The 57,155-nt window shown below is 58.7% G+C and carries 53 protein-coding genes, 2 tRNA genes and 1 pseudogene (1 of these 56 running past the window's edge); 26 read left to right on the top strand and 30 right to left on the bottom strand.

Going from position 1 to position 57,155, the window contains the following annotated elements:
- Positions 1–563 precede the first annotated feature (563 nt).
- A complete protein-coding gene (locus tag HEP89_RS00775; RefSeq protein WP_168691094.1) occupies positions 564–1,556 on the bottom strand; it encodes a hypothetical protein in 993 nt (330 codons plus the stop codon).
- A 323-nt stretch (positions 1,557–1,879) separates the two neighbouring features.
- On the opposite strand from HEP89_RS00775, the gene HEP89_RS00770 reads away from it, so the two are divergent.
- Positions 1,880–2,062 carry a hypothetical protein gene (locus tag HEP89_RS00770; RefSeq protein WP_168691093.1) on the top strand — a complete coding sequence of 61 codons (183 nt, stop codon included), beginning with the start codon at positions 1,880–1,882 and terminating at the stop codon, positions 2,060–2,062.
- Positions 2,063–2,209: 147 nt separating this feature from the next.
- Here HEP89_RS00770 and HEP89_RS00765 read toward each other — a convergent pair whose 3' ends face one another.
- From HEP89_RS00765 to urtA, 7 genes are all read right to left on the bottom strand, one after another.
- Positions 2,210–2,584, bottom strand: coding sequence for an FmdB family zinc ribbon protein (locus HEP89_RS00765; RefSeq protein ID WP_055658420.1), 375 nt, complete (start codon positions 2,582–2,584; stop codon positions 2,210–2,212).
- 83 nt (positions 2,585–2,667) lie between these two features.
- Positions 2,668–3,897 (bottom strand): formamidase, encoded by a 1,230-nt coding sequence (fmdA, locus tag HEP89_RS00760; RefSeq protein WP_168691092.1) that lies wholly within the window; start codon positions 3,895–3,897, stop codon positions 2,668–2,670.
- A 58-nt stretch (positions 3,898–3,955) separates the two neighbouring features.
- Positions 3,956–4,645 (bottom strand): urea ABC transporter ATP-binding subunit UrtE, encoded by a 690-nt coding sequence (gene urtE, locus HEP89_RS00755; RefSeq protein WP_055658424.1) that lies wholly within the window; start codon positions 4,643–4,645, stop codon positions 3,956–3,958.
- A gap of 9 nt (positions 4,646–4,654) precedes the next feature.
- Positions 4,655–5,410, bottom strand: a complete 756-nt coding sequence (gene urtD / locus HEP89_RS00750; protein WP_022999885.1) for an urea ABC transporter ATP-binding protein UrtD — start codon at positions 5,408–5,410, stop codon at positions 4,655–4,657.
- A 9-nt stretch (positions 5,411–5,419) separates the two neighbouring features.
- On the bottom strand, positions 5,420–6,583 hold the full coding sequence (gene urtC, locus HEP89_RS00745) for an urea ABC transporter permease subunit UrtC (RefSeq protein WP_168691091.1): 1,164 nt from the start codon (positions 6,581–6,583) through the stop codon (positions 5,420–5,422).
- A gap of 10 nt (positions 6,584–6,593) precedes the next feature.
- Complete coding sequence (gene urtB / locus HEP89_RS00740) at positions 6,594–7,520, bottom strand: urea ABC transporter permease subunit UrtB (protein WP_031268940.1); 927 nt, start codon at positions 7,518–7,520, stop codon at positions 6,594–6,596.
- 168 nt (positions 7,521–7,688) lie between these two features.
- Positions 7,689–8,867: an urea ABC transporter substrate-binding protein gene (gene urtA / locus HEP89_RS00735; RefSeq protein WP_209014363.1), complete on the bottom strand. Its 1,179-nt coding sequence runs from the start codon at positions 8,865–8,867 to the stop codon at positions 7,689–7,691.
- A gap of 516 nt (positions 8,868–9,383) precedes the next feature.
- On the opposite strand from urtA, the gene HEP89_RS00730 reads away from it, so the two are divergent.
- Positions 9,384–12,797 carry an ATP-binding protein gene (locus HEP89_RS00730; RefSeq protein ID WP_168691089.1) on the top strand — a complete coding sequence of 1,138 codons (3,414 nt, stop codon included), beginning with the start codon at positions 9,384–9,386 and terminating at the stop codon, positions 12,795–12,797.
- Entirely contained in the window at positions 12,784–13,713 is a 930-nt protein-coding gene (locus HEP89_RS00725; RefSeq protein WP_035908266.1) for a DNA-binding response regulator, read from the top strand. The genes HEP89_RS00730 and HEP89_RS00725 overlap by 14 nt, the downstream gene beginning before the upstream one ends.
- Before the next feature lie 308 nt (positions 13,714–14,021).
- Here HEP89_RS00725 and HEP89_RS00720 read toward each other — a convergent pair whose 3' ends face one another.
- Entirely contained in the window at positions 14,022–14,372 is a 351-nt protein-coding gene (locus tag HEP89_RS00720) for a hypothetical protein (RefSeq protein WP_168691088.1), read from the bottom strand.
- Between the two features lie 147 nt (positions 14,373–14,519).
- On the opposite strand from HEP89_RS00720, the gene HEP89_RS00715 reads away from it, so the two are divergent.
- Positions 14,520–14,873, top strand: coding sequence for a LysR substrate-binding domain-containing protein (locus HEP89_RS00715; RefSeq protein WP_168691087.1), 354 nt, complete (start codon positions 14,520–14,522; stop codon positions 14,871–14,873).
- 268 nt (positions 14,874–15,141) lie between these two features.
- Here HEP89_RS00715 and HEP89_RS00710 read toward each other — a convergent pair whose 3' ends face one another.
- Together HEP89_RS00710 and HEP89_RS29965 are read right to left on the bottom strand one after the other, a co-directional pair.
- Positions 15,142–15,822, bottom strand: coding sequence for a LysR substrate-binding domain-containing protein (locus tag HEP89_RS00710; RefSeq protein WP_228148056.1), 681 nt, complete (start codon positions 15,820–15,822; stop codon positions 15,142–15,144).
- A gap of 18 nt (positions 15,823–15,840) precedes the next feature.
- A pseudogene (locus tag HEP89_RS29965) lies at positions 15,841–16,023 on the bottom strand (LysR family transcriptional regulator); the annotation flags it as partial.
- A 95-nt stretch (positions 16,024–16,118) separates the two neighbouring features.
- Between HEP89_RS29965 and HEP89_RS00705 the strand changes: the two are divergent.
- A complete protein-coding gene (locus HEP89_RS00705; RefSeq protein WP_077290509.1) occupies positions 16,119–17,009 on the top strand; it encodes a PhzF family phenazine biosynthesis protein in 891 nt (296 codons plus the stop codon).
- A 41-nt stretch (positions 17,010–17,050) separates the two neighbouring features.
- Here HEP89_RS00705 and HEP89_RS00700 read toward each other — a convergent pair whose 3' ends face one another.
- From HEP89_RS00700 to HEP89_RS00690, 3 genes are all read right to left on the bottom strand, one after another.
- A complete protein-coding gene (locus HEP89_RS00700) occupies positions 17,051–17,842 on the bottom strand; it encodes a hypothetical protein (RefSeq protein ID WP_077290508.1) in 792 nt (263 codons plus the stop codon).
- 6 nt (positions 17,843–17,848) lie between these two features.
- Complete coding sequence (locus HEP89_RS00695) at positions 17,849–19,153, bottom strand: hypothetical protein (RefSeq protein WP_055658446.1); 1,305 nt, start codon at positions 19,151–19,153, stop codon at positions 17,849–17,851.
- A gap of 251 nt (positions 19,154–19,404) precedes the next feature.
- Positions 19,405–19,479, bottom strand: a tRNA-Thr gene (locus HEP89_RS00690).
- A gap of 605 nt (positions 19,480–20,084) precedes the next feature.
- Here HEP89_RS00690 and HEP89_RS00685 point away from each other — a divergent pair.
- Together HEP89_RS00685 and murA are read left to right on the top strand one after the other, a co-directional pair.
- Positions 20,085–20,267 (top strand): hypothetical protein, encoded by a 183-nt coding sequence (locus tag HEP89_RS00685; RefSeq protein ID WP_168691042.1) that lies wholly within the window; start codon positions 20,085–20,087, stop codon positions 20,265–20,267.
- A gap of 175 nt (positions 20,268–20,442) precedes the next feature.
- Positions 20,443–21,732 carry a UDP-N-acetylglucosamine 1-carboxyvinyltransferase gene (gene murA / locus HEP89_RS00680; RefSeq protein ID WP_168691086.1) on the top strand — a complete coding sequence of 430 codons (1,290 nt, stop codon included), beginning with the start codon at positions 20,443–20,445 and terminating at the stop codon, positions 21,730–21,732.
- 79 nt (positions 21,733–21,811) lie between these two features.
- On the opposite strand, the gene HEP89_RS00675 is transcribed toward murA, so the two are convergent.
- Positions 21,812–22,300, bottom strand: coding sequence for a DUF3124 domain-containing protein (locus HEP89_RS00675; RefSeq protein ID WP_168691085.1), 489 nt, complete (start codon positions 22,298–22,300; stop codon positions 21,812–21,814).
- A 155-nt stretch (positions 22,301–22,455) separates the two neighbouring features.
- Here HEP89_RS00675 and HEP89_RS00670 point away from each other — a divergent pair, with 155 nt between their 5' ends.
- The 11 genes from HEP89_RS00670 to HEP89_RS00620 all read left to right on the top strand — a co-directional run bounded on the left by HEP89_RS00670 (position 22,456) and on the right by HEP89_RS00620 (position 30,061).
- Entirely contained in the window at positions 22,456–22,668 is a 213-nt protein-coding gene (locus HEP89_RS00670) for a hypothetical protein (protein ID WP_022999898.1), read from the top strand.
- Between the two features lie 148 nt (positions 22,669–22,816).
- Complete coding sequence (locus HEP89_RS00665) at positions 22,817–23,254, top strand: DUF2948 family protein (protein WP_168691084.1); 438 nt, start codon at positions 22,817–22,819, stop codon at positions 23,252–23,254.
- Positions 23,255–23,296: 42 nt separating this feature from the next.
- Positions 23,297–24,604 carry a histidinol dehydrogenase gene (gene hisD, locus HEP89_RS00660; protein WP_168691105.1) on the top strand — a complete coding sequence of 436 codons (1,308 nt, stop codon included), beginning with the start codon at positions 23,297–23,299 and terminating at the stop codon, positions 24,602–24,604.
- Positions 24,605–24,634: 30 nt separating this feature from the next.
- On the top strand, positions 24,635–25,138 hold the full coding sequence (locus tag HEP89_RS00655) for a UPF0262 family protein (protein WP_168691083.1): 504 nt from the start codon (positions 24,635–24,637) through the stop codon (positions 25,136–25,138).
- Between the two features lie 5 nt (positions 25,139–25,143).
- Positions 25,144–25,596, top strand: a complete 453-nt coding sequence (locus tag HEP89_RS00650; protein ID WP_022999902.1) for an arsenate reductase ArsC — start codon at positions 25,144–25,146, stop codon at positions 25,594–25,596.
- Positions 25,597–25,611: 15 nt separating this feature from the next.
- Complete coding sequence (locus HEP89_RS00645; protein WP_168691082.1) at positions 25,612–26,226, top strand: GNAT family protein; 615 nt, start codon at positions 25,612–25,614, stop codon at positions 26,224–26,226.
- Positions 26,227–26,343: 117 nt separating this feature from the next.
- The gene (infA, locus tag HEP89_RS00640; RefSeq protein WP_006939340.1) at positions 26,344–26,562 is read left to right on the top strand and encodes a translation initiation factor IF-1; all 219 of its coding nucleotides are present in this window, start codon (positions 26,344–26,346) and stop codon (positions 26,560–26,562) included.
- A 43-nt stretch (positions 26,563–26,605) separates the two neighbouring features.
- Complete coding sequence (locus HEP89_RS00635; protein ID WP_006939342.1) at positions 26,606–27,232, top strand: Maf-like protein; 627 nt, start codon at positions 26,606–26,608, stop codon at positions 27,230–27,232.
- Between the two features lie 88 nt (positions 27,233–27,320).
- Positions 27,321–27,524, top strand: a complete 204-nt coding sequence (yacG, locus tag HEP89_RS00630) for a DNA gyrase inhibitor YacG (RefSeq protein WP_031268946.1) — start codon at positions 27,321–27,323, stop codon at positions 27,522–27,524.
- A gap of 487 nt (positions 27,525–28,011) precedes the next feature.
- The gene (locus tag HEP89_RS00625) at positions 28,012–29,607 is read left to right on the top strand and encodes a bifunctional metallophosphatase/5'-nucleotidase (protein WP_022999905.1); all 1,596 of its coding nucleotides are present in this window, start codon (positions 28,012–28,014) and stop codon (positions 29,605–29,607) included.
- Positions 29,608–29,985: 378 nt separating this feature from the next.
- Positions 29,986–30,061: transfer RNA gene (locus tag HEP89_RS00620), tRNA-Phe, on the top strand.
- Between the two features lie 63 nt (positions 30,062–30,124).
- On the opposite strand, the gene HEP89_RS00615 is transcribed toward HEP89_RS00620, so the two are convergent.
- Complete coding sequence (locus HEP89_RS00615) at positions 30,125–31,081, bottom strand: LysR substrate-binding domain-containing protein (RefSeq protein ID WP_035908189.1); 957 nt, start codon at positions 31,079–31,081, stop codon at positions 30,125–30,127.
- A 156-nt stretch (positions 31,082–31,237) separates the two neighbouring features.
- Between HEP89_RS00615 and chvE the strand changes: the two genes are divergently transcribed.
- From chvE to HEP89_RS00580, 7 genes are all read left to right on the top strand, one after another.
- Complete coding sequence (gene chvE, locus HEP89_RS00610) at positions 31,238–32,317, top strand: multiple monosaccharide ABC transporter substrate-binding protein (RefSeq protein ID WP_022999981.1); 1,080 nt, start codon at positions 31,238–31,240, stop codon at positions 32,315–32,317.
- Positions 32,318–32,566: 249 nt separating this feature from the next.
- Positions 32,567–34,081: a multiple monosaccharide ABC transporter ATP-binding protein gene (gene mmsA, locus HEP89_RS00605; protein WP_168691081.1), complete on the top strand. Its 1,515-nt coding sequence runs from the start codon at positions 32,567–32,569 to the stop codon at positions 34,079–34,081.
- Positions 34,082–34,092: 11 nt separating this feature from the next.
- Positions 34,093–35,337 carry a multiple monosaccharide ABC transporter permease gene (gene mmsB / locus HEP89_RS00600; protein ID WP_152511535.1) on the top strand — a complete coding sequence of 415 codons (1,245 nt, stop codon included), beginning with the start codon at positions 34,093–34,095 and terminating at the stop codon, positions 35,335–35,337.
- A 4-nt stretch (positions 35,338–35,341) separates the two neighbouring features.
- Complete coding sequence (gene araD1 / locus HEP89_RS00595; protein ID WP_022999984.1) at positions 35,342–36,337, top strand: AraD1 family protein; 996 nt, start codon at positions 35,342–35,344, stop codon at positions 36,335–36,337.
- Between the two features lie 3 nt (positions 36,338–36,340).
- A complete protein-coding gene (araD, locus tag HEP89_RS00590; protein WP_168691080.1) occupies positions 36,341–38,083 on the top strand; it encodes an L-arabinonate dehydratase in 1,743 nt (580 codons plus the stop codon).
- The gene (locus HEP89_RS00585) at positions 38,083–39,006 is read left to right on the top strand and encodes a Gfo/Idh/MocA family oxidoreductase (protein ID WP_055658462.1); all 924 of its coding nucleotides are present in this window, start codon (positions 38,083–38,085) and stop codon (positions 39,004–39,006) included. Before araD ends, HEP89_RS00585 begins: the two co-directional genes overlap by 1 nt.
- Positions 39,007–39,033: 27 nt before the next feature.
- Positions 39,034–40,542 (top strand): aldehyde dehydrogenase (NADP(+)), encoded by a 1,509-nt coding sequence (locus HEP89_RS00580; protein ID WP_168691079.1) that lies wholly within the window; start codon positions 39,034–39,036, stop codon positions 40,540–40,542.
- Between the two features lie 152 nt (positions 40,543–40,694).
- Here the strand turns inward: HEP89_RS00580 and HEP89_RS00575 are convergent, their stop codons facing one another.
- The 10 genes from HEP89_RS00575 to HEP89_RS00530 all read right to left on the bottom strand — a co-directional run bounded on the left by HEP89_RS00575 (position 40,695) and on the right by HEP89_RS00530 (position 52,607).
- Complete coding sequence (locus HEP89_RS00575; protein WP_055658466.1) at positions 40,695–41,414, bottom strand: FadR/GntR family transcriptional regulator; 720 nt, start codon at positions 41,412–41,414, stop codon at positions 40,695–40,697.
- On the bottom strand, positions 41,411–42,400 hold the full coding sequence (gene yjfF / locus HEP89_RS00570) for a galactofuranose ABC transporter, permease protein YjfF (protein ID WP_077293137.1): 990 nt from the start codon (positions 42,398–42,400) through the stop codon (positions 41,411–41,413). The genes HEP89_RS00575 and yjfF overlap by 4 nt, the downstream gene beginning before the upstream one ends.
- Positions 42,400–43,440 (bottom strand): ABC transporter permease, encoded by a 1,041-nt coding sequence (locus HEP89_RS00565; RefSeq protein WP_168691078.1) that lies wholly within the window; start codon positions 43,438–43,440, stop codon positions 42,400–42,402. The genes yjfF and HEP89_RS00565 overlap by 1 nt, the downstream gene beginning before the upstream one ends.
- Complete coding sequence (locus tag HEP89_RS00560; RefSeq protein ID WP_168691077.1) at positions 43,440–44,954, bottom strand: sugar ABC transporter ATP-binding protein; 1,515 nt, start codon at positions 44,952–44,954, stop codon at positions 43,440–43,442. The genes HEP89_RS00565 and HEP89_RS00560 overlap by 1 nt, the downstream gene beginning before the upstream one ends.
- A 77-nt stretch (positions 44,955–45,031) precedes the next feature.
- Entirely contained in the window at positions 45,032–45,985 is a 954-nt protein-coding gene (gene ytfQ, locus HEP89_RS00555) for a galactofuranose ABC transporter, galactofuranose-binding protein YtfQ (RefSeq protein WP_022999992.1), read from the bottom strand.
- A 460-nt stretch (positions 45,986–46,445) separates the two neighbouring features.
- Positions 46,446–47,606, bottom strand: a complete 1,161-nt coding sequence (locus HEP89_RS00550; protein WP_022999993.1) for a Gfo/Idh/MocA family oxidoreductase — start codon at positions 47,604–47,606, stop codon at positions 46,446–46,448.
- 249 nt (positions 47,607–47,855) lie between these two features.
- Positions 47,856–48,911 carry a sugar phosphate isomerase/epimerase gene (locus tag HEP89_RS00545; RefSeq protein WP_022999994.1) on the bottom strand — a complete coding sequence of 352 codons (1,056 nt, stop codon included), beginning with the start codon at positions 48,909–48,911 and terminating at the stop codon, positions 47,856–47,858.
- Between the two features lie 90 nt (positions 48,912–49,001).
- The gene (locus HEP89_RS00540) at positions 49,002–49,958 is read right to left on the bottom strand and encodes a substrate-binding domain-containing protein (protein ID WP_031268970.1); all 957 of its coding nucleotides are present in this window, start codon (positions 49,956–49,958) and stop codon (positions 49,002–49,004) included.
- 106 nt (positions 49,959–50,064) lie between these two features.
- Positions 50,065–51,081 (bottom strand): ABC transporter permease, encoded by a 1,017-nt coding sequence (locus tag HEP89_RS00535; protein ID WP_022999996.1) that lies wholly within the window; start codon positions 51,079–51,081, stop codon positions 50,065–50,067.
- Between the two features lie 2 nt (positions 51,082–51,083).
- A complete protein-coding gene (locus HEP89_RS00530; protein ID WP_168691076.1) occupies positions 51,084–52,607 on the bottom strand; it encodes a sugar ABC transporter ATP-binding protein in 1,524 nt (507 codons plus the stop codon).
- Between the two features lie 202 nt (positions 52,608–52,809).
- On the opposite strand from HEP89_RS00530, the gene HEP89_RS00525 reads away from it, so the two are divergent.
- The gene (locus tag HEP89_RS00525) at positions 52,810–53,844 is read left to right on the top strand and encodes a LacI family DNA-binding transcriptional regulator (RefSeq protein ID WP_062489638.1); all 1,035 of its coding nucleotides are present in this window, start codon (positions 52,810–52,812) and stop codon (positions 53,842–53,844) included.
- A gap of 28 nt (positions 53,845–53,872) precedes the next feature.
- Here the strand turns inward: HEP89_RS00525 and HEP89_RS00520 are convergent, their stop codons facing one another.
- The 4 genes in view from HEP89_RS00520 to HEP89_RS00505 are tightly spaced (at most 11 nt apart) and all read right to left on the bottom strand, a layout consistent with a single transcriptional unit that may run on beyond the window.
- Positions 53,873–54,988 carry an isocitrate/isopropylmalate family dehydrogenase gene (locus tag HEP89_RS00520; protein ID WP_022999999.1) on the bottom strand — a complete coding sequence of 372 codons (1,116 nt, stop codon included), beginning with the start codon at positions 54,986–54,988 and terminating at the stop codon, positions 53,873–53,875.
- A gap of 11 nt (positions 54,989–54,999) precedes the next feature.
- Complete coding sequence (otnC, locus tag HEP89_RS00515) at positions 55,000–55,647, bottom strand: 3-oxo-tetronate 4-phosphate decarboxylase (RefSeq protein ID WP_168691075.1); 648 nt, start codon at positions 55,645–55,647, stop codon at positions 55,000–55,002.
- Positions 55,644–56,876 carry a 3-oxo-tetronate kinase gene (otnK, locus tag HEP89_RS00510; RefSeq protein WP_168691074.1) on the bottom strand — a complete coding sequence of 411 codons (1,233 nt, stop codon included), beginning with the start codon at positions 56,874–56,876 and terminating at the stop codon, positions 55,644–55,646. Before otnK ends, otnC begins: the two co-directional genes overlap by 4 nt.
- Positions 56,873–57,155 carry the 3' portion of an N-acyl homoserine lactonase family protein gene (locus HEP89_RS00505; protein ID WP_062489630.1) on the bottom strand. 515 nt of this gene lie beyond the right edge of the window, so 283 of the gene's 798 nt are visible here — the last part of the coding sequence; its start codon lies off the right edge, out of view; it ends in the stop codon at positions 56,873–56,875. The genes otnK and HEP89_RS00505 overlap by 4 nt, the downstream gene beginning before the upstream one ends.

Below are 57,155 nucleotides of genomic sequence, written 5' to 3'. Positions count from 1 at the left end.
CTACATTGACGTATTGGAGGAAGCTCCAATTATTACTGCCGTGTTTTGGAACCTGAGTGTTCCTTTTCCGATCTCAATTGCTTTTTCAGCTTGGCATCTTCATCTGCCAGACACCTCAACTTGCGGGTGTCGGAAAAGTTTATCTCGCCAAACATGGCCTTGTATTTTATCAAGGCTCGTTTCCAACATGTAGTATTTAGCGCAAACATTCGTCGACTACAACCGAGCTTCCTATTCCTGCAAGAAGCTGAAGATCTGTTCTTCCGTAAGCCGTGAACTCTTTATCCCATTTGTCTCCTAGTTTAGAGGGACTTTACATAATATGCAGGAGACTTAGGAGTTCGGTTCACTTCTTAAGATTAATCAGGGAATTAGCGCTTCTTGCATGCCATTCTAACCTGCAATTTTAGCCAACCCACACGATGAAAACAAGCAACGAAAGTTCCTGTGTTTCGGAACTTAGTTACCCAGGATTGACCACCTGTCAGTGTCGATTGTGTTTCCCGCAGACACAAACAAGTTTAGCATGTCCAGTTTCTTAGAGAAGATCTTGGATGATAAGATCAAGTATCTTTATACCTAAAGTACTTTTTTCCACGAGACAATGCAGCCATTTGAGCAAATCCACCTTGACCACAAACCACCATGTCCGCTTCGCCAAGCAACTGAAATTCAAAAAAAGTCCGATGATGATTGCTATCGTTGATCCCGGCGCTTCTGTCCAAGTGAGAGGTGCCTTCTTGTTCTACAAAAATCGGAAACTCCCACTTTTTAGCTGCTACTGCGTTTCGCGCCTCTAAAGAATCTGAAACGAAATAAAATACAGGTTTAGTCGCATCATGTGCTCTAGCTAACGAAAACGCCCTTTCTAAAATTAATTCATAGTTTTCCCATTCGTCCAGTATTGGATCCTTCCAGCCGTTTCCTGCTCCTGTACGAAGATGTACTGCAACAACCAAATCAGCTCCAACCTTAAAATCATCGAACTTCAGGCGACTACTCGAAAATTGATCAAGAGTAGCAAATTTAAACAGAAATTCAAACGCTTCATTAAAATATTGTCCGTACCAGCACATCCCCCCAAATTCTTTTTTAATATACGCCGACATAGCGTCAACACAAAAGCTATTAGCATTCATTATTACAACATCTTCACCCTTGAAAAGATCCTTCTCTATCTTTCTGTAGTTAAGATCATTAAGTGCATCTCCTCGTCCAATGTAGTCTAAATGAAGAAATCTGCTTTTATTTTTAATGAATTTTTCTGCGTTTGAAAACTTCCAATCATATTTATTTGGTTGAAATCCTTCTAAAATATCCAATGGGTTATCCCAATGTATTGTAAAGCGCCTACCTGTAAGTATTGAAATATAAAAAACTGATATCAATCCTTTAATTCGATCGGCTAAACCTCCCACGTAATGAGAGCCTTTAATCATTTTGCTTCGTTCGATAGAATATACTAAAAATTTCTGATTTGAATTTGTGTTGTTATTGACAATAGATTTGTTGTATTTTGTAAAAATAGAATTCAAATTACTAAATACCTTCGACATATTTTTCGTTGCCTTCGTTTATCATCGCTTATGTGACGAGGTCTCATGATGATGTATATTATTGTTCTCATGGTAGACAAAGCATTTTTATTCATGATTCGTTGTGAATTAGAAAACATTTAATGAGACTGTGTGTTTTCGAATTTAATTGTTCCTCAGGCGTAACGAAAAAGGTGGAACAGATGATTGTTCGTATTCACTCCAGTTGGTTTCCATAGTTGAAACGACGAATTCTTTCCTTTTACATCATATGTTGAATTTGAGTGCGCGACCATCGCTGATACCACACACCGGAACAACCCGACGGTAAATGGGATGCTGTCGTGACGGTGAACGGGACCGATATCAGGGCTATGACGGCCTATAGCTACTTCGGTAAAACACAACCGCCGCGCGGCTTTGTGGTTGCCCTTTTGGGGGAAGACCACTCCGAATACCTGGTGTTCGAAGACGACGGTCAGCGTTGGCTGGAATTCGGCGACAGCCGCTACGACGAGTGCGACTGACCAAAACAGCCACGTTGAAGGCGTTTCGGCCAACGTGAGCGAGGCCGCGCAAACGGTCTCGCTGCCCGAGTGGCCGCCTCCTCCTCACGCAGCTTTTTACAAAGTGGAAAAAGGCGACCTGCCACGTATCCCTGAATACGCGACCTGTCAGTGACTGATCATCCAGGGGCGTTTTGAGGGGAACGTCTTGCTGCCGTCGGCCTTGTAGACCGCACTTGAGCGAAAATTGCCTTTCGCGCCGGAACAGCACGAGCAGCCTGACGGGTGACGTTTTCGGTTTTCCCTCGCACTGTCGTCACGATCCGACTTGGTCGAGAATTTCGGGTTGTGCCGGGAAGTTTCATTACGTTGATGGGCTGCCCGGTCGCTGGGAGACAGGCCCGACATATGCGGTGCCTGAAGGATGGCGCGGGGGGCTTCCGCCTTGCAGATCGGACATTCGATCGGATCCGCATGGGCGGACATCGGCCGGTTGGCCGAGATGGGACCGCAGGAAGCGCACAGATAATCGTAGGTCGGCATGATTGATCCTGAAAGACGGAAAGCCGGCTCGCCGGCGGAAGGGGTTTGAGACGGGCAGGGCCCGTCTCGTCGTCGCGTGCGGATCAGAGATCCGGGGCAAGCGGAACGTCGACCGATCCGTCAAAGAAGGTTTTCGGTCCGTCCGCGCCCGGCATCATGTCGAAGTCGAAGATGTCGGTCGGCAACCACAAGGTGGCACAGGCATTTGGAATATCGACCACGCCCGAAATGTGTCCCTGCACAGGCGCCGTTCCCAGGATGGCGTAGGCCTGCGCACCGGAATAGCCGAACTTCTTCATGTACTCGATGGCGTTGAGGCAGGCCATGCGATAGGCGATGTGCACGTCAAGGTAATGCTGTGTGCCGGCCTCATCGACCGAGATGCCTTCAAAGATCAGGTAGTCGTCATATTTCGGCGTGATTGGTGAGGGTTTGAAGATCGGGTTCTTGATCCCGTATTTCGCGACCCCGCCCTTGATCAGGTTGACCCGAATGTGCAGCCAGCCGGCCATTTCGATCGCGCCGCAGAAGGTGATTTCACCGTCGCCCTGGCTGAAATGCAGGTCACCCATGGAGAGACCGGCACCGTCCACATAGACCGGGAAATAGATCTTCGAACCGCGCGACAGATCCTTGATATCGCAGTTGCCGCCATGTTCGCGCGGGGGAACCGTCCGTGCGCCTTCGGCAGCTGCCTTTTCGCGCGCTTCACCCTTGAGCTGTCCCATATGCGCAGACTGGGTGTTCGGCAGGGCGGCAAGTGCCGGAACGCGGTCGGGATCCGTATCGAACAATGATTTTTCGCGAGTGTTCCACATGTCCAGCATCTTGCGGTCCGGCAGGCAGCCGATCAGACCCGGGTGGATCAGGCCGGCATAGCTGACGCCCGGCACATGGCGCGAACGCGTGAACATGCCTTCGAAATCCCAGATGGATTTCTGGGCTTCCGGGAAGTGCTCTGTCAGGAACCCGCCGCCATTCTGCTTGGAGAAAAAGCCGTTGAAGCCCCAGAGCATTTCTTCTTTAGCGCCGATGTCGAGGATATCGACGACCAGTAGGTCGCCCGGCTCGGCTCCTTTGACGCCGATCGGACCGGAGAGGTAGTGCACCTGTTCCAGTTCGACATCGCGCACATCCGCCGCGTCGTCGTTGTTCTTGATCTGCCCGCCGGTCCAGTCATAGGTCTCGATCTTGAAGTCGTCGCCCGGCTCCACCCAGACCGCCATCGGAATATCCGGATGCCAGCGGTTATGGACCTTTTCATTGGTATGCGGCGACTCGCTCAAATTAACCGAAATCAGTGTATCTGCCATGGGGTTCTCCTCTGGGTTTGCGCCTGAAAAGCGTGCGCTGTTGAACTGGATGAGCTGGTTAGACGGACAGGAACGCGGAGACTTTTTCCTCGTCGACGCTTGCCCGCGGTTCGTCGTGGACAAGGCGGCCGTTCTCCAGGACGAGCACCCGGTCGGCGACGTCGAGGGCGAAGGACAGAACCTGTTCCGACACAACGATGGAAAGTCCGCGCTCGTCGCGGATACGTTTCAGGACGCGGCCCATCTCGCGGATGATCGACGGCTGGATGCCTTCGGTCGGTTCGTCCAGCAGCAGGACCTTCGGGTTGGTCGCCAGCGCGCGGGCAATCGCCAGCTGCTGTTGCTGGCCGCCCGAGAGATTGCCGCCGCGACGGCCCTTCATGTCGAGCAGCACCGGAAACAGCTCGTAGATGTCGCCGGGAACCTTGCTCTGGCCGCTGATGGTCAGGCCGGTTTCGATGTTTTCCTGGACCGTCATGGTCGGAAAGATCATCCGCCCCTGAGGCACATAGGCGATGCCCCTGGCGACGCGCTCGTAGCTCTTCATGGTGGTGATGTCGACGCCGTCGACCGCGGCAGCGCCGTTGCTGGTGGGCACGATCCCCATCAGGGATTTCATCAGCGTGGTCTTGCCCATGCCGTTGCGGCCCATGATGGCGATGATTTCTCCCGGCGCGACCGTGAAGTCGAGGCCGTGCAGGACTTCGCTCTGGCCGTAGGCAACGTGATACTGTGCAACATTGAGCATGGTCGCCTCCTAGTGGCCGAGATAAACGTCAATGACCTTGGGGTCTGCCTGCACCTTTGCCATGGAGCCCTCGGAGAGGATCTTGCCCTGGTGCAGGACGGTGACGCGGTGGGCGATGTCCTCGACAAATTTCATGTCGTGTTCGACGACCATCACCGAACGTCCCTTGGTGATTTCGTTGAGAAGCTTCGCGGTCTGCTTGCGCTCCGAGACGCTCATGCCGGCAACAGGTTCGTCGAGCATCAGGAGTTCCGGGTCCTGGATCAGCAACATGCCGATCTCCAGCCATTGTTTCTGGCCGTGGCTGAGCAGGGCTGCCTGCATGTCCAGGAGCGTGTCGAGGAACACCATTTCGGCAATCTCGCGCACGCGGGTCGTCACTTCCGCATCGCGCTTGAAGGTGAGGGCACCGAAGACACTTCGGCCACGGGGAAAGGAAAGCTCCAGGTTCTCGAAAACCGTCAGGTCCTCATAGATGGACGGGTTCTGGAACTTGCGTCCGACCCCCTCAAGCACGATCTCGTGTTCGCGCAGCTGGGTCAGTTCTTTTTGGCGGAATTTGATCGAGCCGGCAGTGGCCTTGGTGCGGCCGCAGATCAAATCGAGAACCGTTGTCTTACCCGCGCCGTTCGGTCCGATGATGACGTGGATCTCATTTTCGTCGACATAAAGGTTCAGGTCGTTCACCGCCTTGAAGCCATCAAAGGAAACAGACAGGTTTTCGATGGACAGCAGGAAGTCGGTGTTGTTGCTGATGGTGTTCATGTGTCTCTCCTACTCGGCTGGCTTTGCGGTTGCGTCGCCGTCAAGGTCAGGGGGAGGGCTGACTGGTTCTAACCTGTCGCCGCTATTGCCCCGTGAAATCAGCCGGTCGACATGTGGCGCCAGGTAGGTGCGATAGAGGCCGGACAGCCCGTTCGGGAACACCAGGACAACGGCGATGAAGAGCCCGCCCAGGCCAAAGAGCCACAATTCGGGGAAGGTTTCGGAAAAGGTGGTCTTGGCCCAGTTCACCAGCAGCGTTCCGTAGACCGCGCCGAAGATGGAAAGCCTGCCGCCGACCGCACAGAAGATGACCATCTCGATGGAAGGAACGATGCCCACGAACGAGGGCGACATGAAGCCGACCTGCAAGGTGAACATGGCGCCGCCGATGGCTGACAGGACCGCGGCAAAACAGAAGACGAAGATCTTGATGTTGGAGACGTCGTAACCGGAAAACCGGACCCGGTCCTCCTTGTCCCTGACGGCGACCAAGAGACGGCCGAGCTTGCTTTTGAGAACGAACTGGCTCAGCAGCAGGACGGCGATCAGAAGACCTCCGTTGACGTAGTAGAGAACGTATTTGGCCTCGTCGGTACGGATGTCCCATCCCTTCAGGGTCCTGAGGTCCGTGATGCCGTTGACGCCGCCGGTATAGCCCTGCTGCCCGATGATCAGGATCGTCAGGATGGCTGCAATTGCCTGGGTAATGATGGCGAAATAGACACCGCCAACCCTTCGCTTGAACATCGCCGCACCGATAACAAAGGCGAACAGCGCGGGAAGGACGATGATGGCCAGCAGCGTGAAGGTCAGGCTGTTGAAGGGTTCCCAGAACCAGGGCAGGGACGTGATCTGGTTCCAGTCCATGAAGTCGGGAATGCCCGGGGTGGACTGGATTGCCGTCGCTTCCGGTGTGGAGGCCTCCAGCTTCAGGTACATGGCCATGCAATAGCCGCCCAGGCCGAAGAAGACGCCTTGCCCAAGGCTCAGGATACCGCCCTTGCCCCAGCACAGCACCAGCCCGATAGCGACGAAGGCATAGGTCAGGTATTTGCCGAACAGGTTGAGACGGAAGATGTTCATCGACAGGGGCATCAAGACGAAGATCAGCGCGGCCACGACCAGCAGTCCGATCAGTTCCTGTCGAGACAGCAGGGATTTCACATGTGTCATCGGAACCTCCTCAGCGACGGATTTTCAGGGAGAAGAGACCTTCGGGGCGCAGCATCAGGATCCCGACGACGGTCAGCAGGGTGAGGACCTTCGCCATGGAGCCGGACAGGAAGAACTCCATGGTGGACTGGGCCTGACTGATGGCGAAGGAAGACGCGATCGTTCCGAGCAGGCTTGCTGCGCCGCCGAAAACGACGATCAGGAAGGTATCGACGATATAAAGCTGTCCGGCGGTCGGCCCGGTCGAGCCGATCATGGTGAAGGCGCTGCCGGCGATGCCTGCAATGCCGCAACCAAGAGCAAAGGTGTGCCGGTCGACCTTTTCGGTGTTGATGCCGACGGCCCCGGCCATGACGCGGTTCTGGACCACAGCGCGGGTCTGCATGCCCATGCGGGAGCGGAACAGGATGAAATAGACGCCGATGGCGATGACCAGGGTCAGTACCATGACGAAGATGCCGTTGATCGGGATTTCGATGATGTCCGTCAGCGGCACGGACCCGAGCAGCCAGTTCGGCAGGCTGACGCCGACTTCACGCGCGCCGAAGATCGACCGGTAGGCCTGCTGCAAAATGAGGCTGAGGCCCCAGGTAGCCAGCAGGGTATCCAGCGGACGCTTGTAGAGATGCCTTATGAGCGACCATTCGACGAGTGCCCCGAGTGCACCCGCAGCGACGAAGGCCAATGCCATGGCGAAGAAGAAGTAGATGCCGAACAGGGACGGGACATAGGTCTCGACGAAATTGGAGCAAAGATAGGTGACATAGGCGCCCAGGATCATGAACTCGCCATGAGCCATGTTGATGACGCCCATCTGGCCGAAAATGATTGCAAGACCCAGGGCCATGAGGACGAAAACGGAAAACAGGATCAGTCCGGCAAAACCCTGCATGGCGAATATGGACCCGAGTTCCGTCCATGAATAATCGGCGAACATTGCGCGCGTCTCCATGCTGCGGGGTCAAGGCGGAACGCCTGTTCCCCTGCTGCGAATAAGGGTTTGAAACGAAGAGGACGGGCGCTGCGCAGGCTGCCTCCACGCAGCGCCCCGGTTATGCCCGCTTTCTGGAAGGGCGTTTCCATCCCTGGGGGAACTAACGGAGGCTTATTGGTAGCCTTCCGGGAACGGATCCGGCTCCATCAGGTCGGCCGTCTCGTAAACCAGCTCGTACTGGCCGTCCGGCTTGGCAAGGCCGATGCGGGTCTTGGACCACAGGTGGTGGTTTTCATGGACGCGGACATAGCCTTCCGGCGCGGTGGTGAGTTCGATGCCCGGGGAGGCAAGGCGCACCTTGTCGATGTCGAAGCTGCCGGCCTTTTCAACCGCGGCCTTCCAGAGCCAGGGGCCGAGGTAGGCGGCCTGGGTTACGTCGCCGATAACGATGTCGTCGCCCCACATTTCCTTGAAGGACTTGACGAATTCGGCGTTGTTCTCATTGTCGAGAGACTGGAAGTACTTCATCGCGGCATATGCGCCTTCGATGTTTTCGCCACCGATGCCGCGGATTTCATCCTCGGTCACCGAGATGGTCAGAAGAACCGGCTTCTCCTTGGTCATGTCGATGCCGGCAGCCTTCAGCTGCTTGTAGAAGGCAACGTTGGAACCACCCACGACGATGGCGTAGATCACGTCCGGCTTCTTCAGCTTGACCTTGTTGATCACCGAGTTGAACTGGGTGTGGCCGAGCGGATAGTACTCTTCGCCAACGACCTCCAGGCCAAGCTTCTCGATGTGCTTGCGGGCGATCTTGTTGGACGTCCGCGGCCAGATATAGTCTGAACCAAGCAGGTAGAAGCTCTTAGCGCCTTTTTCCTTGGCGACCCAGTCGATGCCGGCGATGATCTGCTGGGTGGCTTCCTGGCCGGTGTAGATCACGTTGGGGGACTGCTCCAGGCCTTCATAGAAGGTCGGATAGTAGAGCATGCCGTTATACTGCTCGAAGACGGGCAGAACGGCCTTGCGCGACGCGGATGTCCAGCATCCGAAAACAGCCGCGACCTTGTCGTTCACCAGCAACTTTTTCGCCTTTTCGGCAAATGTCGGCCAGTCGGATGCACCATCTTCCTGGATGTATTCGATCTTGCGTCCAAGCACGCCGCCCATGGCGTTGATCTGGTCGATGGCGAGCTTTTCCGCCTGCACCGACCCGGTCTCGGAAATCGCCATGGTTCCGGTGACGGAGTGCAGGATGCCGACCTTCACGGTGTCTTCGGTGACCGCAAGGCCAGTCGTGTTGGCGTCGTCGGCGATGGCAGGTGCAAATGTGCTGGCGGTGGCCAGCATTGCCGCGGCTGCCGTGCCTGACAGCACGGACCGGCGAGACAGCCGGTGGTCAATCAAGTCTTTCAGACGTTTCATTCTCTGGACCCCTCTGAGGTTGAGGTTGAAGCAGAGCGCCGTGAAGCTCCTCCGCATGCATCCAAGGCTCGTCTGGAATTGTGCACTGCCGCAATGCGTCAGTTGCTGTGGGTTATTTGACTTATTTCTCCGCACTGCCGCATGTGAAAGAATTCCACGTTTGGAATAAATTCATAGTCCAAAAATCTGAAATTCGATCGTAGTGTAAGTTGTCATTCGTATTTTTTGAATTCGAATGACTTGTATTGATGGGAATATTGAAATTTTTTAATATTTTTTGAATGAGGCATAGAAATTGCTAGGAAGTTTGTCGATCGGCGGTTGTTGATCAATTCGAGGGGGAGGTCGCAAATCTTGAACAAAAATGTGCATGAAAAATAGATGCGATGCACAATGAGTGGGCTGGCGCGCCGGTTCCGGCGGGCGGGATGGTGATGGGCAATGGGTAGTCATCAGCGGGTTGTACGCCTGCGGAGAACATACAATCAGTGGGTCGCAAACCAGACCCTGGAGGACTTTGCGCTCCGTTTCACCGCCAAAAGCGCTCGCCGCTGGTCTCCGGTCTGGGTTGCCAACACCGCGCTGGGCGCAATTTCCTTCCTGGCCCTTGAGGCGATCGGGGCTGCCGTCACCTACAACTACGGTTTCACGAATGCCGTCTCGTCGATTGCCGTCGTCTGCCTGCTCATCTTCATTACCGGCCTTCCGATTGCCTATCATGCCGTGAAATACGGCGTGGATATCGACCTGCTCACCCGCGGAGCCGGGTTCGGTTATATCGGCTCGACAGTGACCTCGCTGATCTACGCAAGTTTCACTTTCATCTTCTTCGCCCTCGAGGCGGCCATCATGGCAACGGCGCTGGAGCTGTTCCTCGGTGTGCCGCTCAACATCGGCTACCTTCTGTGTACACTTGTGGTCATTCCGCTGGTGATCTACGGCATCACCCTGATCAGCCGGCTACAGATCTACACCCAGCCGCTCTGGATCGTGTTGCAGATCCTGCCGTTTGCTTTTCTGGCCTGGCAGGGCGTTGCCCCACTGGACGACTGGCAGAACTTCTCCGGCCGGCTAGGCGACGAGGGCGGCCAGTTCAGCCTCCTGCTATTCGGTGCTTCAAGCGCCGTTCTGTTCTCGCTGATCGCACAGATCGGCGAACAGGTTGATTTCCTGCGCTTTTTGCCGCGTCAACGGCGCGGGCACAGGCTGAAATGGTGGTTCGCACTTCTGGCCGCAGGTCCTGGCTGGATCCTTATCGGCGCGGTGAAACTGCTGCTGGGGTCGTTCCTGGTGGTTCTGGCCCTGCAGAGCGGCCTCAGTCCGGACAAGGCGATCGAACCGACGCACATGTATCTGGTCGCCTTCACCAAGGCCACGACGCCGGAGGTGGCAGTCGCCCTGACAGGGCTCTTCGTGATTGTCTGCCAGGTCAAGATCAACGTGACCAACTCCTACGCCGGCTCCATTGCCTGGTCGAACTTCTTCTCCCGTCTCACCCACAGCCACCCGGGCCGGGTGGTGTGGCTGGTCTTCAATGTGTCAATTGCACTCGCGCTCATGGAGCTTGGTGTCTACAAGGCGCTGGAACGAACGCTCGGTCTTTATTCCGTAGTAGCCGTTGCCTGGATCGGCGCGATCTTTGCCGATCTAGTCATCAACAAACCGCTTGGGCTCAGCCCGAAACATATCGAGTTCAAGCGTGCCCATCTGTACGACATCAATCCGGTCGGCCTTGGCTCTATGGGCGCGGCAAGCCTGATCGCCCTCATTGCCTATTCCGGGGTGTTCGGCCAGACCGCTCATGCGCTGGCAAGCTACATTGCTCTGTTTACCGCCATTCTCCTTGCCCCGTTGATCGCCTATGCGACCGGCGGCAAATATTATATCGCCCGTGAACCGGTACGGGCTGTAACCCCCGACGGCGAACGTCCCCCCGACATTCAATGCTGTATTTGCGAGCATACGTTCGAGCATGAGGACATGGCGCATTGCCCGGTCTATTCGGGGCCGATCTGCTCGCTGTGCTGCTCACTCGATGCGCGCTGCGAGGATGACTGCAAACAGGAAGCACGCATCGGCGACCAGGTCACTGTTCTGCTTCATTCGATCCTTCCGGACCGGATCGCCGGCTGGATGAGCTCCCGGATCGGGCTTTATTTCAGTGTCATGATCCTGATCACCGCTTCGCTCGGAGCGATCCTGTCGCTTGTCTATGTCGAAGCGGAAACCATTTCGCCGGGGGCGGGCAGCGAAGGGGTCGGCAGGGCGCTGACCCAGGTTTTCTTCATTCTGCTGGTCACCTCGGGTGTCATGGCCTGGCTGTTCGTTCTTGTTCACGAAAGCAGGAAGTTCGCCAATGAGGAAACAAGGCGCCAGACCAGCCTTCTGATGAAGGAAATCCGCGCACACAAACGCACCGACGCCAAGCTGCAGAAAGCCAAGGAAGCCGCGGAGGCCGCCAACGAAGCCAAGAGCCGGTACGTGGTCGGCATCAGCCACGAACTGCGTTCGCCGCTAAATGCGATCTCCGGCTACGCCCAGTTGATGCGCAAGGACCCGGCAATCCCCGCCCACAGACGAGACGCCGTGAAGGTGATCCAGCATTCGGCCGATCACCTGGCCGGGCTGATCGAGGGCCTGCTGGACATCTCCAAGATCGAGGCCGGGCATCTCACCATCTACCGGGAAAGGTTCAACCTGCATGAATTCCTGGCGCAGACCGTCGACATGTTCCGCCTTCAGACCGACGCCAAGGAATTGCGCTTTCTGTTCGAGCCTGCGGAAAACCTTCCGGTGTTCGTGTTCGGTGACGAGAAGCGCTTGCGGCAGGTGCTGATCAACCTGTTGTCGAACGCCATCAAATGGACAGACACAGGAAGCGTCAAACTGAAGGTGTCCTATCACAGTCAGGTTGCCGAATTTGGGGTGGTCGATACCGGCATCGGCATTGCTCCGGAAAATCTCGAGCGGATCTTCAATCCGTTCGAACGCATAGAGGAAGACGGCAAGGAGGCCGTTCCCGGGACGGGGCTCGGTCTGACGATCACCAAACTCCTGAGCGAAGTGATGGGCGGTGACATCCAGGTTTCAAGCACGGTTGGTGCCGGCAGCACGTTCAAGGTCCGCATGCTTTTGAGCGCCGCGGAAGCGCCAATCCAGGCGGGGCGGGCGGAAAAACGCATTCGCGGGTATCACGGTCCGATCCAGACGATCATGGTGGTGGATGATGATCCCGCCCAAAGGGCACTAGTCAGGGATTTCCTGTCGCCGCTCGGTTTCAAGGTTCTTGCCGCGGCAAGCGGCCGGTCCTGTCTCGCGATGGTGCAGGACGAACGTCCGGACGCCTTCCTGCTCGACATCAGCATGCCGGGCATGGGCGGGTGGAGCCTTGCCCGGAAACTGCGGGAAGGCGGATTTGGCGACGCGGTCATCATCATGATTTCGGCCAATGCGGATGACAGCGGCCGGGACCCGGTGCACCGGATCTATCATGACGATTACCTGGTGAAGCCCGTCAGGCTGCAGGAACTGCAGGACAAGCTTCAGCTGGCGCTGAAACTCGTCTGGCGCACGGACGACCCCGCGGCGGCTGCGCCGGTGGAGGTTATGCAATCGTCGGGGAGGACGATATTCGAAAAGGCCAGCCTGCCGTCGGAGGAGAGCCTCGGCATTCTGAAACAGCTGAGCGACATTGGCTATGTTCGCGGGATCAAGGCCAAGCTCGACGACATCGAGGCGCATGAGCCGCATGCGGCGGACTTCGTCCATCACATGCGGCGTCTCATCAAGGAATTCGATCTCACCCAATACGACAAGCTTCTGGAAAGGCTCGGACATGATCATGAGTGCTCCTAGTCAGGCCGAGACGGTGCTGTTGGTCGATGACACACCTTCTTCCCTAGGCATGCTTTCGGACGCCCTGGAGGAAGCCGGTTTCACAGTTTTGGTGGCCCAAAGCGGTCGAAAGGCGATAGAAATCGCAGCCCGCGTGATCCCCAATGCGATCCTCATGGATGCGATCATGCCGGAGCTCGACGGTTTCGAAACCAGCAAGCGCCTGAAGGCGCTGGAAGACCTTCGGGATGTGCCGGTTCTCTTCATGACCGGACTGAGCGAGACGGAACATATTGTCAGGGGCCTGGAATCAGGTGGCGTCGACTATGTCACCAAGCCGGTCAACCCGGACGAACTGATCGCCCGTCTGCGCGTGCATATTTCCAACGCCCGAAATTCGCGCAGCGCCCATGTCGCACTTGATGCATCCGGTCGTTACTTGATGTCGGTCGACCTGTCGGGCGCCGTATGCTGGGCAACGCCGCAGGCCTCCGCGCTGCTTGGTACGGGCACGGCCGAGGACGCAGCTGCTGCCGGGCAGTTGCCGGAAGCTGCCGTCGACTGGCTGCGCCATTACCTGCTGCCACAGGGAAAGGCTGCCCAAAAGGAAGAGGACATTGTTGCCCGCATCAAGGGACGGGAGTTGCGGTTCACTTATGCCGGCAACATCAGTGCGGGTGAGCATCTGCTGCGCGTGTCGGATGTCTCGGACAGCGTCCCTTCCGAAATCCTGAAGGATGCCTTCGACCTGACGGAACGCGAAGCCGAAGTCCTGATCTGGATTGCCAACGGAAAGTCCAACAAGGAAATCGCCTCCATTCTGGACATGAGCCCACGCACGGTGAACAAGCATCTGGACCGGATCTTCGGCAAGCTGGGCGTTGAAAACCGGACCTCGGCCGCGGTTGTTTCACTGAGACGCATCCTGGAAGGCTGAACTCGGCTCGCAAGAAAGTGTTGCTGGAGGAGTGCGCCGCGTCGCTTGTCACCTGGTGTCTCGCGGTGGAACTCACTTGCGTTTCACAACGGATCGAAATTCAAGACCCTCATCCGGCCAAAGGGCTGGATTACGTTCAATAGGGACAGTGGCGCGATCCTCGGTATCGTCGCTCCAGCTCGTTCTGAAATACCAGCGGCATGAGAAATCGACTTACATAATCCAGAAGCTTTTTCTCTGTTCTCCGGGGCTCGTTTCCTTAAAGGGATGGGCTCAAACTCAAAGCGGAAACATGCACAGGAAACGGTTCAGCTCAATCGCGCTCTCGCGGCATCCTGACCGACCTGGGCGATGGTATGAGCCTGGCCATAGCCGATAAGGGGGAAGCGCCCCACCGGAGGTTCAATCAAGAGGTCCGCCATCGCCTTGGTTTGGTCCCGGTGGGCGATGCCGCCGACAATGCCGGCACGCACTAGGATTTCAGGCAGGGTTGGCAGCTTCTCCGTCCGGCGCGAAAACAGGCGGGTCAACACATCAAGCGGGCCGAACCGTTCCAGGGAGGCATCGACGACCAGATCTTCGCGGGGATTGACGTCGACCGCGATCACCTGGCCCGACCCGACGCGGTCCCGCATCGCGTCGACCGGTACGTTGTTCAAAATCGCTCCATCTACCAGCAAATGCCCCTGTTTCAAGGTTGGTGGAAAAATGCCGGCCGGAGAGTTGCTCGCGCGCACTGCGAAATGGAGAGGGCCACTGTCCAGCACCTCGGTGGTTGCCTGGGTAAGGTCGCAGGCGACGGCGATTTGGCAAAGGCGACTTTATTGCATGTCGAGGCTGAGGATGAATGCTGGCCGAGGTGGGATCAATATTTCGAAGCTATGGGCCTTTCCGGAAGCGGGCAGGGCAACCGGACGTTCAGCAACTACGTTCAGGCCACCCAGGCTGCGATTGCCGGGATGGGAGTGATGCTGGGATGGGTTTCAAATTCAAGCGACCTGCTGCGGCAGGGGCAGCTCGCGGTGTTCCGGAACCAACCGCTGTTTCCAGATGGCGCATTCCATCTGGTTCGACCGAAACACAAGGATGAGAAAGCAGCAGCAACGACGCTGGCGCGACATCTCCACCGCTGCGTCGCCGACGTCTCTTCCGGCAAATAACGCTTGTTGCTCTGACCAAGCCAGCTTCAGGGTGGCCATCGGAAAGCTGACGACAGTCCCTGGACAGTCTCTGTCAGCCGACGCGTTTTTTGCCAATGCAAGTGCCAGTCAGCAAAGTGGACATTCTTGTCGTTGCCTCTCCGAACAGTGGTCTTGAGACATGAGGCGCGCCATGACCGCATCCGGAATGGTGTCCTGCGCGTTTTTGCTGATCGGCACTGCACATTGAGATCAGTGACATTTTCAGTTTGTCGAAATGCCTGCTGCCTCAGGCAGCCGCTGCGCAGGTTTGGTGCAGCCAGGCACGAAATTTCCTGACTTGAGGCCGGCGCCATCTCGACGCTGTCGATACAGCCCAGTATCCGAGATTTGCATCCCATCTCGGAATGTCTGGTCTCACCAGAATGCCGGAGGCAACGGCGTCACGCGTCAGAACGGGCCAAGCCAGCCACAGGCCCTGACCGGAAACAGCAGCCTCGTACGATAGTGACGCGTCAGGCACGCGGACCACCGGGTGTCGCGAAGGATCGAGATGCTTGCGGCCTACACTGGAAGACCACTGGGTCCAGGAAACAAGGCTTTGCTCATCAACTATGAGCGGAACCTTGGAGGCTGTTGCCTGGGTCAGGAGTGCTTTGCTGAGGCCAAGAGTGCAGACGAGTTCGATCGACTGGTCGACGATCTTTTCGGTTTTCACATCCGGCCACTCGCCTTTGCCAAATCTGATGGCTATGTCGATGCCTTCCCGATCGAAATCGACCAGTCGGCTGGTGGTGACGAGCCTAATCTCTGTATCCGGATGTTCCGCGTTCCAGTTCACCAGGCGCGGCACCAGAAAACGCGCGGCAAAAGCGAGACCGCACGAAACGGTAAGCAAGGGTCGAGGCTTGGCGCTTATCTCGGCCAACCCGTCCGAAATCACCTGAAACCCTTCCGTGAGTTTTGGCAAAAGCAACCTGCCTTTAGCGGTGGGGACCAAGCCCGTATCCGTCCTGTCGAACAGCGTTACCTCGAGTTGCGCCTCAAGCAGACGTAGTTGGTGGCTCACCGCACTTGGCGTCACGTTGAGGCTGGATGCCGCCCGCGACAAACTGCCTAAACGGCCTACAGCTTCCGCTGCTTGCAGTGATTTTAGAGACGGTTGTGGCATCTGATGTACAATTTTTCTCAATACTGTTGAAATAGATTAGATTGCTAAATCCTGCGTGTTCAAGTGAATTCTTCGCGAAACAGCGAGGAACTCAAATGAATATAACGAATAAAATTCAACAGTATGCGATCGTTGATGTGTTTGCCGAGAGGCCGCTGCGCGGCAATCCTCTTGCTGTGGTTCCAGACGCGGATGACCTGGACGAGCACACGATGCGCGCGATCGCCGTCGAATTCAATTTATCGGAGACATCATTTGTCTTGACGCCTACAGAGGCTTCTGCGGACTTTCGAATTAGATCGTTCACGCCGACCGGAGACGAAGTGTTTGGTGTCGGCCATAACGCGCTAGGTGTCTGGTGGTGGTTGGCAGAAACGGGCCAACTAGGTGAACGCACCTCGTTTGTTCAGCAACTGGGGGACGAGCTTCTTCCAGTTTCGATCGGACGGGAAAATGGACGGGCAACTGTCTCCCTGGCTCAGGCCATGCCGCGCCATATTGGCGATGTCGGGGACTTGCAGGCGCTTGCCGAAGCACTGGGGCTCGACAAGAGCGAACCGGCCCTCGGGCCGCAGGAAGCGGTTGTGGTCTCCACGGGTGCGGCGCATATGCTCGTCAGGCTCGTTTCCCGCGACGAAGTTGACCGCGCGGAGCCTGACGCCTCCATGCTTCTTCCGTTGTTGGAGCGTGCCGGTGCGCAAGGATGTTATGTTTTCACGACATCTGGTGAACAGAGAGGGGAAGCCTATGCTCGCTTCTTCAATCCAACGGTAGGCATTCGGGAAGACCCGGCAACAGGAAGCGCCGCAGGCCCACTGGGGTGGCTATTGGCCAACCGCAGCGGTGCTGGAGGACAAGAAACGTTCACGGTCGTACAGGGAGTTTCCATGGGTAGGGAAAGCCATATTCGGCTTCTCGTGCGCCCCGACGCTGTTGAGCTGACCGGTTCCGCTGTGCTCACTGCAACGGGCCAATTGCATCTGTAGCTTTTGGAGCGGGCTCAGACCCGACCTCTGCTGAACGGCGCTCAGTCCAGGATTTCCGTCGCGAGCCGGGTGCCGAGAAGCTCATCTTCAACCAGGATGTAGATTTCCTTGGGGGGTGTATTGAGAGAATGGACCATCAGGCCTGGATCGATACCCATCTCGATCAGGTATTCCATCGTTTCCCCCTGGCCGTACTGAATCTCTTCCACCGCCAGGAAAACAGGCATGTAGCCGGGGGTGTCATAGTAGTGCTGATGCATGCCTACGGCAGCATCCTTGGAGGCTGAACGATTGACACCGGCTGCAAAAATGTAAGGACACGACGAAAGGCACACCAGACCAGGCAGCATGGTGGTATCCAGCTCAGCTGCGCGCAGGCTACGACCAATTTCAAATGCCTCACTCACATTGCCTCCGGGGCTATGGAGTGAAACCACTTTGGGGGCTTCTTCCAGGCTGGCCAGGAAGCTCGTAAAGCGTTCGGCGTCTCCAGATGAGATCCGGCCCTTCAGGAAAATCGCTTCTCCCAATTCGCCCCTGTCGATCACTTCAAACTGAAGCCTGGGAGGCATGTCACCCGGAATTTTGAAAGTCGACGGGGCAGGTGTCCGCATGAAGTCGGGAAAGCTACGAGATGGATCGTAGTGTCTCACCTGATCGCCGGGTGTCGTGGGTCCGGACGGCAGTGCATCGTTGCCGCCACCCCCCGGGGTCCATTGAGCCTGCAGATGCGAGAGCACCAACAAGGCTGCCAGGATCGCCTGGGCGACCAAAACCCACTTCAGGCTGCGCTGGATGGTTATCCGCGACGTATCAAGGCGCTCGGAAAACACGTCGTGCTACTCCGCGGCATTCAGGTTTGCGGGCTCGGAAGTTTCCGCATTTGCGACACGGCGCAAGACTTCCTTGTCTGCCGCCCCCATCGAAGCCTCAACATCCTTCATCGCATTGATTGCTGCCTTGAGGTCTGCGAGCGTCAGGGTTTCCTCGATGCTTAGCCCATCCCGGCCGCTACGGATCGATGCCTGGGTGATTGCGACCACAAAGACCAGAACGGCGGGCAGGAGGTCGATCGCGATAGCACCAGCCCATGAGGGGACAAAGTTGCCTGCGTACCTGATCACAGCGTCGGCGCTTGAGATCGGATTATAGGCCGTCTCTTGTGGTGGCTCCAACGCCAGCACTTCATCGGCTGCGCGCCGCAGGGTCTGGCTGCGTTGGTCGAGGGCGTTCAACACGGATGCGATGGTGCTTGATTGAGCGTCTCGAACGCTGCTGTTTCGGCCGTCAAGTTCGGGAAGAACAACAGATGCAGGCAGGTCCTCGGCTGCTCGAGCGACGAGCGGTGCAACGGAGTACTGGTTCAGGTTTGCAATAACGCCGGCAAGACGCACGCTTTCCTCCGAAAACGCGACCGACCTTTGTTCAACCGGGCCGGGGGCAACCGTCAGGGCTCGCATGCGCCCAAGGATTTCGTTGCCCCGGGCAAAGGCAGAGTCGATCAGTGGCTTTTGTTCTGAAATCTGCTCCTCAAGGTTCTGGAGCTCTTCTGTTTTTTGCGTCAGAACTCGAAAGACTGCGCCTTCACCCGCTGTGCCTGAGAGCTCGCCGGAGCGTTCCTGTTGGGCGAGTGCTTCGAATGCTTCCTTGGCGCGTTGAACCTCGCGCCCGAGAGCCTGGCCCGAAAGGGCGATCTCATGTGCCTGCTCCAAAGCCGCCTGGTAGTCACGGACTGTCGTATCCAGGTGTTGTTCGACAGCCGCCGATCCCGCAAGCGCAGCCGCGTTGAGCCAGCTCGACATGGCAATGATTGCAGCCGACCCCACAAGCATTGAAACCGAAAGTCCGATGAAACCCGCCGCACTGCGCATCGCAGGCATGAGCCGAAGCATGTAGCTCCAGAATACGAAAATCCCGACTGACACGGCGACGGAATAGGCCACCGCCGCGAAGAAACTCATCGCACCCGTATCCTCCAGCAGAGAGGACACACCCAGGTAGGTGTAGATACCGGAAGCGATTGCCAGAACGCCGAGCGCCGCAGGTGTGAAGGTTTCAAGCCAAGCAAGATGAGCTTCAAGCTCCTTGGCAGTGCGAAGGCCTTTTGCTTCCGCAGCAGTCAATTTGGTCTGGCTTTCATTCATGGCATTTCCTCACAAGCTCGCAAGCAGCTTAGCTAGGGCTTTACCCCATAAAACCAAGCATTGCGGCGTTATTCCGGCAATGGAACGTAAGGAAGAACCTTGAAGGCCCATGCGCCGTCGAGTTACTGAAAACAGTCTTCAGATTGGTTTTTGATGAGCGCTTGGAATACACCCGAAACGAGGACTGTAGAACGCCAGAAATTGCCTTACCATTCAGGGTGTTAGCGTCTTTTGCGGGAAGAAATGTGAAATGGTGCTGCCGGAGAGATTTGAACTCTCGACCTCTCCCTTACCAAGGGAGTGCTCTACCCCTGAGCTACGGCAGCATCTGGCTTGTCTTTGGGACAGGCGTGGCGTCGAACTTTTTTGCTTGATAAGCTTGAGTTGCAAGACGCAAGTGCTGGTGCCGATCAGCGGTGCCGACCGGAATGAGGGGGCTTTTGCCATAAGACCTTCGGGGACGCAAGCAGTGTTTTGGGATTTTTTTCCGCAGTCATTTGCTCCCTCCCGTCAAAGCCGGGACGATTGAAGGGTTGGCGCGGCAAAGCTGGTGCTTTTGGCCCTGTTTCGCCTGTGGATATTAAGCAATCCTGCCGGTCGAGGCGCAGAGCAGATTGGCCTTTTCGGGAGAGGGGAAACAGGCTCTCGCCGAAAGGCCGGTGGAAGCAGAATCCGGGGAATTCAGAAGTTTGGGAACAGGGAAGACTGAAGGCGGGGTTCTGCACCGCGTGCAGGCTTCTTGGCGCGATGATGCTTATCTCTGATGGGGGGCGGCATGGCCGCGGATACGTTTTGGGCAGCGACGGGAAAACCGAATGATGCTGAAGCTGGCAGGGTAGGCGGCAAACAAGGCGGAAGACACAAGATGCCTAGGCAAGCTGCGGGCAGCTTGCTAGACAAATGAATCACAGGATCATCACACAGGCACGCCATGGGCGAAAAAGACCAGCAGCAAAAGTCCGCTGAAAGCGGCGGCGGAAAATCCGGCAAGCAGACAGGCGAAAAGGCGTCGGACAAAGCCGGGGCGAAATCCCGCGAAGACCGGCTGGCCGAAGCCCTGAGAGCCAATCTGCGCCGCCGCAAGTCTGCTGCCAAGACGCGGGACGCCGACTGAGGACCAACAGCCGGATGTTCGGCAGGACTGTGTCGCCCCAAAAATGCCCGGTCGCAGCCGGTTGCTCGCCTTGCATGGGCCATAACTTGCGTGTAGACCGCACGTTTGATGTGAGTTTCTTGACGTATGCAAAGGGATGGCCGTGCGGCGAGCACGGTCCTGTTCGGGGAAAAACATGGACAGTATCAAGGTCGTTGGCGGTGCGGAACTGAATGGTGTCATTCCGATTTCCGGCGCGAAGAATGCGGCACTGCCGCTGATGATCGCATCGCTCCTGACGGATGAGACCCTGACGCTGTCGAATGTGCCGCGCCTTCGCGACGTTGCCCAGCTTATGCAGATCCTGTCCAATCACGGGGTTGATTACTCGGTGAACGGCAAGCGTAGCGGCCAGGATGACCTTGCCGGACAGACGCTGAACCTGACCGCCCGTGAAATCGTCGACACGACCGCTCCTTATGAGCTGGTTTCCAAGATGCGTGCCAGCTTCTGGGTAATCGGCCCGCTGGTTGCCCGCAGCCATGAGGCGCGGGTCTCGCTGCCTGGCGGCTGTGCAATCGGCACGCGGCCGGTAGACTTCTTCATCGACGGTCTGGCAGCGCTCGGCGCCGAGATCGAGATCGACGGAGGCTATGTCATCGTCAAGGCTCCGGGTGGGCTGAAAGGTGCTCGCGTCGAGTTTCCGAAGGTTTCCGTCGGTGCAACCCACACAATCATGATGGCGGCGACGCTGGCCAGTGGCGAGACGGAAATCGTCAATGCCGCGCGTGAGCCGGAAGTCGTCGATCTTGCCAAGTGCCTGAAGGCCATGGGCGCGAAGATTGAGGGTGAAGGCACATCGACTATCCGCATCCAGGGTGTGCCGCGCCTTCATGGTGCGCATCACGCGGTTGTTCCGGACCGGATCGAAACAGGCACCTATGCCATGGCTGTTGCCATGACCGGTGGTGACGTTCTGTTGCAAGGCGCCCGTTCGGACCTTCTGGAAACGGCGCTCGAGACACTTCGCCAGACCGGTGCGGACATTACGCAGACCGCCGAGGGCATCAAGGTTTACCGCAACGGCAACGGCATCCAGCCGGTGGATATCACCACCGAACCGTTCCCGGGCTTTCCGACCGACCTGCAGGCCCAGTTCATGGCCCTGATGACGAAGGCCGGCGGCACGAGCCGTATTACCGAAACCATTTTTGAAAACCGGTTCATGCACGTGCAGGAACTGGCCCGCCTCGGTGCCCAGATCCATGTGGACGGCCGCACGGCAATGATCGAAGGCGTCTCGACCCTGCGCGGTGCTCCGGTCATGGCAACGGATCTGCGGGCGTCCGTCTCGCTGGTTATTGCCGGTCTGGCAGCAGAAGGCGAAACGACGGTCAGCCGTGTCTATCACCTCGACCGCGGGTTTGAGCGTCTGGAAGACAAGCTGACCCGCTGCGGCGCGAAGATCGAGCGCATCTCGGCCTGATAAAGCCGTCGAATTACGGTGTGAAAGCATGGGCGGCGTGGACTGCGCCGCACCTCATGTAATGCATTTTTCGCGAAATCTACTCCGCCGTTTGCCGCTTGATCACCCGACCTCGTGACGTGAAAGAGGGGCCGGGACCGCCGCTGCCACTGGTCATGATGGCTTCTGCGATGGGGCTGAGGGCACCGCTATCCGACGACCACACGAGCAGGAAATTCGCCCCGACGCCGCCAGAGGTGTCGTTGATCGGGATCAGCACTGTTTTGGACTGCAGGGGCGCAAGGTCCACCGGCGCATCCAGGAGAGTGCGCAGCAAGGTGCCATCCTCGTTGTGATAATCGACCTGCTGCAACGTTATGGTGGCTTCAGGGTCGACATTGTGGATGGCAAGTGTTGCCGCCAGAAGGTCGGACCTGTTCGGATGGGAAAAGACCCGCGAATAGGCCGGGACATATATGGTCTCACCCAGAACCTTCTCGGTAAAATCCTGTGACTGGACATCCATCGGCGTCTGGAAAAGAAGCAGACTGCCTGCCAGCAGGCCGAGGCAGGTGGATCGTTTCAGCATTACGTGCCCGTGCGTTCGTGTGATGGTAGGGTATCGCCCTGATGTGCTGGCGTCACTTTCCAGAATGCGTGCCCTGATTGCAAGACGGAAGGCAGATGGCAGGTGATAACAAATCGACGCCGGGAAAACCTGCGGGACGATGTTGGAGCGACTGCATGAATGCACAGACAATCCGGTTTTTGGTCCAGCTGGCCTTTGCCTTTGCGGCACTGTTCGCTGTTGTCCTTGTTCCGGCGCCCTACGGGCCGTCTCTGGGCTTCTTCTTGCTTGTGTTCGGGCTCTGGCTGGGCCGTCGGATCTTCCGGCGGATTGCATCGCTGGACGAGGTCAAGGCGGATCTGCGCCAGCGGGTGGATGAAGGCCCTTGAGGGCTCCACGATGCCGCGAGGCATGTTTCAGGGCATTGGAGATTGCCAAAACCGTTATTCCCCATTAGGCAACAGCCTTGGGACCGGGCAGAAAGTCGCTTATATGCGTCCTGCCAGACAACGCATGACCGGATCAGAACAAGAGCAAATGGACCAGCTGAAACTTGCCGCCCTTGACCAGGAAGACCTTCAGGTTCTTTCCGCCCATCTGCAGGACGCGGTGATCACCATCGCGGATATGCGCTATCTGCCGAAGGAGCAGAAGGCCGTGTTCGTGTTGAACCGGTTCGTGTGGGACAAGGAAGCCGACAAGCGATCGAAAGAACATGAGCGCCGCCGCACGGCGCTGGCCTTTGCGCAGGTCAAGGCCATGAAGGCACAGAACATCAACCAAAAGGCCAAGGGTGCCGTCCTGGAATTGCTCGCCGTGACCTTCGAGCCGGGCGAAGAGCCGGCCGGCACGATCCAGCTCGCTTTTGCAGGTGGCGGCAGCCTTGCGCTCGAGGTGGACTGCATCGAGGCGCAACTGTCGGACCTGGGCGCCGCATGGTCCACGCCGAACCTGCCGCAACACGACCTCAGCTGACCGCCCGCACGGAATGACAGACGGTGCAAGGCACCGCACATGATGGAGAATTGCGTGGTTCTACGCCTTAACATCAACGACGCCCGCTTTGAAGACCAGTTCAAGGCTCTCCTTTCCGGCAAACGGGAAGTGTCGGAGGATGTCGACCAGATCGTCCGGGACATACTCGAGCGTGTTCGCACGGAAGGCGACAAGGCAGTCCTCGACTATACGGCAAGGTTCGACCGGCTGCAGACCGAGAGCATGGCCGAACTGACGGTGTCCGCCGCAGAAATTGATGCCGCGCTTGCAAAGGTGCCGCAGGAGACGCTGGACGCCCTGCAGCTTGCCCACGACCGCATTCACGCCCACCATGCCCGCCAGATGCCGAAGGACGACCGCTATGCCGATCCCATCGGCGTGGAACTCGGTTCGCTCTGGACCGCTGTCGAGGCTGTCGGCATCTATGTGCCCGGTGGTACCGCAAGCTACCCGAGTTCGGTTCTGATGAATGCCGTGCCGGCCAAGGTCGCGGGCGTGGAACGCATCGTCATGGTGGTTCCGAGCCCGGACGGGGTGTTGAACCCGCTGGTGCTGGCTGCCGCCAGAATTGCCGGTGTCACGGAAATCTATCGTATTGGCGGTGCACAGGCCGTTGCTGCTCTCGCCTATGGAACGCAGACCATTGCTCCGGTCGCCAAGATCGTCGGTCCGGGCAATGCCTTTGTGGCGGCTGCCAAGCGCCGTGTCTTCGGAACGGTCGGCATCGACATGATCGCGGGCCCGTCCGAAGTGCTGATCCTGGCCGACAGTGGCAACAATGCCGACTGGCTTGCTGCCGATCTGCTGGCACAGGCCGAACACGATACCGCTGCGCAGTCGATCCTTATTACCGACAGCGAAGATCTTGCGAACCAGGTGGAAGCTGTCGTCGAAGCGCAGTTGAAAACGTTGCCGCGCGAAGATGTTGCCCGTGCCAGCTGGCAGGATTACGGAGCAATCATCCTGGTGGACGATCTGGAGGCGGCAATGCCGCTAGCCAACCGAATTGCTCCCGAACACCTGGAACTTGCCGTTGCCGATCCGGAAGCGCTGCTGAAGAAGGTGCGCAACGCGGGCGCCGTGTTCCTGGGCCATTATACGCCTGAAGCCATTGGCGACTATGTCGGCGGCTCCAATCATGTGTTGCCGACCGCGCGGTCGGCTCGCTTTTCGTCGGGTCTGAGCGTGCTGGAATTCGTCAAACGCACCTCGATCCTGAAATGCAATGCGGATAATCTGCGTCAGCTCGGGCCGGCGGCAATCGCTCTTGGTGAATCAGAGGGGTTGTCGGCGCACGCGCGCTCTGTTTCCATCAGACTGAATTTATAGCTCCCGATTTGAAGAAGAGGCTTCGACCAGATGAGCGAACCGCACCCGGATCCCGAACCGCAACAAACCGGCGGAAAGCTGATTGATGTGGTTTTGGACGAAGCCTCTATCGCCCGGTCCACACCGGAAGTGGAGCATGACCGTGCTGTTGCGATCTACGACCTGATTGAGGAAAACGCGTTTCAGCCCGTCGGGCATCCGCCTGCGAGCTATGTTCTCAACCTGTCGGTAATCGAAAAGAAGCTGGTTTTCCGGATCAGGACCGATGACGACAAGGAAGTCGTCACTCATGTTTTGTCACTGTCTCCGCTGCGCAAGATCGTCAAGGACTACGACCTGATCTGCGAAAGCTATTACGAGGCTATCCGCCACGCGACACCGAGCCAGATCGAGGCGATCGACATGGGGCGGCGCGGGGTGCACAACGAAGGTTCTGCCATTTTGATGGAGCGGCTGGAAGGGAAGATAGAAGTCGACATGCAGACGGCACGACGGCTGTTTACCCTCGTTTACGCCTTGCACTGGAAGGGCTGACGGATATGGCCGGGCCGGGCATGCGTCCGACTGCGGTGCTTTTTGCCTGCGGAATGAATTCCGTACGCTCGCCCATGGCCGAGGCTCTGACGGCCAAACTCTTTCCCGGCCAGATTTATGTGCGTTCCGCCGGTGTCCGTTCCGGCAAGGTTGACCCGTTCGTGGACGCGGTCATGGCGGAAATAGGCGTCGACATGAGCCGGCACACGCCGAAGACATTCGAGGATCTGGACGAATCTGGGTTCGATCTTGTGGTCACTCTCGCTCCCGAGGCGCACCACAAGGCGCTCGACATGACGAGAACGGAATCGGTCGAGGTGGAATACTGGCCGACTCTCGACCCGACCCTTGCCACCGGCAGCCGGGAGCAGATCCTGGGCGAATACCGGGCAGTGCGCGATCAGCTCATGATGCGCATCAAGAAGCGCCTGGACTGGGCGCCGCCGCCAAGCGGCTGAACCTGAAGGAACAAGATGAAATTCGAAATCACGTCCCCGGTTCTGACGGACCGGTTGGTACTGCGTCCCATGGAGCCAGGCGATGCGGAGGCACTCCATGCCTACCAGTCTCTGCCGGAGGTTGCTCGTTTCCAGTTCTGGGAACCACGAAGCCTGGAGGAAATCCGGTCGAAACTGACCAAATGGGCGGACATGAAGTGCCTGGATGGTGAAGGGACACTGGCCTTCGCGGTAGAGGAAAGGAAGGACGGTGGTGTCATCGGTGACGTTTCGCTGAAGGTGACGAACGTGGAAGCGCGCCAGGGCACGATCGGGTTCACATTGAACCCCCAATATCAGGGCAGGGGCTTTGCCACGGAGGCTGGCCGCGCGCTGCTGCGCATGGGGTTCGAGGATCTCGGACTGCACCGCATATTCGCCAGCTGCGACGCCCACAACAATGCGTCCTGGGGAGTGATGGAACGCCTGGGCATGCGCAGGGAGGCCCATTTTCGCGAGCATGCCCTGTTCAAGGGTGGCTGGGATGAAGAGTTCTATTACGCAATTCTTGAAGATGAGTGGCGTGAACAGCAGGAAAATTCCGGGTTTTCCGGCGTAAATCCGGCAGGAAATGGCGATCGCAGGGGGTGATGCATAGGATCTGGCAGTTTCTTTGCATAGCGGTGGAAAGAAAGGTTCACTTTCTGCCGCTAATCCGTTAGTTTCCCCGGCACCCGCGGGCAGGGCCCGCTTTATTCAGGATATCAAATGGCCAAAGAAGAAGCTCTGGAGTTTCCGGGCGTCGTAACAGAACTGTTGCCGAACGCGACGTTCCGCGTAAAACTGGAAAATGATCACGAAATTATTGCCCACACGGCAGGGCGTATGCGCAAGAACCGTATCCGCGTACTGGCGGGCGACAAGGTTCTTGTCGAAATGACCCCGTATGATCTTACCAAGGGGCGGATCACCTACCGCTTCAAGTAAGCGGATCCTTCAAGGTGACCCCGGCTGCAAGGCTCGCTCTTAGATGACCAATGCCCCTCAGTTGATCCTGGCCTCCGCTTCGCCGCGCCGCCTCGCGCTGCTGCAGCAGATCGGACTGGAGCCGGATCACCTCCTGCCGGCCGATATCGACGAAACGCCGAAGAAGCATGAAACACCGCGCAGTCTTGCGCTGCGCCTTGCACGTGCAAAGGCTGAAGCCGTTCGTCAGATGGCCGATGCGTCCGAAGCGATGCAGGACAGTGTGGTGCTGGCTGCCGATACCGTGGTTGCGGTCGGTCGCCGGGCCCTGCCCAAGGCGGAGCTGACCGATCAGGCGCTCATGTGCCTGTCTCTCCTGTCAGGCCGTGGCCATCGGGTGTTCACCGGGGTGGCCGTTGCAGAGGCAAACGGCAAGGTCCGTTCCAAGCTTGTCGAAACCCGCGTGCGGTTCAAACGCCTGACGCGCAAGGACATGGACGACTATATTTCCTCCGGCGAGTGGCGTGGCAAGGCAGGCGGATATGCCATTCAGGGGCTCGCGGGAAGTTTTGTCGTCAAACTGGTCGGGTCCTACCCGGCGGTGGTTGGACTGCCCCTGGTGGAAACCGCGAACCTGCTGAGTTCAGCCGGATACCCTGTGCATCAGGGCTGGGCGACAGCGGCAGCCTGAAGCTGTCGAGATCGTGTTCGGCAAGCCGATGATCCATCACCGGCTGCCTTTTCAGCAGTTGGCGCGAAGCAGAAATCCGGAGAGTGAAATGGCCGAAAGCCAGAAACCCGAACGGCGCATGCGCCCCTGTCCAATCTGCTCGAAATTGTCGACGCCGGACGATTATCCGTTCTGCTCGGATCGCTGCGCCAAGATCGATCTGAACCGCTGGTTCTCCGAGGGGTACACCATACCCGTGGTGGAAACCGACGATATCGACGAGAGCAATTTCCCGGACGAAGACCGCTCCTGACAGGTCCTGGTGCGCCATGTGATCCGCCGGTTCGTTTGCCGGCGAAGCAGGTGCGAAGGCCTTGCCGGTATTCCAGGCAGAACTCGGCGCCTCAGTGCTCCTCTCCTGAAAATCTTCTCAAAAGTCCCTGAAAACCGCCCGCCACCGGAGTTTTCGGGAAGCCTTGCCATTTGCCTGTTCAGCCGGCTGCCACGGAACTTGGCTCGGCAGAGTTGGCGGGATTGAGCTATTTTTAGGCAGCGCTGCAAAAATATTTATCCAGCAAAATTTTTTTCAGTTTCATGCCGCCAAACACTTGCAGCTGTCATAAAACTGCACCAAGATCTTTTTATACCGGCGATCCTGACGCCCTGAATTCCGGTTTTGTCCGGTAGGGTTGATGCCTTTTGTTGAGGGGCGTACGGGGTTTTTAAGAACACCGGGAAGCCGGCGTCAGGCGTCTCGTTCCTGATACGGCATAACCAACCTATCCAAGGGCGAGGGTCCGATGAAAAAACGTTTTCTGAGCGCCGCAGTGCTGTCCGTGACCACGGCACTGTCGACGGCAGCCTATGCCGATTATTCGCTGACGATCTTGCATACCAACGACTTCCACAGCCGTATCGAGCCGATCAACAAGTACGATTCGACCTGCGGTGAAGAGGACAATGCAGAAGGCAAATGCTTCGGTGGCACGGCGCGCCTCGACACGATCATCAAGGATCGCCGCGCGGCCAGCAACAACACGATCCTCGTCGACGGTGGTGACCAGTTCCAGGGCACGCTGTTCTATACCTATTACAAGGGCAAGGCTGCGGCCGAGTTCATGAACAAGCTCGGCTACGACGGAATGACCGTCGGCAACCATGAATTTGATGATGGACCTGAAGTCCTGCGCGGGTTCATGGATGCGGTCGAGTTTCCGGTTCTGATGTCCAACGCGGATGTATCGAAGGAGCCTCAGCTTGCCGACGTGCTGAAGCCTTCGATCGTCATCGAACGCGGCGGTGAGAAGATCGGCCTGATCGGCCTGACGCCGGAAGACACCGATGAACTGGCCAGCCCCGGCGCGAATATTTCCTTCACCGATCCGGTTGCAGCCGTAACCCGCGAAGCGGAGAAACTTGCTGCCGAAGGCGTCAACAAGATCATCGTCCTCAGCCACTCCGGTTATAACGTCGACAAGGAAGTTGCTGCCAAGGCACCTGGCATCGACGTGATTGTCGGCGGCCACTCCAACACTTACCTGTCCAACACGTCGGACGATGCCGAAGGCCCGTATCCGACCATGATCGACGGTCCGGATGGAACGCCGACCGCCGTCGTTCAGGCCTACGCCTACGGCAAGTTCCTGGGCGAGCTGAACGTGACCTTTGACGACAATGGCGTCATCACGGAAGCTGCCGGTGAGCCGATCATCATCGACAACACCATCGTCGAAAATCCGGAACTTGTTTCCCGCATCAAGGAACTCGCCGAACCGCTCGACGAAATCCGCAAGGAAGTCGTTGCCCAGGCCGATGCTCCCATCGGCGCCGACCGGGAAGTCTGCCGGGCCCAGGCTTGCGAAATGGGGATCCTGGTCGCAGATGCCATGCTTGATCGCGTCAAGGGCCAGGGTGTCCAGATCGCCATCCAGAACGGCGGTGGTCTGCGTGCCTCCATCGACGCCGGTGAGATCACCAAGGGCGAAGTCCTGACGGTGCTGCCGTTCCAGAACACGCTGTCCACTTTCGAACTCAAGGGTTCCGATGTGATCGCGGCTCTGGAAAACGGTGTCAGCCAGGTGGAAGAGGGCGCGGGCCGTTTCCCGCAAGTCGCCGGTCTTAAGTATTCCTTCGACAAGACCAAACCTGCCGGGGAGCGGATCTCCGATGTCATGGTGATGGAAGGCGACAGCTACGTCCCGCTGGATCCGGAAAAGGTCTATGGCGTGGTGTCCAACAACTACATGCGCGGTGGCGGCGACGGCTACAAGATCTTCGCGACCAACGGCATGAACGCCTATGACTTCGGACCGGACCTGGCCGATGTGGTTTCCGACTATCTTGCGGGCAAGAACGGTTACTCAGCATATACAGACGACCGGATCACCGTAAAATAAGATCTACAGGATCGTTGATGACTGTCAGAAGCGCGCCATTCGTGGCGCGCTTCTTTCGTTTGCACGTCAGTATTTGGGGGAGATCGGGTGCGTACCGCAGGATAGAGGTGATGACTTGACTGTGGGCCAGAGAGCCTCCGACCACGTGCCTTGTTGCGACAGAAGCCGAGATATATGTGACACAGTACGAAACGATTTTGGTCAGGCTCGGGAAAGATATTGTTTTTCAGAAGGTTAGTGGGGCTGAAAGTTTTCAACAGGTGAGGTGAGGCCGTTCGGCAAAAAACTTTGCCGGGGTGCTGGACAAGGTTTCAGGGAGCCTCTATAAGGACCGGGCTTTCAGCGAACGGGGCTCGCCCCGGACCACTTGCAAGGCACGCCCAGATAGCTCAGTTGGTAGAGCAGCGGATTGAAAATCCGCGTGTCGCTGGTTCGATTCCGGCTCTGGGCACCACTCTTCCTCTACAGTTTGTCAAGTTTTTCAAGACGTTGCATCACTTCGGCTTGCGATCCGCAATCACGCGAGTATCGTTTCGCCCGTGATTGCCCGCAGGACTTCACGTGCCACGATCCGGGCTACGGGCGTCAGAACCTGGCCTTTTCGGGTCAGGAAGGAATAGGTCTCAACCGACAAGGTGAGATCGCTTTCAAGGGCCGTGATCGTGCCCGGGCTTCCATCTGCATTTTCAGCAAAGCTTGAGGCAACCGATTGGGCAACAGCGGCAATCGCGTTGGTACGCTGCACAGTCGTAACCGTGAACAGAAACGAAGACGTCGTCAGCACCTTGGTGGGCAGACCAAGCCCCTTGTCGCGCAATGCCTGTTCCGTCGTGGTGCGGATCGGGGCGCCAACAGGAGGAAGCACCCAGTCAAAACCCAATAGGGCTTCTGCAGGCACAGGTGCTGCGAGGCGGGTCAGCGGATGATCCGTCCGGGCGACCAGACAGGCAGGCTCGCGAAGGAGAGGGCGTTCCTCGAACAGGTCCGGATCTTCATCCACCGGCACGCGGCTGAGGGAAAAGTCGAGCCGCCCGTCCTCCAGCATCGGTGCCAGATCGAGACTGGGACCGACTTCCACCGAAATGGAAATATCCGGGTAGCTGAGGCGCACGTGACGTATCGCGGGCAGGACATATTCGATTGCAGGGCCCGTCACCGACCCGATGCTGACGTGCCCGCTCTGGCCGGACTTGTGCTGTTCGATATCGCGCCCCGCATCGGCAAACTCCTGCAGAATGCGCACACAGCGTTCGGCTAGTTTGTGGCCGATGTCGGTCAACTCGATTCCGCGGCCCGATCGCACGTAAATGTCGGCTTCCGCCACGCGCTCAACTTCGGAAATCAGACGCGAAGCGGCCGGTTGCGACATGCCGAGAGCGCTTGCTGCGTCGGTGAGGCGAGTGTGTTTTGCAAGCTCCGCGAGCAATCGCAAGTGGGAGATTTTCATTCCCCGCCGCAGCAAGTCCAAGCTCATGGCCGATTTCCGTTATTTCATATCAATTAAGGTATGTAATGATAATCAATAATAATTTGACCGTCATGTTACTTTTCCATTTTGTACTCCCCGGCATCAACCCGTGAATGCCTGTGACTGAATTGGGCCGGCTGGGATCCGGTCCGGGAGGACGATATGAAATTTGTTTCCAAGGCGCTTGTCGCGGTAGCGGCAGCAGCAACCCTTATGTCCGGCGTGGCGCTGACCGGCGCGGCAATGGCCCAGGACAAAGGCTCCATCGGCATCGCCATGCCGACGAAATCTTCGGCACGCTGGATCTCCGACGGCAATTCCATGGTCGAGCAGTTCACCGAAGCCGGCTATGAAGCAGACCTGCAGTACGCAGAAGACGATATTCCGAACCAGCTCGCCCAGATCGAAAACATGATCACCAAGGGTGTGGACGTTCTGGTGATCGCCGCCATCGACGGCACCACGCTTTCCAACGCTCTTGAAAATGCAGCAGCATCCGGCATCAAGGTCATCGCATACGACCGCTTGATCCGTGACAGTGGCGACGTCGACTATTACGCGACTTTCGACAACTTCAAGGTCGGCGTGCAGCAGGCAACGTCTCTCGTGAACGGCTTGAAAGAGCGGTTCGGCGACGGCCCTTACAATGTCGAACTCTTTGGCGGTTCTCCGGACGATAACAACGCCTACTTCTTCTACGACGGTGCGATGTCCGTTCTGCAGCCGCTGATCGACGATGGCACGATCGTCATCCAGTCCGGCCAGATGGGCATGGATACCGTCGGTACGCTGCGTTGGGACGGTGCAGTTGCGCAGTCTCGCATGGATAACCTGTTGTCCGCTCACTACACCGACAAGCAGCTGCACGGCGCTCTCAGCCCGTATGACGGCCTGTCCATCGGCATCCTGTCCTCGCTCAAGGGTGTCGGCTACGGTTCCGGCGATCTGAAGATGCCGATCGTCACCGGTCAGGACGCCGAAGTCCCGTCCGTGAAGTCGATCCTGGCCGGCGAGCAGTACTCGACCGTTTTCAAGGATACCCGTGAACTTGCCCGTGTCACTGTCGGCATGGTTGATGCCCTGCTGGGTGGCGGCGAGCCGGAAATCAACGACACCACCACTTACGACAACGGTGTGAAGGTTGTTCCGTCCTACCTGCTGGAGCCGGTTTCCGTCGACGCCAGCAACTGGGAAGAGATCCTGATCGGCAGCGGTTACTACACTGCAGACCAGGTCAAATAAGAACGACAACACCCCGGAGCATCCTGCGTTCAACCGAGCGCACACCGGATGCTCCGCCACTTTGGACGTGATCAGCTTCAGGAGGATCGATCCCATCCGATTGATCTTCCGCTGGTCCGGCAGCACTTACCACCCATCGACACGGCAATTCCGCTCTTCCTCGCAATCCTGGGAGAGCGGAATGGACCCGGACCCTGATTGTCCGGCTCGGTGGGCGGGTCTTTCCTCGGAATTCGGAGAACGGGGTCGATGGCACTCCTTTCCATGCAGAACATCAGCAAGACCTTTCCCGGCGTGAAGGCGCTGGACCGGGTCAATCTGGATGTCCAGAAGGGCGAAATTCACGCCGTCGTCGGCGAGAATGGCGCAGGCAAATCCACACTGATGAAGGTTCTGTCCGGCGTCTATCCGCACGGTCAATATGACGGCGAGATTGTTTTTGAAGGCGAACCGGCCCGGTTCTCCGGCATATCGGACAGTGAAAAGCAGGGCATCATCATCATTCACCAGGAACTTGCCCTGGTGCCGCAGCTTTCGATTGCCGAAAACATCTTCCTGGGCAACGAATGCGCCAGCAAGGGCGTGATCGACTGGCGGAAAACCAACCAGCGGACAGAGGAACTGCTCGCCAAGGTCGGTCTTTCGGAGGCCCCGACGACCAAGGTCGACTCCATCGGCGTCGGCAAGCAACAGCTTGTCGAAATCGCCAAGGCCCTGTCGAAGGACGTCAAGCTCTTGATCCTGGACGAGCCCACCGCGGCGCTGCAGGAAAACGACAGCCGCAAGCTGCTTGATCTCATGCTGGAACTCAAGGCGCAGGGCGTCACCAGCATCATCATCTCGCACAAGCTCAACGAAGTCCGGTATGTCGCGGACAGCGTTACGGTGATCCGTGACGGCATGACCGTGTCGAACCTCGACGCCAAGGCAGGCTTGAGCGAGGACGATATCGTCCGCGACATGGTCGGCCGGGACATGACACACCGGTTCCCGGAGCACAGCCGAACCCCGGGCGATGTCCTGATGGAAGTCACGGACTGGTCCGTCTGGCATCCCGAGCATTCCGAACGGCGTGTGATCAAGAACGCTTCCTTCAATGTCCGGGCAGGCGAGGTCGTCGGCATTGCCGGGCTGATGGGATCGGGCCGAACCGAACTGGCCATGTCCATCTTCGGCCGGTCCTATGGCCGTAACATCAGCGGATCGGTGAAGCTCAAGGGCCAGCCGATTGATGTCAGCACCGTGGACCGGGCAATTGCAGCCGGCATCTCCTACGTCACTGAAGACCGCAAGGCTCTCGGGCTGGTTCTGGACGAGACGATCCGGTTCAACACGTCGCTTGCCAACCTGAACGGCGTTTCTTCCGGGCCCATCCTCAAGCGCAACGAGGAAACCCGCGTTGCCGAGAGATACCGGGAAGCGCTGGCGATCCGCACGCCGTCGGTGTTCCAGAAAACGGTCAACCTTTCCGGAGGCAATCAGCAGAAGGTGGTGCTGGCCAAATGGCTGTTCACCGCGCCGGAAGTGCTGATCCTCGACGAGCCGACCCGCGGCATCGACGTCGGCGCCAAATATGAAATTTACACCATCATCAACGACCTCGCCGCGCAGGGCAAAGGCGTGGTCATGATCTCGTCGGAAATGCCGGAACTGCTCGGCATGTGCGACCGGGTCTACGTCATGAACGAAGGGGCTCTCGTCGGTGAACTTGCCGCCGGCGATGCGAGCCAGGAGCGCATCATGTCGCTCATTGTCAACGAGTGAGAGAAAAACCCATGGAACTGGCTGATAGCGACACCAATGCGACGCCGGTCGTGAAGACCAAGGGCATCGGCGAGTATATCTCCTCGCATTTGCGGCAATACGGACTGCTGTTCGCGCTGATTGCGGTGATGGCCTTCTTCGAGGTGGTTACCGACGGCACGCTGCTGCGTGCAGTAAACATCACCAACCTGCTGCTGCAGAACTCCTACATTATCATCATGGCACTCGGCATGCTGATCGTCATCGTCTCGGGCAACATCGACCTGTCGGTCGGCTCGGTGATGGGCTTCATCGGGGCGCTCGCCGCGGTCATGATCGTCAACTACGGCCAATCGCCATACATCACGATGATCGTCTGCCTGGCCATCGGCGGACTGATCGGCGCGGCCCAGGGGTATTGGGTCGCCTATTGGAAAATACCGTCCTTCATTGTGACGCTGGCAGGCATGCTGGTCTTCCGCGGCTTGTCGCTCTGGCTTCTCGAAGGTCAGTCGGTGGGTCCGTTCCCAAAGGAATTCCAGATCATTGCCACCGGTTTCGTACCGGACATGTTTCCTGCCGGCATGGGGGAAGCACTGGCGGATCTCTTCGGTGCTCGCAAGGTCAATGTTCTTGCGCTCGCAACCGGTGTCGTGGCCGCAGCCCTTGTGGTCTGGATCGGCATGCGCCAGCGGGCACAGAACAAGGCCTACGGCATCGAGGATGAGCCGACGAGCTTCTTTGTCGCCCGCAACGTGATCATTGCTGCCGCACTGGTGTTCGTGATGTTCAAGCTGTCCCTGTTCCGCGGCCTGCCGAATGTGCTCATCACCATGGGCGTCCTGACGATCATCTATGCCTTCATCACCGAAACGACGACGGTTGGCCGCCGGATCTACGCACTCGGCGGCAACCAGAAGGCTGCCAAACTGTCCGGTATCAAGACCGAACGACTGACCTTCCTGGCCTTCACCAACATGGGCGTTCTGGCTGCAGCAGCGGGTCTCGTATTCGCTGCACGTCTCAACACAGCAACGCCCAAGGCCGGCTTCGCATTGGAACTGGACGTGATTGCGGCCGTCTTTATCGGCGGGGCGTCCATGTCCGGCGGGGTTGGCACCATCATTGGCGCGGTTGTCGGAGCCTTCCTCATGGGCGTGCTGAACAACGGCATGTCGATCATGGGCATCGGTATCGACTACCAGCAGATGATCAAGGGCCTCGTGCTGCTCGCAGCCGTAATTTTCGACGTCTACAACAAGAACAAGCAGGGGTAACGCTATGCTGATTTCCCAGATCCTGGATGATGCCGGCAAACGTGCCGTGGTCGTCCGCAATGGCAGCGAAGCATCTGTCCTGAAGGGAGTTGCCTCCACCTACGAGCTGGTTCAGGAAGCCATCGCAAAAGGCCAGAGCCTGACCGAATGCATCCGCGGACATGAACTCGGTGCGGCGGTCGACCTGGAACAGCTGGCCTCGGAAGGCCGGTTGCTGCTGCCGATCGACCACCCGGACGCAGCCCATATGCATCTGACCGGCACGGGGCTGACGCACCTGGGGTCCGCGGCAACTCGTGATGCCATGCACGCCAAGGCGAAGAACGACGATGCCAACGTCACGGACAGCATGAAGATGTTCCAGCTCGGCCTTGAAGGCGGTCGGCCGCAGCCGGGCCATGTCGGCGTCCAGCCGGAATGGTTCTACAAGGGCAACGGGTCCTGCGCGGTGGCGCCGGGCGGTGATCTTGTCAGTCCCGGTTTTTGCGAGGATGGCGGCGAGGAACCGGAAATCGCCGGGGTATATGTTATTGCCGAAGACGGAACGCCGTTCCGCGTCGGCTTCGCGCTCGCCAACGAGTTCTCCGATCACGTGATGGAACGCCAGAACTATCTGTACCTGGCACATTCCAAACTGCGTCCGGCCTCCTTCGGGCCGGAGTTGATGGTCGGTCCGCTTCCGGAGAAGGTTGAAGGCACCAGCCGGATCTACCGTGACGGCGCAGTGCTTTGGGAAAAGCCATTCCTGTCGGGTGAAGGCAACATGTCCCACACGCTGGCGAACCTGGAACACCATCATTTCAAGTATGACGTTTTCCGCCAGCCGGGCGATCTGCACGTGCACATGTTCGGCACGGCAACGCTTTCCTTCGCCGATGGCATTGGCTGCCGGGAAGGGGACGAGGTCGAGATTTCCGCGCCGGGGTTCGGCGTTCCCCTGAAAAACCGCTTGGCTTTCAAGGCTGCGGAAGCCGGGGCGGCTCAAGTGAAGGTTCTTTAGATCATGGCATTCAAACCGGCGAAATGGCCGCGCAAACTGCGGTCGACCGAATGGTTCGGCGGCACCAGCCGTGACCACATCTATCACCGCAGCTGGATGAAGAACCAGGGTCTGCCGGACGACCTTTTCGATGGTCGCCCGGTTATTGGCATCTGCAACACCTGGTCCCAGCTCACGCCCTGCAACGCGCATCTGCGCGATCTGGCGGAGCGCGTCAAACACGGGATCTACGAGGCCGGCGGCTTTCCGGTGGAGTTCCCCGTGTTCTCGACCGGCGAGAGCACGCTGCGTCCGACCGCGATGATGTTTCGCAACCTTGCCAGCATGGATGTAGAAGAAGCGATCCGGGGCACACCGCTGGATGGTGTCGTCTTGCTGGTTGGCTGCGACAAGACCACGCCTTCTTTGCTGATGGGCGCAGCCTCTGTCGATATTCCGGCAATTGTCGTCACCGGCGGCCCGATGCTGAATGGCTGGTTCCAGGGCGAACGGGTCGGGTCCGGCACGCACCTCTGGAAATTCTCCGAGGCGGTGAAGGCTGGGGAAATGACCCAGGAGGAGTTTCTGGAGGCCGAGGCCGCCATGAGCCGGTCCCCCGGCAGCTGCAACACCATGGGTACGGCATCCACCATGGCCTCTATGGCCGAGGCACTCGGCATGGCGCTGTCCGGCAATGCGGCGATCCCGGCTGTCGACAGTCGACGTCGGGTGATCGCGCATCTCTCCGGCCGGCGGATCGTGCAGATGGTGAAGGACGATCTGAAACCGTCCGACATCCTGACCCGCGAAGCCTTCGAGAACGCCATCCGCACCAATGGTGCCATCGGCGGGTCGACGAATGCGGTCATCCATCTGCTGGCCATCGCCGGCCGTGTCGGCATAGACCTCTCGCTCGATGATTGGGACAAGGCAGGCCGGGACATCCCGACCATCGTCAACCTGATGCCGTCCGGCAAATACCTGATGGAAGAGTTCTTCTATGCGGGTGGTCTGCCGGTGGTGATCAAGCGCCTCGGCGAGGCGGGCATGCTCAACAAGGATGCCATCACCGTTTCCGGCGAGACCATGTGGGACCAGGTCAGAGACGTGAAGAACTGGAACGAGGATGTCATCCTGCCGGCGGAAAAGGCGCTGACCAGCCAGGGTGGTATCGCGGTTCTGAAAGGCAACCTTGCACCCAATGGCGCTGTCCTGAAACCGTCTGCCGCGTCGCCGCATCTGATGCAGCACAAGGGCAGGGCAGTGGTCTTTGAGGATATCGACGACTACAAGGCCAAGATCAACGACGACGCCCTCGACATCGACGAGACCTGCGTCATGGTGCTGAAGAACTGCGGCCCCAAGGGGTACCCGGGCATGTCGGAAGTCGGCAACATGGGCTTGCCGCCCAAGGTGCTGAAGAAAGGCATTACCGACATGGTCCGCATTTCGGATGCGCGCATGTCCGGCACGGCTTATGGCACCGTTGTCCTGCATACCTCTCCGGAGGCGGCTGCCGGTGGACCGCTGGCGGTGGTGAAAGACGGCGACATGATCGAACTGGATGTTGCGAACCGGACAATCCATCTCGACATTTCCGAACAGGAATTGTCCGCACGGCTTGCAGCTTGGAAGCCGTCGCACCATGTTCCGGACAGCGGCTACGCCCGCCTGTTCCATGACCACGTTCAGGGTGCCAACACCGGCGCCGATTTCGACTTCCTGAAAGGCTGCCGCGGTTCCGCCGTGCCGAAGGATTCACATTGATGGCAGAAAAACTGGCGCTGGTGGGCATCGGCAAGATTGCCCGCGATCAGCACATTCCGGCAATTGCCGGTAATCCGGACTGGCAGCTGGAGGCGGCGGTCAGCCGTCACGCCGGCGTTGACGGGATCGATCATTTCCAGACGATCGACGAGCTTCTGGAAAAGCGGCCGGACATCACCACGGTCTCGCTCGCCATTCCACCGCAACCTCGGTTCGAGTATGCGGCCAAGGCCTTGAAGGCCGGCAAGCATGTGATGCTGGAAAAGCCGCCGGGTCAGAGCCTTGCCGAATGCTATGCGCTGGAGGCACTTGCAAGGGAACACGGGGTGACGTTGTTCGCCACCTGGCACTCCCGCTATGCCGATAGCGTACCGGCGCTGAAGGCATTCCTTGCCGAACGCACGTTGAAACGGCTCAAGATCACCTGGAAGGAAGACGTTCGCCGTTGGCATCCCGGCCAGGAATGGATCTGGGAGCCGGGTGGCATGGGGGTCTTCGATCCAGGTATCAATGCGCTCTCGATCCTGACCGAGGTTCTTCCTTATCCGGTTCACCTCACCGGTGCGACGCTGGAGTTTCCGGAGAACCGGGCAACGCCGATTGCCGCCGGGCTGACCTTCGCAGATCCGGTTGGCGCGGAAATGTCCGCCGATTTCGACTGGCGTCAGGAAGGGCCCCAGACATGGGACATCGACGTTGAAACCGACCGGGGCGCCGCAAAGCTGTCACTTGGCGGTGAGAAGCTGGAAATCGACGGTGAGCCCGTTATACAGGGGGCGAACCATGAATATGCCAACCTCTACGTCCGTATGGCGGATCTGGTGAAATCGGGCACGAGCGACGTCGATCTCTCGCCGATGATCCATGTGTGCGACGCCTTTTCTCTTGGGCGGCGCGTCATCACTGATCCGTTCGAATTCTGATCCATCTTCAAAACCAGAAGGTTTGACATGACTTTTATGCCTCACGGAAAGCAGCTTGTTGCAGGGCAATGGGTTGCCGGCGATGCAACATTTACCTCCGAACCGGCGCATGGTGCGTCTCACGCTTTTTCCGTCGGTACTGCCGACCAGGTGGACGCGGCCTGCCGCGCAGCGGAAGAAGCCTTCTGGAGCTATGGCTATTCCAGCAGTGAAGAGCGGGCGAAATTCCTCAATGCCATTGCAGACGAGATTGAAGCCCGTGCGGACGCCATCACCGAGATCGGCACGTCCGAAACCGGTTTGCCGGAAGCGCGTCTTCAGGGCGAGCGTGGTCGCACCACCGGCCAGTTGCGCCTGTTTGCCTCGCATATTCTGAAAGGCGATTATCTCGACAAGCGTCACGACGAAGCCCTGCCGGACCGTCAGCCTCTGCCGCGCCCGGACCTGAAGCTGGTCCAGCGCCCGATCGGGCCGGTCGCGGTCTTTGGTGCTTCCAACTTCCCGCTGGCATTCTCGACCGCCGGCGGTGATACGGCATCGGCTCTGGCTGCGGGCTGCCCCGTGGTCGTCCGTGGCCACCCGGCCCATCCGGGCACCGGTGAGATCGTCGCGGAGGCAATCGCCGCAGCCATCAAGTCCTGCGGCCTGCATCCGGGTGTCTTCTCCTTCATCCAGGGCAATGGTTTCGAGGTTGGCCAGGCGCTTGTTCAGCACCCGCTGATCACCGCCGTCGGTTTCACAGGCTCCCTGCGTGGCGGCCGTGCCTTGTTCGACATGTGCGCACAGCGCCCGGTGCCGATCCCGTTCTTTGGTGAGCTTGGTTCGGTCAACCCGATGTTCCTGTTGCCGGCGGCGCTCTCCGCTCGCGGCGAGGCAATTTCAAAGGGCTGGGCCGGATCGCTGACAATGGGTGCTGGCCAGTTCTGCACCAACCCGGGCGTTATCCTGGTGCTCGAAGGTCCGGATGCGGACGCCTTCGTTGCGACAGCAACAGAAGCCCTCGGCGGCATTGGCAAGCAGACCATGCTGACAGACGGAATTGCGGCCGCCTACCGGTCCGGTTCAAAGCGGGTTGCCGCTTCCAGTGGTGTCCGCGAACTGATCGGCACGTCCTGCGAGACCCGTGAAGCCGCGCCTTACGTCTTCGAGACCACCGGCGACAACTGGCTGGCCAACGAGGAACTGGGCGAAGAAGTCTTCGGCCCGCTCGGCATCGTGGTCCGCGTGAGGGATGAAGCACAGCTTCTGGAAATCGCCAAGTGCCTGGAAGGCCAGCTCACCTGCACGTTGCAGATGGATGCAGGCGACAAGGACCTTGCCCGCAAGCTTATGCCGGTGTTGGAGCGCAAGGCAGGCCGCGTGCTTGCCAACGGCTTCCCGACCGGTGTGGAAGTTGCCGACAGCATGGTTCACGGCGGGCCTTACCCGGCATCGACCAACTTCGGCGCCACCTCCGTCGGCACGATGGCTATCCGGCGCTTCCTGCGCCCGGTCTGCTACCAGAACCTGCCGGACGACCTGCTGCCGGCCAGCTGAGCCGGGTGGGCGATCAAATGACGACCTCATCCTGAGGAGGACCTTCAGGTCCGTCTCGAAGGATGGGCACCTTGCTCTGAACAAGTGGCCCATCCTTCGAGACGCGCACAAGTGCGCTCCTCAGGATGAGGCGTTTTTTCAAGTTTGAAGCCTCAGATATTCAGTTCGATCTTCCGGCCGGCCAGGATGACGGCGACCATGGCGTCATGAGCGGCTTTCGCGTCTCCGGCCTTGATGGCCGTGACGATGGCGCGGTGACGCTCGACGAACTCGTAGGTTTCCTGGTCGTTGCGCTCGTTGGCCTCGGCAATGAAGAGGGAATAGAGCGCGGCCTGAACGAGATCTCCAAGTGACTGCAGGAAGCGATTGCCGGAGAGCTTCAGGATCATCTTGTGAAACTCCAGATCGGCCACGGCCACGGCAGCCCTGTCCTTGCCGGTGGCAAGGTTGTCGCAGAGTTTGGACAGGGTCACGCATTCCGCATCGGTTGCGCGCTTGGCGGCGCTGCCTGCCGCCGCCGGTTCGAAGATCAGGCGTATCTCGAACAGGTCTTCCAGAAACGGACGCTGGTTGTTGAGCGCGGCGTGCCAGCGCAGGACGTCCGGATCGAACATGTTCCATTCGGATGCGGGCCGGACATGGGTTCCAACCTTGGCTTTCGACTGGATCAGGCCTTTTGCGATCAGCGTCTTCTTCGCTTCCCGCACCACCGTGCGCGAGACGTCGAACATTTCCGAAATGTCCGGGTCCAGGGGGATCATCGTTTCCGGCGGATACTCACCTGCAACGATGGCTCTTCCCAGTTGCTCGACAACCTGATCGGTATGGTTTCCGATCTGGCTTCCCAACCCGCCGGTGGCGACGAAGGTCATGATTGCGCGGCGAACTCTGTCGCTGGTTTTCTGCGCAGTGTCGTTGCCCAAGTGAGTCCCTTCTGAAGCAAGATGAAGCCGAAGAGCAAACCGCCGATCACGATCTTTGTCCACCAGCTCGAAAGCGTTCCGTCGAACACGATAAAGGTTTGTATCAACCCCATGATCAAAATGCCAAAGAATGTGCCTGCGACAAAACCAGTGCCGCCGGTCAGCAATGTGCCGCCGATCACCACCGCCGCGATGGCGTCGAGTTCGACCCCGACCGTCGCCAGTGAATAGCCGGCGGACGTGTAGAGAGAGAAGATGATCCCGGCAAGTCCGGCAAGGCCGCCTGACGTGGCGTATATGCCGATGGTGGTCCTTGCCAGGGGAACGCCCATCAGCCGGGCCGTCGACAGCCCGCCGCCAAGTGCATAGACATTCTGGCCGAAGCGGGTGCGGTGGGCGACGACGATGCCGACGAGGAAGGTCAGCAGCATGATCATGCCGGTGAGCCGGAAACGTCCGCCGCCCGGAGCCTTCCAGTAAAGCGACTGCAGTGTGTCGTAGAACTCGTGGGTAATCGGCACGCTGTCGGTCGACAGTACATAGGCCGCGCCGCGGGCCAGGAACATGCCTGCCAGCGTGACGATGAAGGGCGGCATCTCCAGATAGTGGATCATCGCCCCCATCGCCGCGCCGAAGGAAATGGTGATCGCCAGTACCAGGACAAAGGCGACCAGCGGATGGATCGAGGTATCCCTCAGGATCACAGCCAGAAAGACGCCGGTAAAGGCGATCACCGAGCCGACCGAAAGATCGATGCCCCCCGAAAGGATCACGAAGGTCATGCCAACGGCGGCTATTCCAAGAAAGGCGTTGTCTGTCAGAAGGTTCGCGACGACCCGTGTGGACAGCATCGCCGGGTATTGCGACGCACACAACGTATAGGCCAGCACGAAAGTCGCGATGGTGATCAGAAGCGGCAGATGAGTGGAGCGGATCATTGCGGGCTTTCTTTCGCTTCCTTGATGGGGTCGGACGGCTGGGGCTCCGCGGAAGCCCGCAAGATGTAAAGCGCGTGTTTCACGGTCGGAGACTGGATGACCAGGATCGCGATGATGATCAGTGCCTTGATGACCAGATTGAATTCAGGCGGCATGCCGGACAGCAGGATCACCGAATTGACCGACTGGATGATCAGGGCCCCGAGCAGTGACGCCATGATCGAAAAACGCCCGCCAAGCAGCGAGTTGCCACCAATCACCACCGCAAGGATGGCATCAAGTTCGAGCCAGAGACCGGCATTGTTGGCATCTGCCCCCTTGATATCCGCCGCGACGATAACGCCGGCCAGGGCCGCGCAGACACCGGAAATCAAATAGACCGAGATGATCAGAACACGGCTGTTGATGCCCGCAAGGCGCGAAGAGCTCTCGTTGATACCGATTGCCTCGATCAGCATGCCAAGCGCTGTCTTGCGGACCACTGCCGCAACCGCGACCCCGAGCCCGATCCAGATCAGGATCGGGGTCGGAATGCCTAGGATCGTGCCTGCGCCCAGGTGGATGAGGCCGGGATCCAGGAAGGTCAGGATCGTTCCCTCGGTCACCAGCTGCGCAATGCCCCGTCCGGCCACCATCAGCACAAGCGTTGCGACGATCGGCTGAATGCGCAGGACAGCAACCAGCACGCCGTTCCACAGGCCGCAGATCGCACCGACGGCAAGCGCACCGGTAAGGGCGACGTGCCAGCCGTGTCCATCCACGGCAAGGGAAGCGGCAACCGCACCGGCAATTGCCATGACAGCGCCAACCGACAGATCGATGCCTCTGGTCGCGATGACCAGTGTCATGCCGATACACAGAAGGGCGGTCGGCGCGCCACGATTGAGCACGTCAATCAGATTGCCGAAGAGGCGACCGTTCTGGAATTCTATCCGGAAGAAATCCGGGAATACCATGAAGTTCAGCATCAGAACGGCAGCCAGGATGATCAGCTGCGGGGTGATCCGCCGGAGGGTGTTGTGAACATGTGCGGTCATCAAACGGCCTCCGCCATGGGTTCGTCGGCAATGGCCGCGACAATGTTGGAAGTCGTGATGTCGTCACCGGCAAGTTCGCATACCTGACGCCGGTCACGCAGCACGATCACCCGGGTGGAATAGGCGACGAGTTCTTCCAGCTCGGACGAGGCCACAAGAAGCGCCATGCCGTCTTCGCGCAGCTTCTCGATAAGGGCGATGATTTCCGCGTGGGCGCCGACATCGATGCCGCGTGTCGGTTCATCCAGGATCAGGAAGGCCGGATTTGTCGCCAGCCATCTTGCCAGCAGTGCCTTCTGCTGATTACCGCCAGAAAGCAGGCGGATCGGCATGTCCAGGCTGGCGAGGCGAATGTCGAGCGCCTTCACATAGGCTTCCGCCAGTTCGTTGACCTTTGCTTTTGGTAGTGGCCGGAACCAGCCCTGTCGGGCCTGCAGAGCCAGAATGATATTCTCCCGCACGGAAAGATCGCCGACGATACCGTCGCTCTTCCGGTCTTCCGGACAGAGCGCAAACCGGTGCGCGACGGCCTCACGCGGGTTCTTGATGGTGACTTTCTTGCCTTCCAGCAGCGCTTCGCCCTGGTCAGCCTGCACGGCGCCAAAGATGATTTCGGCAGTTTCCGTACGTCCGGACCCCAGAAGCCCGGCAAGGCCGACGACTTCGCCCTTGCGCACGGTCAGGTCAAACGGCGTGATCATGCCGCGTTTGCCGAAGTTCGTCAGCTCAATCAATGTGTCACCGGTTGCCGACGGGGCGCGGTCGTGAATGCGATCTTCCAGCTGCCGGCCGAGCATCAGCGTCACGATCTCGGTCTGGGTTGCGTCTGCAAGCTGACGGGTGCCAACCACACGGCCGTTTCTCAGCACCGTTGCCCGGTCGGAGATCTCGAACACCTGGTCGAGGAAATGCGTGATGAAGACAATGGCAAGGCCACGCGCCTTCAGTTTTTCAATGACGGAAAAAACAAGGTCGACTTCGTCCCGGTCGAGGCTGGCTGTCGGTTCGTCAAGGATCAGGACCTTGCCGGAAAGCTCGACGGCGCGGGCAATCGCGACCACCTGTTGTACGGCGACGGAATAGGCCGACAGCGGCTCGGCCGGATTGACGGAAAGGCCGAATTCGGCAAGCAGGTCCCGCGCCATCTTCATCATCTTGCGCTGGGAAATGAACCCGTGCCACATCGGCTGGCGGCCGAGAAAAAGGTTCTCCGCAACAGTCAGGTTCGGCAGCAGGTTCACTTCCTGATAGACGGTGCCGATACCCAGTTTCTGGCTGTCCTGAGTGCTGTTGGGCGAGATTTCCTGACTGTTCAGGAGGATGGTGCCGGCATCGCGCCGATAGGCACCGGTCAGGCATTTGATCAGGGTGGATTTTCCGGCCCCGTTTTCGCCGAGCAGCGCATGCACTTCACCCGGATATAGGGTCAGGTCCACTGCATCCAGCGCTATGGCCCCCGGAAAGAATTTGGATATGCCCCGGCATTCGAGCACAGGGTTGGTTACGCTCGCCATGTATCGGCTTCCCCCGAAGTCGGACTTCCTGAACCTTGAGATGCCGGGCGGCAGGCCGCCCGGCATCGGGATCGTTCTTAGTATCCCAGGTCTTTCTTCATCTCGTAGATGGCCATGTTATCATCTTTGAGCGTGTAGAGTTTGGACTCGGTCTGGATCCACTTCGGCGGCATCGTGCCATCCGCAAGGTAGGCTTCAAGCGCGTCCAGCGCCGGGCCTGCCATGTTCGGGGTCAGTTCGATCGTGGCATTGGCTTCGCCGTTTGCCATCGCCAGGTGGATGTCCGGAACACTGTCGATCGAGACGATCTTGATGTCCTCGCCGGGCTTCAGGCCGGCTTCCTTGATCGCCTGGATGGCGCCGACGGCCATGTCGTCGTTGTGGGCATAAAGGGCACAGATGTTGGCGCCGCCAACAGCCTTCAGGAAGCTTTCCATGACGACCTTGCCCTGGCTGCGGGTGAAGTCGCCGGTCTGGCTACGGACAATGTTCAGATTGTCATGGCCGGAAATCGCCTGCTCGAAGCCCTTCTTGCGATCGATGGCGGGGCTGGAACCGGTTGTTCCCTGAAGTTCGACGATGTCGCACTTCTCGCCGGCAGTTTCATCAACCAGCCACTGGCCGGCGACGCTGCCTTCATGAACCAGATCCGACGTGACGGCGGTCATGTAAAGATCTTCCGGTGCGTCGACAGTCCGGTCAAGCAGCACGACCGGGATCTCGGCGTCCTTGGCTTCTTCCAGGACCTCGTCCCAACCGGTGGCAACCACCGGAGCGAGCAGGATCGCATCGACACCCTGTGCGATGAAAGACCGGATCGCCTTGATCTGGTTTTCCTGCTTCTGCTGGGCATCGGCAAATTTCAGATCAATGCCGCGCTTTTCAGCTTCCTGCTTGGTGACAGTTGTTTCAGCTGCACGCCAACCGGATTCAGATCCGATCTGCGAAAAACCGATGGTCAGATCGGCAGCCATGGCGGTCATCGGGACAAACGACATTGCCCCGGCAATAAGCATTGCCTTGAGTTTCATAGGGTCTCCTCCACAAGGTATATTCTCCTCACAAAAATCATTAAGTAATACTTTATTACTTTTGTAAAGCGAGTAGCGTTGTGCGGTGCGAACGGGATGGGTAAGTATCTGTAATAATGAAAAAAATAACGATCTGGATTGCCTCTTTCCTTCATCGTTTCCGGGCCTGATCCGGCAATCCAGGCCGATGCCGGGCCATTTCCAGGAGGCGTGACAGAGGTCAGGAAGGGGCATGGAAACCACGGTTGAGCCATGGGGCGAGGAGGAAGGGATGAGGCCCGCCATTCGCCCTCCCGGTCCAAGTCAAGATCCAGGGTACAGCACACTCCACCGTGTGGAATTGCCAAGAGCGGCAAGGATGTCGTTTCGTGGCCCTGCTTTCTCGAGGGAGAGTGCCCTGAAAACGACAAAAGCCCGGGCAGCAGAGCCCGGGCTTCGTGAAGTGCGACGATGGGCAAGACTATCCGTCCAGCTTCACCCAGGCAGCGTTTTTCGCCGAAGAGCGGACGCAGGCGTCGACAAAGCGCACGCCGGCAAGTCCGTCCGTGATTCCCGGAACCAGAGAGCTGGCGTCCTTGCCGGACTGGTGGGCACGGATGGCATCGGCAGCGTCCTTGTAGAGGTTGGCGAAGCCTTCCAGATAGCCTTCCGGATGTCCTGGCGGCACACGGGTGGCCGAGGCGATGCTGTCGAGCATGCCGGCACCGCCCCGGGTCAGCAGCTGCTTCGGCTTTCCGAAAGGCGTGTAGTGGAGATAGTTCGGGTCTTCCTGGTGCCACTCGAGCCCGGCCTTGTCGCCATAGATCCGGATCTTGAGATTGTTCTCGTTGCCCGGTGCCACCTGCGAACACCACAGCATGCCGCGCGCGCCGCTGGCGTAGCGCAGCATCACGTGGCCGTTGTCATCCACCTGACGGCCCGGAACGAAGGACTGCAGGTCTGCTGCAAGGCTTTCCGCCGACTGGCCTGTGATGAAGCAGGCAAGATTATAGGCATGAGTGCCGATATCGCCCGTGGAGCCGCCAAGACCCGTACGTGCCGGGTCTGTACGCCAATCAGCCTGCTTGTTGTGCTGTTCCACCGTCAGCCAGTCCTGGGGATACTCCACCTGAACGACGCGGATCGTGCCGAGGTCGCCACTGGCCACCATCTCGCGTGCCTGCCGAACCATCGGATAACCGGTGTAGTTGTGCGTCAGGAAGAAGAGAGCATCGGAGCTTTCCGCAGCCTTCACGAATTTCTTGGCATCGGCCAGGGTTGAAGTCAGAGGTTTGTCGCAGATGACATGGATCCCGCGTTTCAGGAATTCCTTCGCCGCCGGATAGTGCATGTGGTTCGGCGTCACGATGGCAACGGCTTCTATGCCGTCTTTCAGCCGGGCTTCACGCTTGGCCATTTCCTCGAAGGAGCCATAGATGCGATCTTCCTTGAGGCCGAGCGCGCGGCCAGACTCAAGCGCTTTCTCCGGGGTGGAAGACAGGGCGCCCGCCACCAGGTCGTAGGCGCCGTCGATGCGCGCGGCAATTCGGTGAACGGCGCCGATAAAGGCATCCTTGCCGCCGCCGACCATGCCGAGCCGGATCGGGCGCGTCTGCACGGTGTCTTTTCCTTCGATGGCCATATCGCTCCTCCTGAAACTGTTTCTGTTCTATCGTGCCGCGCGCTGTAATCGATTACACGCGTTGTTTACATACATAGAAACCTCATGCTGAGGAAGCGCGGATGCGCTTTTTCGAGGGAGGGGCCACTTGTTTTCAAGATTGCAGCCCACCCTTCGAAACGGACCGGGCGGTCCTCCTCATGACGAGAGTGAGAGGTGGCGAGCGTCGTCGCCGACTCGTCCAATTGTTGCCTCGTCGAAGTCAAAACTCTAGTTGATCCCGAGCATCTTCCGGTTGGCTGCCTCGTCACTGCCGCCGTCGGCAAAATCGTCAAAGGCCTTTTCGGTCACGCGGATGATGTGAGCCTTCACGAAGTCCGCGCCTTCCCGGGCCCCGTCTTCAGGGTGCTTCAGGCAGCATTCCCACTCAACCACGGCCCAGCCATCGAAATCATTCGCGGCCATCTTGGAAAAGACGGCTCCGAAATCGACCTGACCATCGCCAAGGGAGCGGAAGCGTCCGGCGCGGTCGACCCACGACTGGTAGCCGCCATAAACACCCTGACGTCCGGTCGGGTTGAACTCGGCATCCTTGACGTGGAACATGCCGATCCGGTCCTTGTAGATGTCGATATTATCCAGATAATCAAGGCATTGCAGCACATAGTGGGACGGATCGTAGAGCATCTTGCAGCGGTCGTGACCGTTGACGCGCTCCAGGAACATCTCGAAGGTGATGCCGTCATGCAGGTCCTCACCCGGGTGAATTTCGTAACAGACATCAACCCCCATTTCCTCGGCATAGTCGAGGATCGGACGCCAGCGTCTGGCAAGTTCGTCAAATGCGGTTTCGATCAGTCCGGCAGGACGCTGCGGCCACGGATAGACATAGGGCCAGGCAAGCGCGCCGGAAAAGGTGGCGTGGGCCGAAATGCCGAGATTGCGGCTTGCGGCCAGGGCCAGTTTGACCTGGTCGACCGCCCAGGCCTGACGGGCGGCAGGATTGCCATGGACATGCGGCGCGGCAAAGCCGTCGAAAGCCGTGTCATAGGCCGGGTGCACGGCAACAAGTTGGCCCTGCAAGTGGGTTGAAAGCTCGGTGATCTCGACACCGTTCTCGCGCGCCGTTCCAATGAATTCGTCACAATAGGTCTTGGAACTGGCTGCCTTTTCAAGGTCGATCAGCCTGCTGTCCCAACTGGGTACCTGAACGCCAAGATAGCCGCAATCCGCGGCCCATTTCGTGATCGACGCCCAGGAATTGAACGGCGCTTCGTCCCCCGCAAACTGGGCGAGAAACAACGCCGGACCCTTTATGGTTTTCATGACATTCTCCAGAAATCGGGGAAGGTGAGGTGAGGTGGAAAGGGCCGGGGTCCCATCGCGAAAGACCCCGGCCTGCTACGTCCCGAAGCCTTAGAAGGGCGAATCCGGGAAGTAGTAGTTTTCAGCATTTTCCGGCGTGATCAGCGTCGCACCGAGAATGTAGCGGCCGGCAACCGGACCATTGGACTTGAAGGCGGCAACCGTCTGGTCCATGGCGGTGGCGATCATCGCCGGCGGATAGAGAACGTCGACCGGAATAAGGGTATCGCCGTCCATGATTGCCTTGATGGTTTCCTTCATGCCGGCACCGCCAACGACGAACATGCCGTCGCCGTCACGGCCAGCCTGTTTCAGGGCGGCAACCACGCCAATGGCGATGTCGTCGTCCTGGGCCCAGACCGCGTCGATGTCCGGGAAGCGGGACAGGAAGTCCTGCATCACTTCAAAGCCGTCGTCGCGGTTCCAGTTGGCGTGCTTGTGGTCGAGCACGTTGATGCCGGAGCCTTCGATCTCGGCCATGAACGCGTCGAAGCGCTCATTGTCGATGACCGTCGGAATACCGCGCAGGATGACGATGTTGTCGCCGTCCTTCAGGCGGGTCTTCATGTATTGGGCGGAAACACGGCCCAGTTCCGGGTTGTTGCCGGCCACATAAAGGTCTTCGATGCCCGGCTGGCTGAGGCCGCGGTCGACGACCGTGATCCATGCACCGGATTTCTTGACGTTCAGCACCGGGTCGGTCAGCGGTTCGGATTCGAACGGCAGAACCACCAGGGCTTTGATCTGGTGAACGGAGACCAGGTCTTCCAGGGCACTTGCCTGTGCTTCCGGATCCGGCGAGTTCACCAGGATGAGATCGACATCCGGATAAAGCGCCTCAAGCCGCTTTTCCGCTTGTTCCGCGTGCCAGTTCATGCCGGCTGCCCAGGCATGGGTCGGGGTCGGATAGCTGACGCCGATCTTGATTTTTTCCTGTGCAACCGCAGCGCCCGCAAAGGCCAGCGCACCGGTTACCGCGATCACTCCCAAAGCTTTCTTCATGAGCATTGCTTCCTCCTTCAATGCTGCCATCTGGACGCACCTCTCCCGTCCGGTGCGATCCGGTATTTGAATTGGGGACGGGTCCCGGTTCGGTTGAAATCAGGTCAGGGGCTTACTTGCTCTTGCGGAGCTTCCAGTCACTGCGCTGAAGAAACACTGCGACGATGATGATCAGGCCCTGCATGGTTCCATTCAGGTAATTCGAGATCACATCGGTGAAGTTCAAAATGTTGCCGATCGTGGTGAGAATGAGGGCGCCAAGGATGGTGCCGCCGATCCGGCCATACCCACCCTTCAGCACCGTACCGCCGATAATGACCGCGGCGATCGCCTCAAGTTCCCACAACACGCCGGTGGACGCGGACGCCGAGCCAAGGCGGGGCACGTAAATGATGGTGGCAAAGGAAACGCACAGGCCCTGGATGACATAGGTAAGCGTCTTCACACGGTCCACGTTGATCGCCGAATATCTGGCGACGGCCTCGTTCGAACCGATGGCCGTGCAATAGCGGCCGAACGCGGTGCGGTTCAGCAGCAGCCAGCCGCAGATGGCAACCGCGATGAACACCCAGACAGGGAAGGGCAGGCCCAGAAACGTGTCGTAATAGACAGGCCTGTAGGTTCCGCGAATATCGAAGTTGAGCGACAGGGTTCCGCCATCGGCAAAGTAGGTCACCAGCGAGCGATAGATGCCCATGGTGCCGAGCGTCACGATGAAGGCTTCGATCTTGCCCTTGGTGGTCAGGGCACCGTTCACCCAGCCGGCCCCGATGCCCAGCACGATGGCAAGGCCGCAGCCGAGCAGAACTGTCGGAACGCCGCTGCCCATGGTCTCGACGGCGTTGTTCATGATGATGATCATGACACCGGAAATGGCTGCCGCCATGGACCCCACAGACAGATCGATGCCTCCGGCGGTGATGACGAAGGTCGCCCCGACAGCAATGATGCCGATAAAGGCAGAGCGGGTCAGAAGGTTGGTCAGATTGCCTTCGCTGACGAAGGCAGGGTTCAGCAGAAAGCCGATGATGCAAAGGATCAGAAGGGCAACTGCGGGGCCAATCGTCTTGAAGTCTATGGAAGACCTCTTGGCCGGCTTGGCCGCTGTATCGTCAGACGCGGTCATCATGGTCAATGGAGTTCCTCCCGTTTCAGCCCGGCGGCGTAGCGCATGATTTCGTTTTCGTTGATGTGATCGCCGGTCAGAACGCCGGTGATATGGCCTTCGCGCATCACCACCACCCGATGGCAAATACCGATGATCTCCGGCATCTCCGAAGAGATGACCACGACCGAAACCCCTTCGGCGGCAAGGGCAGCGATGAAGTGGTAGATCTGTTGTTTCGTGCCGACATCGATACCGCGGGTCGGTTCATCGATGATGACGATCTTCGGATCGCATTCCATGATCTTGGCGAGCAGCAGCTTCTGCTGGTTGCCGCCCGACAGCTTGCCGACTGTGATTTCCTTGTCGCGGGCCCGAACATCGAAGCGGCGGATGGCACGGTTGAGCGCGTATTCTTCCGCCTTGCTGTCGAGACCGAAATTGCGGACGAATTTCGGCAGGGCGAACAGTGTCAGGTTTGGCCGCATCTTCTTGTCGAGAAGCAGTCCTTTTTCTTTCCGGTCCTTGGTGAGATAGGCCAAACCAAGGTCCCGTGCCTGCGCGACGGTCATGGGGCCGGTGTCGCGTCCAAAAAGCCTGATGGTTCCTGCTTCAAACGGGGCAAGGCCGCAAATCGTCTCGAAGACTGCGGTCCTGCCGGAGCCGATCAGACCCGAAAAGCCCAATATCTCGCCCTTGCGCAGGCTGAAGCTGACATTGTCGACGGACGGCGCACGCAGGTTCTGGACTTCCAGAACGAGCTCTGCATCGACGTCTGCCTCATGCATGGGCGGGTAGAGATCGGAAAGCTCCCGGCCAACCATCATCTGGGCCATCATGTCCGGCGTCAGGTCGCTGGAGGCACGCGTGTCGATCCACTGACCGTCACGCAGGATGGTGACGCGGTCGGCAATCTCCTTCACCTCGTTGAGCTTGTGCGAAACGAACACGATGCCGACGCCGCTTTCTTTCAGCTTTTCCACCTGGCGGAAGAAAACCTGGGTTTCCTCTTCGGTCAGAACGGCGGTTGGTTCGTCCATGATCAGGATGCGGGCGTTCCGGCTGACAGCCTTGACGATCTCGACCATCTGCTTCTGGGCGATGGTAAGGTCGGAAATGCGATCGGTCGGGGAAATGTCGAGGCCGATCTCGTCCAGATACTTCCGGACGGTTGCCTGCATGGCCGCCTTGTCCAGAAAACCGTTGGATTTGATCTCGCGACCGAGGAACACGTTTTCCTCTACCGTCATCTGTTCGGCGAGGTTGAGCTCCTGGTGGATCAGCACGACGCCGAGTTTCTCTGCGCCACCGTTCGCGGGCAGGTCGGTCTGCTTGCCGTCGAGACGGATCTGGCCGGAGGTCGGATCATGAAACCCGGAGAGGATTTTCATCAGCGTCGACTTGCCGGCGCCGTTCTCGCCGATCAGGGCATGAACCTCGCCAGGGCGGACGTCCATGCTGACACTGAACAGCACGGGAACCGGCCCAAAGGATTTGCTGATGTTCACGGCCTCGATGACCGCTGCCGGAGCAGTGGTGTCCACGCTCATTCTTGTTCCTCCCAAGGCGCCAAAGCCCTCTTCCTCAATGGCGCCGTGCGTTTGATGTAAACGTTTTCATGGATCGTGTAAACCTTTACATTGGCCTCTGTAAACCTTTTCATTATGTGCAATGCGTTCTATACAGCGTAGATGGCGTTGCGATTCATGGACTTACCACGAGGCCGCACCGCAGCATGTCTGGAAATAGAAAATGAGCGAACCGGGCGAGCGGCCGGCGACCATTGAAGACGTTGCGAAACTGGCGGGCGTATCCATCGCGACCGTCAGCAGGGCCTTGCGCTCGCCGGAGAAGGTTGCCGAGAGCACGCGCAAGAAGGTTACGGCCGCCATTGCCCGGACCGGCTACACCGCCAACGCCATGGCGCAGAACCTGCGCATGCAGCGCTCGCAGATGGTGCTGGTGCTGGCGTCTTCCATTGCTGATCCAAACTTTGCCGGCATTCTGACAGGGCTGGAAAAGGCGGCAAACGACCGTGGTTATGGTGTCCTCATCGGCAACACCGAAGGTACCAGCGGACTGGAGCAGAACTACCTGCGTTTCCTGTCGACGGGCATGGCCGACGGGCTTGTCTTGCTGACAGGGCATATTCCGGTTGCCGGACAGCCACAAACACCGCTCACCAACCTGCCGCCGATCGTTGCGACCGAGCGTCCGGTCTCGAATCCCGAAATCAGCTACGTCGGCGTGGATGATGTCGCGGCCTCCAAGGTGGCGACCGAATATCTGATCTCCCTGGGGCACCGGCGGATCACCTATATTTCCGGCGGGCCCGCCGACATCCGCAGCGATCTTCGCCATTCCGGATATCTGCAAGGGTTGAGAGAATCACCCGAGGCATTGCGCGACTGGCGCGTGGAGGGCGACGGCTCCAGCGAGAGCGGGCGTGCCGCCGTCGAACGGCTGTTCATCAAGGACGACCTGCCGACCGCTTTCTTCTGTTTCAACGACAACACCGCGATCGGGGTCATCTCGGCACTTCAACTGCGTGGCTACCGAGTCCCGGAAGATTTCTCCGTGCTTGGTTTCGACGACATTCCCTTTGCCAACAATTTCACGCCCGGATTGACGACAATCCGCCAACCCCGGCAACATATCGGCGAAAAGGCCATGACAATCCTGCTTGATCGCCTTGCGAACCGGTCCCTGGAAACGCGCACTCATCTGCTCCACGGCGATCTCATCGTGCGCGAGAGCTGTGGTGGCATTTCCCGCAAGCTGAAGTGACGTGCTGTCGGCTTGATGCCAGTGCGTACTAGGCGCTGGCAGACCTTCTGATCGCAGTCGATGAACCGATAAGCGTAAGCAGCTGGTTCGTGACCGCCCTGGTTCCCATGTCACCTCCGAATTCCATCGGTCGCAACACGTTTTCCTGAAAGCCGGTGTCGACTGCGCCGTTGATCAGGTCTGCGGCATCGGCAAGGGAGGGCTTGTCCAACTTCTCGGCGAGATAGTCCAGCATCAGCGCAGCACTCAAGATCGCGGCCAGCGGGTTGGCCTTGTCTTCTCCCATGATGTCGGGGGCGCTGCCGTGGGCTGGCTGAAACAATCCGGTGGTGTCGCCGATCTCCCCACAGGCGGCCATGCCCATGCCACCCACCAGGCCACCGGCAAGGTCCGAAAGGATGTCGCCGAACATGTTTTCCATCACCAGAACGTCGAACTCCCAGGGCTTGCGCACCAGGTCGAGCGCTTGTGCGTCGACGTAATTGTAGCCGACAGGCACGTCGGCAAATTCCGATTTCACTTCGTCGAAGATCTGGCGGAAGAAGGCCAGAGAGGTGAACACATTCGCCTTGTCGACACAGGTGAGCCTCCCCGGATGGCCTCGCTCGCGCCGTTTGCGGGCAAGGTTGAATGCAAAGCGATGCAGCTTGGTGGTGGTTTTGCGCGTGATGCGCAAAACGTCCTGCACTTCGTCATCATTGACTACGAGGCTGCGCTTGTGTGCTGCTGCAGAGTAGAACAGCCCTTCGGTAGATTCCCGCAGGATAACGAGATCGATACCGGCAGCGCGCGGATCGGCGAGCCTTTGCGGTGCGTTGGGATAGGCTTTGACCGGGCGAACACCCGCATAAAGCCCAAAGCGATCGCGCAGGCGCAAATGCGGCGAGATCTCCGTGCCGTTTGCATGCCGGATAGAGGGAAGGCCGATGGCCCCAAGGAAAATTGCATCGGCAAGCCCCGCGCGTTCCTCTCCGCCGTCTTCGATGTCGAGGCCGGTCTCCTTGAAGTAACCCGCCCCTGCCTGGATCTCGTCATAGCGGGGCGCGGGTTCTCCCGTGTGCTTCAAGGCTGTTTCCAGCACGGCAATGGCTGCTTCCGCCACATCGACGCCAATACCGTCACCTTTTATCAGGGCAATTTTCATGGGACTGTTCCTCAAATCCAATCAACGTCGTAGCGCTCGACGATCCGGCCGATCTGGTCCGGATTGAGCGCCGTTGCGGCAGTGCCGCGAAGCAGAAGGGCAAGCCTGGCTGTTGCTTCCAGCTCTTCCATGGCATGGACGGCGGCAGCCAGATCCCGGCCGGCAACAACGGGCCCGTGGTTGGCCAGCAGAACGGCAGAACGACGGCCTGCAAGTCCTCGGACCGCGTCTCCCATTGCCGGATCTCCCGGCACGAAAAACGGCAGAAGCTTCACCTTGCCGAGCTGCATGATCCCGTACGCCGTCAGGGGTGGCAGAACGTTGTCCGGATCAATCTCCGGCAACAGGGAAAGTGCGACCGAGTGGCACGAATGCAGATGCACGACCGCACCTGCCGAATGGCGGGTCTCGTAAAAAGCCGTGTGAAGCGGGATTTCCTTCGTCGGCCTGTCACCCGAAAGCAGTTCGCCGTGGGCAGAAAGATGGCTGATCCGGGCCGGGTCCAGAAACCCCATGGAGGAGCCGGTCGGGGTAACGAGCAATGTGCCATCCGACAGACGAACGGAGAGATTGCCGGTCGATCCATGTGTCAGACCACGGTCGAACATCGATTTTGCCATCAGGCAAATCTGTTCGCGGGTTGTTGCGCTTTCGCTCATCGGCTTGTCTCCAGAACGCTGAGCGCCTCGGAGAAGAAGTTCGGTCCACCGAAGTTGCCGGATTTCAGCGCCAGCGCCAGCGGCTGACCGCTCACCTTGAGCGCGGGAACACCCGGCGCAATCTTCGGACCGATATCCAGCGTGTTTGCCCCGAGACCGGAAACAACGGCCCCTGACGTTTCGCCGCCGGCGACCACCATTCGGCTGACACCGGCGCTGAACAGTGACGCCGCCAGATCGGAAAAAAACTCCTCAATCACCGCCGCGCTTTTTTCCCTGCCGTATTTTTGTTGGGCAGCACCCACCGCCTCCGGGTCGGCGGAGGAATAAAGCAGGGGCGAAGCGTCCTGGCGAAGTACCCAGCCGGCGATTTCCTGCACCGACAGTGCCTTCGCCATGATGTCGTCGACAGTCAGTTCACGCGAGGGCGCAATGGCCTTGTAGCTCGCCACCTGGGCGCGAGTTGCCACTGAACATGAACCGGACAGAACCACGGCTTTGCCCGAATGTCCGGTCCAGTTGGCGACCGCAGGCGCGTGGCCAAAGTTCTTGGGCAAACCGAGGGCTATGCCCGAGCCCCCGACAAGAAGCTTTCGCGCGGCGATTGCCCGCCCAATGGTTGCAAGATCATCGTTGCGGATTGCATCCACAATCACCATCGACTTGCCGTCGGCAGGGCAGGCGAGGTTGATTGCCGCCGGACCATCTGCCACGTGATCGAGGGAGACATGACCGACTGCCCAGGACGTCTGACGAGCCAGCACCCGCCGGATGTCCGGGTCGCCCATTGGCGTCAACGGATGGTGGCGCATGCCGCTTTCGCTCAAAAGCCTGTCTGCGACGAAGAGATGTCCCTGGTAGACGGTTCGTCCGTTTTCCGGAAAGGCCGGGCAGACGATCACACATGTCTCGCCAAGCCTGTCGGCAAGGGCTTCCGCCACCGGGCCGATATTGCCTTCGTCGGTCGAATCGAACGTCGAACAGATCTTGAAGACAATCTGCTTGCATCCCTGACCGGTCAGCCAGTCGCAGGCTCGCAGGGACTGGGCAACTGCCTCTGCAGCTGGGATCGTTCGGGACTTCAGACTGATGATGCCGGCGTCCACCGACGCTAGTGCCGGAACATCGGGTACACCGACATATTGAGCCGCCGTCATGCCGCCTTCCGACAGCATCAATGCAATGTCGGAGGCTCCGGTAAAATCATCCGCGATCACGCCCAGATTCATGAGCGGATCCCCTTGAGCGGACCACGGTCGAGACGGAAGATGTGGTCCGGGCCGTGTTGCGGAAAGAGCGTTCGCACCAGGGGATCATGTCCCGGCACAACAAGGTCTATCGAGCTGGCAAGGTGCTGAATGGTTCCAAAACCATCCAGCATGTCCTGCATGTCGACCACGATCGGGAACGGTTTGGCTTCCAGGAAATTCTCGTAGTAGTGCGCTGCGTCGGAAGCCAGGCACATCCAGCCAGCTTCTGTCAGTACACGAACCGCCTGCAACCCCTTG

Source organism: Labrenzia sp. 5N (assembly GCF_012395805.1).
Lineage (GTDB): Bacteria > Pseudomonadota > Alphaproteobacteria > Rhizobiales > Stappiaceae > Roseibium > Roseibium algicola.
This window is presented reverse-complemented; position numbering and strand designations above follow the sequence as displayed.

Coding starts and splice junctions, on each gene's coding strand:
- HEP89_RS00635 (WP_006939342.1), top strand. CDS start 26,606: ATGACCAATGCCCCTCAGTTGATCCTGGCCTCCGCTTCGCCGCGCCGC.
- HEP89_RS00670 (WP_022999898.1), top strand. CDS start 22,456: ATGAATGCACAGACAATCCGGTTTTTGGTCCAGCTGGCCTTTGCCTTT.
- ytfQ (WP_022999992.1), bottom strand. CDS start 45,985: ATGAAACTCAAGGCAATGCTTATTGCCGGGGCAATGTCGTTTGTCCCG.
- hisD (WP_168691105.1), top strand. CDS start 23,297: ATGGAGAATTGCGTGGTTCTACGCCTTAACATCAACGACGCCCGCTTT.
- HEP89_RS00650 (WP_022999902.1), top strand. CDS start 25,144: ATGGCCGGGCCGGGCATGCGTCCGACTGCGGTGCTTTTTGCCTGCGGA.
- HEP89_RS00540 (WP_031268970.1), bottom strand. CDS start 49,958: ATGCTCATGAAGAAAGCTTTGGGAGTGATCGCGGTAACCGGTGCGCTG.
- HEP89_RS00565 (WP_168691078.1), bottom strand. CDS start 43,440: ATGACCGCACATGTTCACAACACCCTCCGGCGGATCACCCCGCAGCTG.
- otnK (WP_168691074.1), bottom strand. CDS start 56,876: ATGAATCTGGGCGTGATCGCGGATGATTTTACCGGAGCCTCCGACATT.
- araD1 (WP_022999984.1), top strand. CDS start 35,342: ATGCTGATTTCCCAGATCCTGGATGATGCCGGCAAACGTGCCGTGGTC.
- yacG (WP_031268946.1), top strand. CDS start 27,321: ATGGCCGAAAGCCAGAAACCCGAACGGCGCATGCGCCCCTGTCCAATC.
- araD (WP_168691080.1), top strand. CDS start 36,341: ATGGCATTCAAACCGGCGAAATGGCCGCGCAAACTGCGGTCGACCGAA.
- urtA (WP_209014363.1), bottom strand. CDS start 8,867: ATGCTGGCCACCGCCAGCACATTTGCACCTGCCATCGCCGACGACGCC.
- mmsB (WP_152511535.1), top strand. CDS start 34,093: ATGGAACTGGCTGATAGCGACACCAATGCGACGCCGGTCGTGAAGACC.
- urtE (WP_055658424.1), bottom strand. CDS start 4,645: ATGCTCAATGTTGCACAGTATCACGTTGCCTACGGCCAGAGCGAAGTC.
- HEP89_RS00525 (WP_062489638.1), top strand. CDS start 52,810: ATGAGCGAACCGGGCGAGCGGCCGGCGACCATTGAAGACGTTGCGAAA.
- otnC (WP_168691075.1), bottom strand. CDS start 55,647: ATGAGCGAAAGCGCAACAACCCGCGAACAGATTTGCCTGATGGCAAAA.
- HEP89_RS00705 (WP_077290509.1), top strand. CDS start 16,119: ATGAATATAACGAATAAAATTCAACAGTATGCGATCGTTGATGTGTTT.
- HEP89_RS00730 (WP_168691089.1), top strand. CDS start 9,384: ATGGGTAGTCATCAGCGGGTTGTACGCCTGCGGAGAACATACAATCAG.
- mmsA (WP_168691081.1), top strand. CDS start 32,567: ATGGCACTCCTTTCCATGCAGAACATCAGCAAGACCTTTCCCGGCGTG.
- HEP89_RS00625 (WP_022999905.1), top strand. CDS start 28,012: ATGAAAAAACGTTTTCTGAGCGCCGCAGTGCTGTCCGTGACCACGGCA.
- HEP89_RS00520 (WP_022999999.1), bottom strand. CDS start 54,988: ATGAAAATTGCCCTGATAAAAGGTGACGGTATTGGCGTCGATGTGGCG.
- urtD (WP_022999885.1), bottom strand. CDS start 5,410: ATGAACACCATCAGCAACAACACCGACTTCCTGCTGTCCATCGAAAAC.
- HEP89_RS00665 (WP_168691084.1), top strand. CDS start 22,817: ATGGACCAGCTGAAACTTGCCGCCCTTGACCAGGAAGACCTTCAGGTT.
- HEP89_RS00655 (WP_168691083.1), top strand. CDS start 24,635: ATGAGCGAACCGCACCCGGATCCCGAACCGCAACAAACCGGCGGAAAG.
- HEP89_RS00560 (WP_168691077.1), bottom strand. CDS start 44,954: ATGGCGAGCGTAACCAACCCTGTGCTCGAATGCCGGGGCATATCCAAA.
- murA (WP_168691086.1), top strand. CDS start 20,443: ATGGACAGTATCAAGGTCGTTGGCGGTGCGGAACTGAATGGTGTCATT.
- HEP89_RS00775 (WP_168691094.1), bottom strand. CDS start 1,556: ATGTCGAAGGTATTTAGTAATTTGAATTCTATTTTTACAAAATACAAC.
- fmdA (WP_168691092.1), bottom strand. CDS start 3,897: ATGGCAGATACACTGATTTCGGTTAATTTGAGCGAGTCGCCGCATACC.
- HEP89_RS00765 (WP_055658420.1), bottom strand. CDS start 2,584: ATGCCGACCTACGATTATCTGTGCGCTTCCTGCGGTCCCATCTCGGCC.
- HEP89_RS00545 (WP_022999994.1), bottom strand. CDS start 48,911: ATGAAAACCATAAAGGGTCCGGCGTTGTTTCTCGCCCAGTTTGCGGGG.
- HEP89_RS00530 (WP_168691076.1), bottom strand. CDS start 52,607: ATGAGCGTGGACACCACTGCTCCGGCAGCGGTCATCGAGGCCGTGAAC.
- HEP89_RS00725 (WP_035908266.1), top strand. CDS start 12,784: ATGAGTGCTCCTAGTCAGGCCGAGACGGTGCTGTTGGTCGATGACACA.
- HEP89_RS00575 (WP_055658466.1), bottom strand. CDS start 41,414: ATGACCTTCGTCGCCACCGGCGGGTTGGGAAGCCAGATCGGAAACCAT.
- HEP89_RS00685 (WP_168691042.1), top strand. CDS start 20,085: ATGGGCGAAAAAGACCAGCAGCAAAAGTCCGCTGAAAGCGGCGGCGGA.
- infA (WP_006939340.1), top strand. CDS start 26,344: ATGGCCAAAGAAGAAGCTCTGGAGTTTCCGGGCGTCGTAACAGAACTG.
- urtB (WP_031268940.1), bottom strand. CDS start 7,520: ATGTTCGCCGATTATTCATGGACGGAACTCGGGTCCATATTCGCCATG.
- chvE (WP_022999981.1), top strand. CDS start 31,238: ATGAAATTTGTTTCCAAGGCGCTTGTCGCGGTAGCGGCAGCAGCAACC.
- HEP89_RS00645 (WP_168691082.1), top strand. CDS start 25,612: ATGAAATTCGAAATCACGTCCCCGGTTCTGACGGACCGGTTGGTACTG.
- HEP89_RS00695 (WP_055658446.1), bottom strand. CDS start 19,153: ATGAATGAAAGCCAGACCAAATTGACTGCTGCGGAAGCAAAAGGCCTT.
- HEP89_RS00675 (WP_168691085.1), bottom strand. CDS start 22,300: ATGCTGAAACGATCCACCTGCCTCGGCCTGCTGGCAGGCAGTCTGCTT.
- HEP89_RS00550 (WP_022999993.1), bottom strand. CDS start 47,606: ATGGCCATCGAAGGAAAAGACACCGTGCAGACGCGCCCGATCCGGCTC.
- HEP89_RS00580 (WP_168691079.1), top strand. CDS start 39,034: ATGACTTTTATGCCTCACGGAAAGCAGCTTGTTGCAGGGCAATGGGTT.
- urtC (WP_168691091.1), bottom strand. CDS start 6,583: ATGACACATGTGAAATCCCTGCTGTCTCGACAGGAACTGATCGGACTG.
- HEP89_RS00615 (WP_035908189.1), bottom strand. CDS start 31,081: ATGAGCTTGGACTTGCTGCGGCGGGGAATGAAAATCTCCCACTTGCGA.
- HEP89_RS00585 (WP_055658462.1), top strand. CDS start 38,083: ATGGCAGAAAAACTGGCGCTGGTGGGCATCGGCAAGATTGCCCGCGAT.
- HEP89_RS00535 (WP_022999996.1), bottom strand. CDS start 51,081: ATGATGACCGCGTCTGACGATACAGCGGCCAAGCCGGCCAAGAGGTCT.